The 53054-nt window shown below is 73.7% G+C and carries 38 protein-coding genes (1 of these 38 only partly in view); 20 read left to right on the forward strand and 18 right to left on the reverse strand.

Going from position 1 to position 53054, the window contains the following annotated elements; genetic code table 11:
* The 11 genes from ABZ354_RS20790 to ABZ354_RS20840 all read left to right on the forward strand — a co-directional run.
* Positions 1-722, forward strand: partial view of a beta-ketoacyl synthase N-terminal-like domain-containing protein gene (locus ABZ354_RS20790; RefSeq protein WP_358658772.1) — the 3' portion only. Its footprint begins 2485 nt before the window's first position; the window shows 722 of its 3207 coding nt (coding positions 2486-3207); its start codon lies off the left edge, out of view; the stop codon is at positions 720-722.
* Positions 719-7459, forward strand: a complete 6741-nt coding sequence (locus tag ABZ354_RS20795) for a condensation domain-containing protein (RefSeq protein WP_358658774.1) — start codon at positions 719-721, stop codon at positions 7457-7459. The genes ABZ354_RS20790 and ABZ354_RS20795 overlap by 4 nt, the downstream gene beginning before the upstream one ends.
* 324 nt (positions 7460-7783) lie before the next feature.
* Positions 7784-8059: an acyl carrier protein gene (locus ABZ354_RS20800; RefSeq protein ID WP_358658776.1), complete on the forward strand. Its 276-nt coding sequence runs from the start codon at positions 7784-7786 to the stop codon at positions 8057-8059.
* Positions 8060-8354: 295 nt separating this feature from the next.
* Positions 8355-10028 carry a hypothetical protein gene (locus ABZ354_RS20805; RefSeq protein ID WP_358658778.1) on the forward strand — a complete coding sequence of 558 codons (1674 nt, stop codon included), beginning with the start codon at positions 8355-8357 and terminating at the stop codon, positions 10026-10028.
* A complete protein-coding gene (locus ABZ354_RS20810; protein ID WP_358658780.1) occupies positions 10025-15241 on the forward strand; it encodes an amino acid adenylation domain-containing protein in 5217 nt (1738 codons plus the stop codon). The genes ABZ354_RS20805 and ABZ354_RS20810 overlap by 4 nt, the downstream gene beginning before the upstream one ends.
* Positions 15238-18057, forward strand: a complete 2820-nt coding sequence (locus ABZ354_RS20815) for an amino acid adenylation domain-containing protein (RefSeq protein ID WP_358658782.1) — start codon at positions 15238-15240, stop codon at positions 18055-18057. Before ABZ354_RS20810 ends, ABZ354_RS20815 begins: the two co-directional genes overlap by 4 nt.
* Before the next feature lie 31 nt (positions 18058-18088).
* Entirely contained in the window at positions 18089-19645 is a 1557-nt protein-coding gene (locus ABZ354_RS20820) for an AMP-binding protein (protein ID WP_358658783.1), read from the forward strand.
* Positions 19646-19725: 80 nt separating this feature from the next.
* Positions 19726-20697, forward strand: coding sequence for an LLM class flavin-dependent oxidoreductase (locus ABZ354_RS20825; protein WP_358658784.1), 972 nt, complete (start codon positions 19726-19728; stop codon positions 20695-20697).
* A 5-nt stretch (positions 20698-20702) separates the two neighbouring features.
* Complete coding sequence (locus tag ABZ354_RS20830; RefSeq protein WP_358658786.1) at positions 20703-20957, forward strand: thioesterase domain-containing protein; 255 nt, start codon at positions 20703-20705, stop codon at positions 20955-20957.
* A gap of 221 nt (positions 20958-21178) precedes the next feature.
* Positions 21179-21412, forward strand: a complete 234-nt coding sequence (locus ABZ354_RS20835; protein ID WP_358658788.1) for a DUF2945 domain-containing protein — start codon at positions 21179-21181, stop codon at positions 21410-21412.
* 6 nt (positions 21413-21418) lie between these two features.
* Positions 21419-21751 (forward strand): DUF3140 domain-containing protein, encoded by a 333-nt coding sequence (locus tag ABZ354_RS20840; protein ID WP_358658790.1) that lies wholly within the window; start codon positions 21419-21421, stop codon positions 21749-21751.
* 258 nt (positions 21752-22009) lie between these two features.
* Here ABZ354_RS20840 and ABZ354_RS20845 read toward each other — a convergent pair whose 3' ends face one another.
* On the reverse strand, positions 22010-22522 hold the full coding sequence (locus ABZ354_RS20845) for a TspO/MBR family protein (RefSeq protein ID WP_358658792.1): 513 nt from the start codon (positions 22520-22522) through the stop codon (positions 22010-22012).
* A 189-nt stretch (positions 22523-22711) separates the two neighbouring features.
* On the opposite strand from ABZ354_RS20845, the gene ABZ354_RS20850 reads away from it, so the two are divergent.
* Entirely contained in the window at positions 22712-23290 is a 579-nt protein-coding gene (locus tag ABZ354_RS20850) for a DNA starvation/stationary phase protection protein (protein WP_358658794.1), read from the forward strand.
* A 451-nt stretch (positions 23291-23741) separates the two neighbouring features.
* Here ABZ354_RS20850 and ABZ354_RS20855 read toward each other — a convergent pair whose 3' ends face one another.
* The 3 genes from ABZ354_RS20855 to ABZ354_RS20865 form a co-directional block, all read right to left on the reverse strand.
* Positions 23742-24380, reverse strand: a complete 639-nt coding sequence (locus ABZ354_RS20855; protein ID WP_358658796.1) for a class F sortase — start codon at positions 24378-24380, stop codon at positions 23742-23744.
* Positions 24373-25206, reverse strand: coding sequence for a DUF4397 domain-containing protein (locus ABZ354_RS20860; protein ID WP_358658798.1), 834 nt, complete (start codon positions 25204-25206; stop codon positions 24373-24375). The genes ABZ354_RS20855 and ABZ354_RS20860 overlap by 8 nt, the downstream gene beginning before the upstream one ends.
* Before the next feature lie 108 nt (positions 25207-25314).
* Complete coding sequence (locus tag ABZ354_RS20865) at positions 25315-25923, reverse strand: sigma-70 family RNA polymerase sigma factor (RefSeq protein ID WP_358658800.1); 609 nt, start codon at positions 25921-25923, stop codon at positions 25315-25317.
* Between the two features lie 149 nt (positions 25924-26072).
* Between ABZ354_RS20865 and ABZ354_RS20870 the strand changes: the two genes are divergently transcribed.
* The 6 genes from ABZ354_RS20870 to ABZ354_RS20895 all read left to right on the forward strand — a co-directional run bounded on the left by ABZ354_RS20870 (position 26073) and on the right by ABZ354_RS20895 (position 32882).
* Entirely contained in the window at positions 26073-27077 is a 1005-nt protein-coding gene (locus tag ABZ354_RS20870; RefSeq protein WP_358658802.1) for a MerR family transcriptional regulator, read from the forward strand.
* A gap of 227 nt (positions 27078-27304) precedes the next feature.
* Positions 27305-28576 carry an NAD(P)/FAD-dependent oxidoreductase gene (locus tag ABZ354_RS20875; protein ID WP_358658804.1) on the forward strand — a complete coding sequence of 424 codons (1272 nt, stop codon included), beginning with the start codon at positions 27305-27307 and terminating at the stop codon, positions 28574-28576.
* Between the two features lie 82 nt (positions 28577-28658).
* Positions 28659-29369 (forward strand): SDR family oxidoreductase, encoded by a 711-nt coding sequence (locus tag ABZ354_RS20880; RefSeq protein WP_358658806.1) that lies wholly within the window; start codon positions 28659-28661, stop codon positions 29367-29369.
* Positions 29366-30547, forward strand: a complete 1182-nt coding sequence (locus ABZ354_RS20885; protein ID WP_358658807.1) for a lycopene cyclase family protein — start codon at positions 29366-29368, stop codon at positions 30545-30547. Before ABZ354_RS20880 ends, ABZ354_RS20885 begins: the two co-directional genes overlap by 4 nt.
* A gap of 29 nt (positions 30548-30576) precedes the next feature.
* Positions 30577-31317 (forward strand): methyltransferase domain-containing protein, encoded by a 741-nt coding sequence (locus tag ABZ354_RS20890; RefSeq protein ID WP_358658809.1) that lies wholly within the window; start codon positions 30577-30579, stop codon positions 31315-31317.
* Positions 31314-32882 carry an FAD-dependent oxidoreductase gene (locus ABZ354_RS20895; RefSeq protein ID WP_358658811.1) on the forward strand — a complete coding sequence of 523 codons (1569 nt, stop codon included), beginning with the start codon at positions 31314-31316 and terminating at the stop codon, positions 32880-32882. The genes ABZ354_RS20890 and ABZ354_RS20895 overlap by 4 nt, the downstream gene beginning before the upstream one ends.
* A 47-nt stretch (positions 32883-32929) precedes the next feature.
* Here ABZ354_RS20895 and ABZ354_RS20900 read toward each other — a convergent pair whose 3' ends face one another.
* The 14 genes from ABZ354_RS20900 to ABZ354_RS20965 all read right to left on the reverse strand — a co-directional run bounded on the left by ABZ354_RS20900 (position 32930) and on the right by ABZ354_RS20965 (position 50840).
* Positions 32930-33937: a DUF5914 domain-containing protein gene (locus tag ABZ354_RS20900; protein ID WP_358658813.1), complete on the reverse strand. Its 1008-nt coding sequence runs from the start codon at positions 33935-33937 to the stop codon at positions 32930-32932.
* Entirely contained in the window at positions 33934-34932 is a 999-nt protein-coding gene (locus ABZ354_RS20905) for a phytoene/squalene synthase family protein (protein ID WP_358658815.1), read from the reverse strand. Before ABZ354_RS20905 ends, ABZ354_RS20900 begins: the two co-directional genes overlap by 4 nt.
* Entirely contained in the window at positions 34919-36490 is a 1572-nt protein-coding gene (gene crtI, locus ABZ354_RS20910) for a phytoene desaturase family protein (protein ID WP_358658817.1), read from the reverse strand. Before crtI ends, ABZ354_RS20905 begins: the two co-directional genes overlap by 14 nt.
* Entirely contained in the window at positions 36487-37629 is a 1143-nt protein-coding gene (locus ABZ354_RS20915; RefSeq protein WP_358658819.1) for a polyprenyl synthetase family protein, read from the reverse strand. Before ABZ354_RS20915 ends, crtI begins: the two co-directional genes overlap by 4 nt.
* A 145-nt stretch (positions 37630-37774) precedes the next feature.
* Complete coding sequence (locus ABZ354_RS20920) at positions 37775-39271, reverse strand: cryptochrome/photolyase family protein (protein ID WP_358658841.1); 1497 nt, start codon at positions 39269-39271, stop codon at positions 37775-37777.
* A 1136-nt stretch (positions 39272-40407) separates the two neighbouring features.
* Positions 40408-41235 (reverse strand): endo alpha-1,4 polygalactosaminidase, encoded by an 828-nt coding sequence (locus ABZ354_RS20925; protein WP_358658821.1) that lies wholly within the window; start codon positions 41233-41235, stop codon positions 40408-40410.
* Entirely contained in the window at positions 41232-41894 is a 663-nt protein-coding gene (locus ABZ354_RS20930; protein ID WP_358658823.1) for a spherulation-specific family 4 protein, read from the reverse strand. The genes ABZ354_RS20925 and ABZ354_RS20930 overlap by 4 nt, the downstream gene beginning before the upstream one ends.
* A complete protein-coding gene (locus ABZ354_RS20935; protein ID WP_358658825.1) occupies positions 41891-42817 on the reverse strand; it encodes an NAD(P)-dependent oxidoreductase in 927 nt (308 codons plus the stop codon). The genes ABZ354_RS20930 and ABZ354_RS20935 overlap by 4 nt, the downstream gene beginning before the upstream one ends.
* A 7-nt stretch (positions 42818-42824) precedes the next feature.
* Positions 42825-43538 carry a sugar phosphate nucleotidyltransferase gene (locus ABZ354_RS20940; RefSeq protein WP_358658827.1) on the reverse strand — a complete coding sequence of 238 codons (714 nt, stop codon included), beginning with the start codon at positions 43536-43538 and terminating at the stop codon, positions 42825-42827.
* A gap of 33 nt (positions 43539-43571) precedes the next feature.
* Positions 43572-44573, reverse strand: a complete 1002-nt coding sequence (locus tag ABZ354_RS20945; protein ID WP_358658829.1) for a GDP-mannose 4,6-dehydratase — start codon at positions 44571-44573, stop codon at positions 43572-43574.
* Positions 44574-44667: 94 nt separating this feature from the next.
* Positions 44668-46074, reverse strand: coding sequence for a hypothetical protein (locus ABZ354_RS20950; RefSeq protein ID WP_358658831.1), 1407 nt, complete (start codon positions 46072-46074; stop codon positions 44668-44670).
* Complete coding sequence (pelF, locus tag ABZ354_RS20955) at positions 46071-47594, reverse strand: GT4 family glycosyltransferase PelF (RefSeq protein ID WP_358658833.1); 1524 nt, start codon at positions 47592-47594, stop codon at positions 46071-46073. Before pelF ends, ABZ354_RS20950 begins: the two co-directional genes overlap by 4 nt.
* Positions 47595-47695: 101 nt before the next feature.
* A complete protein-coding gene (locus ABZ354_RS20960; protein ID WP_358658835.1) occupies positions 47696-49831 on the reverse strand; it encodes a hypothetical protein in 2136 nt (711 codons plus the stop codon).
* 481 nt (positions 49832-50312) lie between these two features.
* The gene (locus tag ABZ354_RS20965; RefSeq protein WP_358658837.1) at positions 50313-50840 is read right to left on the reverse strand and encodes a hypothetical protein; all 528 of its coding nucleotides are present in this window, start codon (positions 50838-50840) and stop codon (positions 50313-50315) included.
* 618 nt (positions 50841-51458) lie between these two features.
* Between ABZ354_RS20965 and panD the strand changes: the two genes are divergently transcribed.
* Positions 51459-51878 carry an aspartate 1-decarboxylase gene (gene panD / locus ABZ354_RS20970; RefSeq protein WP_358658843.1) on the forward strand — a complete coding sequence of 140 codons (420 nt, stop codon included), beginning with the start codon at positions 51459-51461 and terminating at the stop codon, positions 51876-51878.
* A gap of 29 nt (positions 51879-51907) precedes the next feature.
* The gene (locus tag ABZ354_RS20975; RefSeq protein ID WP_358658839.1) at positions 51908-52552 is read left to right on the forward strand and encodes an aspartate/glutamate racemase family protein; all 645 of its coding nucleotides are present in this window, start codon (positions 51908-51910) and stop codon (positions 52550-52552) included.
* The last annotated feature ends 502 nt before the right edge of the window (positions 52553-53054 follow it).

Below are 53054 nucleotides of genomic sequence, written 5' to 3' on the forward strand. Positions count from 1 at the left end.
CCCTGGCCCGGCAGAACCCCGGCACGGCCGGGAACCTCGTGGTCGGCAGCCTGCCCGCGCCCGGCCGGCCGGCCCCCGCCGACCGGACCGTGACCGAGGCCCTCGCCCGGCTGTGGCTCGCCGGCACCGAGCCGGACTGGACCGGCTACTGGCGCCACGACCCGCGCGGGCGGGCCGAACTGCCCACGTACCCCTTCGAACGCGGACGCTACTGGATCGACCCTCCGGCCGCCGCGGCCGGCATCGGTCCGCTCCCCGCGGAGGACGTCCCCGTGGCAGTCTCACCGCCGCTCACCGAAGCCGGCCCGGCCGCGGCGGGGCAGGGGGCCACCGCGAACGAGGACCCGGCGGGCGGGCACGACGCCGCAGCGCTGACCGCCCACCCCCGGCACCTGGCGACCGCCTTCGTCGCGCCCGGCAACGAGCGGGAGGAAGCCGTCGCGGCGGTCTGGAGCGACCTGCTCGGCATCGCCGACATCGGCATCCACGACGACTTCTTCGAACTCGGTGGACACTCCCTGCTGGCCACCCGCGTCGTTGCCCGGCTGCTCGACGTCCTCGGCGTCGAACTCCCGCTCAGCGCCGTGATGGAGGCGCCCACCGTGGCCGCGCTGTGCGAGTACGCCGACGAAGAGCTCATGCGTGCCTACCTCGACAGCCAGTCCGCGTCACAGCCCGCCGCCGATCCGCTGCCCGACCCCCGGAAAGAGGGCGTCCGATGACCGAGACCGTCCGCGCGTCCGCCCGCGAGATGCCGGCCGACCAGCGCGCCGACATCCTCGCCCGCCTGCGCGCCGAGAAACGCGACGCCGCCGCCGGCCGGCCGCGCCCCCGAGACGCCGGCCTGGACCTGATCCCGCTCAGCCCGGCCCAGGAACGCCTCTACTTCCAGGACCTGCTCGACCCGGGCAACCCGGCACTCAACATCACCGTCTCGATCCGGATCCGCGGCGCCCTGCACCACGGCGCCGTGGAACGCGCGCTCGCCGTGGTCGTGGAGCGCCACGAAGCGCTGCGCACCGCGTTCGTCGCCGGGCCCGCAGGACCCCGCCAGCGCGTCGTGCCCGCCGGACCGGTCGCCGTACCCCTCGCCGACGCCGTGCCCGGCGACGGGCAAGGCCCGCCGGACCTCGACGCGGCCCTGGTCCGGCACGCGCGCACCAGACTCGACCTGGTCACCGGACGCCTCCTGGACGCCGCGCTGTTCCCCGTCGGGAGCGACGAGCACCTGCTCCAGATCGTCGTCCACCACATCGCCTTCGACGGCTGGTCCACCTCCGTCCTCGTGGACGAACTCGTCGAGGCCTACCGCGCCGACACCGAAGGGCGCCGGCCGAAGCTCGAAGCACTGCCCATCCAGTACCCGGACTTCTCACTGTGGGCGCGCGAGCGCACCGCGGGGGACCGCTACGAGCGCCGCCTCGCCGCGGTCCGCGACCGCCTGACCGGCGCCCCGTTCGTCCTGGACCTGCCCGCCGACAAGCCCCGGCCACCGCTCCAGACCCACCACGGCGCCCTGACCCCCCTCGTCCTGGACTCCGAGACCAGCGAGGGCCTGGCCGCCCTCGCCCGCGCCGAGGGCACCACGCCCTTCGTCGCCCTGCTCAGCGTCCTGACGATCCTGCTCGGCCGGGCCTCGGACGACGACGAAGTGGTCATCGGATCCCCGGTGGCCGGGCGCACGCGTCCCGAACTCGAACCGATGATCGGCTGCTTCGCCGACATCCTCGTCCTGCGCATGGCCCCGGCCGCCTCGGCCACCTTCCGCGACCTGCTGCGCGCGGCGCACGAGGAGGCCGGCCGGGCCTACGGGGACCAGGAAGTCCCGTACGCCAAGGTCGTCGAAGCCCTGGCGCCGCCCCGCGACCCGTCCCGCAACCCGCTGTTCCAGGTCATGTTCGGCTTCCACGAGGTCCTCCCGGCCCGCTTCGACGACGCGGTCCCGGAGTTCACCGTGGAGACCCGCGACAACGGCGTCACCGACTTCGACCTGTTCCTCAACATGGACCGTCGCGAGGACGGCTGCTTCGAGGGCGAACTGCGCTACAACACCGACCTGTTCACCGCGGACGCCGTCGCCGACCTCACCGCGCGCTTCGCCGACGTGGCACGTGCCGTCGCCGCCGCTCCCGACACGCCGTACAGCCGCCTCGCACCGACGCGCGCCGGGAGGATCGCCCTGGCGGCCTCGTTCCCGATCGAGCCGGTGCTGCCGGTGGTCCGCGCCTGGGCCAGGCACGCGGGCCTCGGGCTGGGCTTCGACGTGCCGTCCGAACCCGGCCCGGTGGCCGCCCAACTGCGCGCGCTGACCGGCGTCTTCGGCATGAACCCCGGCGCGGCCCACGTGGTGCTGCTGCGCTGGGAGGACCTGGCCACCGCCGGCGCCGCACCGGACCGCCGCGACCCCGAGGCGGTCGGCGCGGCCCTGGACCGTGGCCTCGTCGAGTTCTGCGACGCGCTGTCCGCCTATCGCGCCTGGTCCGAGGACCCGCTGACCATCGTGCTCTGCCCGCCCTCCGCCGCCTGGTCGCACTGGCACGGCACCGAGGTCTTCGACGGGCCGGCCCGCCGTCTCGCCGAAGCCTGCCGCCGCCGGCCCGACGTCCGCGTCCGCACCGCGCGGGCCACGGCGGCGGAGCACGCCGAGAGCACCCGGAGCACCGGGAGCGACGGCTTCGAGGAGGACGGGGACGATACGGACTTCCTCGACGGGCTGGACGCCGTGCCGTACGCCGGTGCCGGCTTTCACGCCCTGCTCGGCGCCTCGGTCGTGCGCAGCCTGCTGCCGCTGACCGTCCGCGACGAGGACGGGCGCCCGGCCGAGCTCGTCCCGGTCTGGCCGTCGCGGCTGGCCGCCGGCGCCGCCGGGCCCGTCGGCGGTGTGGACGCGGCCGACCTCGCCGACGGCGGACCGGCTGCCGGGGGCGGGACGCCGGGCGCGGCCGGGTTCCGCGAGCCGGTCACCGGCACCGAGCGCCGCCTGGCCGCGATGTGGGAGCAGGCGCTCAAGGTCGACCGGGTCGGCCTGGACGACAGCTTCTTCGCCCTCGGCGGCCACTCCTTCCTCGCCGTGGAACTGCTGACCCGCATCACGGCGGAGTTCGGCCGCTCGGTGGAGCCCTTCGAGCTCTTCCGCGGCCCCACCCTCGGCCACCTCGCCCACCTCGTCGACGCCGCGGCACCCGGCGGGCGCGAGGACGGCCCGGTGCCCGTCTCACGCGACCAGGCCCTCGCACCGTCCTCCACCCAGCGCCGGCTGTGGACCCTGGCGAAGGTGCACGGCGCCGGCCTCCTGCACAACAGCGCCTTCCCGCTGCGCATCGACGGAGACCTCGACGAGGCCGCCCTCCGCACGGCTGTCGCGGCCCTGCTGGAGCGCCACGAATCGCTGCGTACGACGATCGCCGAGGACCCCGACGGCGTACCCGTGCTGCGCATCGTGCCCGACGCGGCGCGCTGGGGCAGCGAGGTCTTCCCGGCGACGACGACCGTCCCCGACGGGCCGGGCCGGGCCGCCGAGATCGAGCGCCTGATGCGCGCCGCCGCCGAGGAGACCTTCGAGCTCGACCGCGGCCCGCTCGCCAGGTTCCGGCTGTTCGCCGCCGGACCCCGCACCCACTACCTCTCGATGGCCATGCACCACGCGGTCACCGACAACCGGTCCTGGGCCGTCCTCGTGCGCGACCTGGCCGAGCTCTACCGCGCCGCCCGCACCGGACGGGACCCGCAGCTCCCGGACCTGCCGGTGCAGTTCGCCGACTACGCCCACTGGCAGCACACCTGGCTCCTCGGACCGGGCGGGCGGGACCACGAGACGCGCTGGCGGGACATCATGCGGGACGTCCCGGCGGTCTCCTCGCTGCCGACCGACTTCCCGCGCACCGGGGAGATCGGCTCCGACAGCGCCGCGGTCACCCGGCGCGTCGGCACCGAGCTGGCCGCGCGGCTGCGCGCCGCCGGACGCCGCATGGAGGTGCCGCTGTTCAGCCTCGTGCTCACCGCGTACCACCTGCTGGCCGCCCGCGCGGGCGGACGCGACGAGTTCGTCGTCGGCACGCTCAACGGCAACCGCGAGCACGCCGGGCTGTCCGATGTCGTCGGCGACTTCGCCGACCTGGTGCCGATCCGGCTGACCGGGGCCGGCGACCTGACCGTCGCCGGACGGGTCGCGGCCACCCACCACGCGATCCTGGACGCCCGCGCCGTCCAGCGGCTGCCGTTCGAGAACATCGTCTCGGCGGTCCGCGCCGTGCGCGTCCCCGGCCGCCAGCCGCTGTTCCAGACGCTGTTCAACTTCGTCGACGGCGACGACGGCCTGCCCGGCATCGACGGTCTGGCCCTGACACAGCTGAACTGGCTGCGTTCCGGCACCGAGTTCGAGCTCCTGTTCAGCCTCGACGCCGAGGGCGACGAATTCCTCATCACCCTGGACTACCAGACCGGGCTGTACTCACCCGCCGGTGCCGAGGCGCTGCTGGAGGCCTTCGCCGCCATGCTGGAGGCGGTGGCCGGTGACTCCGAGGCCCGCAGCGGTGACGTCGCCTTCCCCGAGGACTGCCGGATCCCGCTGATCGCGCCCGGAACCGGAGCCGACACCGGGTCCGCCCCCGCCGCGGCCGTCCCCCCCACCGCGGTGGCGGCCAGTTTCACCGCCGAAGCGGCCGGCCCGGCGCTCGGTTTCTGGTTCGACCTGTTCGGCCGGCCGGGCAAGGTCGCGTTCGCACCCTACGCGCAGGTCGTGCAGCAACTGCTCGACCCGGACGCCGCCTTCGGCACGGCCGGAGCACCCGTCAACACCGTGCTGCTCCGCTGGGAGGACAGCGTCCGCCACCTCGGCCACGACCCGAGGGCTCTCGCCGATGCCGCCGACGGCCCGGCCCGCCTCGACGCCGTCGTCCGCGACCTGGAAACCGCCCTCGGCGATCTGCACGCCGCCCTGCTCAGCCACCGCACCTGGTGCCGGACCCCGCTGCTGCTCGCCGTCTGCCCGGCCTCGCCCGGCTGGTCCGCGGAACCGTGGGCCACCCTGGAACGCGGGCTGACCGCACGTCTGACGAAGCTCGCCGCGTCGCTGCCCGCCGTACGGGTTCTCGACGTCGGGCCCCTGGCCGGCCGGTACCCGGTGGACCGACGCGACGACGAACACGCGGACCGCCTCGCGCACATGCCCTACACGCCGGAGTTCACGACGGTTCTGGCCACCGTGGTGGCCCGCGCCGTCGTGAGCACCGAACCGCGCCGCACCATCTGCCTCGACCCCGGCCGGCTGCTGGGGCTCGGCGGCGGTGGCGGGGCCGGCGGCCGCGCATCGGCCGCGCTCGTCGCCCGCGCGCTGCGGCGAGCGACGGTCCAGGGCCGCTCACTGGTGTTCGCCGGTGCGGAGCCCGCCGTCCGACCGGAGCTGGCCGCCCGTCCGGATCTGCTGCCCGACGCGGACGCCGCCTCCTGGCTCACCGGGCATCCCGCCGGGGACCTCGAAGCCGCATTCGCGGAGGCGGTCGCCGCCGGCGCCCTCGACCCGGCCGACTGCGTCGTGCTCGACCCGGACGCCGAACTCTGCGGGCGGCTGGGTGCCCGCTTCCCCGGCGTTCTCGCGGTCGCGATACCGGGGGAAGCGGAGGCCGCGCGCCACACCCTGGACCACCTGTGGGCGCTCGACCGGCCGCTCTTCTCCGGGGGGCACCACGCCGACACCGCCCCCGGGACCGCGGCGGGCGCCGGCGCCGCGGCCGGCTTGCGCATCCTGACCGACCTGTCGGACGCGGACGGGATACAGGCGGCCGTGGACCGGGCCCGCTGGCGTGTGTACCGAGGCGAATACGTCGCGCCGCGCACCGAGCGGGAACGGCGGTTGGCCGAGATCCTGGCCCGGCTGCTCGGCATCGACCGCGTCGGGCTCTCCGACAGCTTCCTGGCGCTCGGCGGCGACTCGATGACCGCGATCCAGGTCGTCTCCCAGGCCGCCCGGCACGGCATCGGCCTCTCGCCACGTGCCGTCCTGGAGGCGTCGTCGGTCGCCGACCTGGCCGACGCCGGCGCGGCCCCCGTGGTCGTCGCCGACCAGGGCCCGGTCGTCGGGCCGGTGGCCCTGGCCCCCGCCCAGCGGTGGTTCTTCGCCCACCCGCTCGGAACCGGCGGCGACCCCAACTACTACAACCACCCCTACTACCTCACCGTGCGGCAGGGCGTCACCGCGGAACACCTGGAAAGCGCGCTGCGTGTCCTCGTGGACCACCACGACGCGCTGCGGCTGCGCTTCGCCCGCGGCGAGGACGGCCAGTGGCGCCAGTGGTCGGAGCCCACCGGCGTGGACGTGCCGTTCGAGCGCGCCGATCTGACCGCGACACCGGCCGAGGACCGCGCCGCACGGGCCGAGGCCCTGGCCATCGGGCTCCAGAGCGGCCTCGACCTGGCGGCCGGGCCCACCCTGCGGGCGCTGCACCTGCACACCGACGGCGAGCAGGACCGGCTGCTGATCATCTGCCATCACCTGGTGGTGGACGGCATGTCCCGCGGCATCCTGCTGGAGGACCTGACCACCCTCACCGAACAGGCCGTCCAGGGGGTACCGCTGCGCCTGCCGCCCAAGACAACGTCGTTCCGCGACTGGACCGACCGGGTCGGCGCGTACGCGTCCAGCGAGGAACTCCTCGCCGAGGTGCCGTTCTGGCTGGAACAGATCGCCCCCACCCCCGAAGGCACCCGCGCACCGGTCGTGCCGGTCGACCACGAGGGCGGATCGACGGAGATGGCCTACATGGAGACCGCCGAGGCGCGGGTCAGCGCCGAGGAGACGGCCGCGGTGCAGCGGCTCACCGTCGGCCTGCACGCCAGCCTGTCCGACGCGGTCTTCGCCGCCTCGGCCTCGGTCCTGGCCGAATGGACCGGCAGCGACTCCTGCCGGTTCGCGGTGGCCGGGCACGGGCGCCCCCACCGCTTCCCGGACCTCGACCTGGTCCGGACGGTGGGCTGGTTCCAGATCTACTTCCCGATCGGCATCGACGTCGCCGGAACGGAGGGCGTGTCGCTGGTTCAGTCGGTGCACCGCCGGCTCGCGGTCGTCCCCGACTCCGGTTTCGGCTACGCGGTGCTGGCCGGCCAGCACGCCGATCCGGCGCTGCGCGCCCGTCTGACGGGGGGTGAGCAACCGCTGTTCAGCTTCAACTACATGGGTGAGTCCGGCTTCGAGCAGACCTCCGCACACACGTCCCTGTTCGGGCACTGCCCCGACTCGTACGGCCCCTGCCAGGACGGCGGGTGCACCTGGCCGTACCTGCTCGACCTGATGCCGGCCATCGTCGACGGCGCGCTGGTCCTGCAGATCTACTACCGGCGCAGCATCCATGACGCCGCGACCGTCACGGCGCTCGCCGAGCGCATCGCCGACCGGTTCCGCGCCCTGGCCGCACCCGCGGCCCAGGACATCACCCCGGCCCCCCGATCCGCAGCCGGCGCCTGACACCCCGTGGCCGGCCCGCTCCACCGCGTGCGCCCGGCACTCGGTCGCCGGGCCGGCCCACCGCCCCGACCGGACGACGACCCGGGACGGCACCACCGAGGAGCCGTCATGAGGCGTCCGCCCGATACCCGGGCCCGCTCAGGCCGTCCGGTCGTCGCGCCCGTGTCTCCCGTTCCCACCCCCGAGTCCCGTGACTCACTCCCGAGTCCCGTGAAAGGTGAAGCCGATCATGTCCCCACGGTCCACACGTCCCGGCACCGACATCCCGTCCCGGGCCCTCGCGGCTCCCGTCCCGGCGGCACCTGCCCGGCGTGCGGTCCGCTGATGGGCACCGCCGAGCAGACGGCCGCCGTGCCGCCGACCGACCAGCTGTCCGGTCTGATCGCCGAGGTCCTGGGGGTGCCGGGGGCCGAACTGGACGAGGCTTCCGGGCCCGGCGTCCACGACGCCTGGACGAGCCTGAAGCACATCGAGGTCGTGATCGTGCTGGAGGAGCACTACGGTGTGGCCCTCAGCAGCCGGGAGATCAGGGGCATCACCAGCATCGCCGGCCTGCGCGGGCTCCTGGCGGCCAAGGGGGTCGCGGGGACGGCCTCGTGACCGTCACCGACCCCGCGCCGCCGTCCGCTCCGGGCCGGTCCGGCCGGTCGCACCGGCCCGGCGATCCCGCAGTCGACGGCCGTGCCCCGCTGCTGATGATGCGGCACCTCGAGCGGACCGCGGATCGCCCGTCCGAGGACGGTACGGCGGTCCCGGGGCACGACACCACCCTCGCGGCCCGTCGCGACCCCCGCCACCCCCACCCTTGACGCGGTCTGTTCCCTCGCCGAGGTCACGCAGGCCCCGCAGACCCCCGACATCCTCGCCGGGCTCGGGCGCCGACGGAAGGACGATCATGCCATTGCCCCTCACAGACGTCTCGGCCGACCTGCGCGCGCTGCGGGCCGCCCACCAGGAGACCGAGCGCACGGGACCGCCCGACGGACCGCGCATCGGCATCCTGGCCAGCTGTACGGCCGACCCGGTCGTGCCCTACCTCGCGACGGCGCTCGGCGGGGCGTACGGCCGCCCTTCCTTTCACGTCGCGCCGTACAACCAGGTCGTCCAGGAGTGCCTGGACCCGGACAGCGGCTCCGCCCGGGCCGGCCTGGACGTGGTGGTGGTCGCGCAACGCCTGGAGGAACTGCAGGACGGTGCCTGGACCACCGGCCTGACGGCCGTCGCGGACGCCGCACGCGAGGCCGCGGCGCGCTGGGGCGCCACGCTGGTCGCGGTGCTCCCCGGCCTGCCGGCCGCCGATCCGCTGGGCGTCGCGGGCGACTGCTGGTCCGACGGCCGCACCGCCGAGGCCGCGGCCGCCCGCGAGGCGATGCGGAACGCGCTGGCCGACCGGCCGAACGTCCACCTGGTGGACCTCGAAGCGGTACTTCGCTCGCTCGGTGCCGCGAAGGCACACCACCCGGCTCTGTACCAGTTCGCGAAGGTTCCCTATCGCGAGGAGGTCTTCCACCACCTCGGGGCGCGCGTCGCTCACATCCTGCGGCTGCGGACCGGTGACACCTGCCACGCCGCGGCGCTGGACCTGCGCGGTCTCGCCGACGCCGAGGACATCGACGGCTTCGGCGGCGTCCTGCGCTGGTTGTCCGCCGCAGGAGTGCCGTCGTACACGCTCGGCGGCCCGGACGCGGTCCCGGCGTGGCGTGACCTCGTGGCGAGCGATGCGACCGTTCCGGCACTGCTGTCCGACTGGTTCTTCGACGACCGTGACCTCGACGCCCAAGTGCGCGACCTGGCCGCCGAAGCCGGGCTGACCGCGCGGGACGTCGCCCTGCTCCAGCGCCGCGAGGACCATCTGATCGTCACGGTCCGCTCCGCCCACCGGGACGCCGCCGAAGTGGTGGATCTCGGTCCGGACGCCGCGGCCTGGCCGTCACGCCTGGCCGCCGCCGGAGTCTTCGACCGCCTGCCGGTGCCCGGAGCGCCGCCCCGGGCAGTCGCCCGCGGCGGCCCCGGCGACGGCGACGCGGTCCCCGGGCCCGCCGGCGGTCTGTCGCTCGCCTCCTTCGTCGCCGGGCTCCGTGTCGAGGCCGACTTCCGCCCGGCCCGGGAGAGCGACCTCGCCAAGATCAACGAGATGCTCGTGGCATCCAAGGAATTCACCCTCGGGGTGCCGGTCCCGCCCGTGACGGCGGACGCGTTGCCGGCCGGCGGCGACCGCGTCCTGCTGCTCGGCACCGTCCGGGACCGCCTCGGCGACCTCGGCCCCAGCGTCGTCCTGGCGCTGGCCGGGCACGGCACGGACTGCGTCGTCGAGGCCTTCGTCATCTCCTGCCCTGCCATGGGCAAGGGCGTCGAGGACCGGGTGATGCGCGAGATCGCCGCACACGCCCGGCACATGGGCGCCGACCGGATCGTCGTCGGCTACCGCGACACCGGCCGCAACCGCGCCGCCATCGACTTCCTCCGTTCGCCCACGGCGGGCGGCACAGCCGAGACGCCCGACGGCGCGCCCCTGGAACTCCTGGTGCGCGCCAAGACCCCCGACACGGAAGCCGTGACCACCTCATGACCGAGATCCCCACGCGGCCGGGCACCCGCGCCCGCCGGTTTTCCGCCGAGAACCTCCGGCGCGTCCACGAGGAGGCCGGGCTCCATCCGCTCAACACCCCGCCGACCGCCGCGGAACGGGCCGGCCGGCCGGATCCCGCGCAGGAGGACGTGTGGTTGTTCGACCTGACCACACCCGAGGCGCTGGTCCATCAGATGGCGCTGGTCGTCGACCTGACCGGACCGTTCGACCGGGACACCGCGACGCGCGCCGTCCACGTGCTCGGCCGCCGCCACGAGGCGCTGCGCGCGCGGTTCCCGGCCGACGCCTCCGGCACCCCGGTCATGGTGATCGACCCGGAATACACCGGGGCCCTCGAATACGTCGACCTGACCGCCCCCGCCCCCGCCTCCACCACCGGCAGCGGAGCCGGAGACGGCGGCGGGGGCGCGACGGACGCCGACACCGGCACCGCGTCGCCGGACTCCGCGGCCGGGCCCGGGGCCGAGGCGCGCTGGGCCGAACTCGCCGACCGCGAGACCCACCGGCCCTTCGACCTGGAGAACGGTCCGCCGGCCCGCTTCACCCTCGCCCGGATGGCCGGACAGCGGCACCGGCTGCTGGCCGTCGTCCACCACATCGTCGCCGACGACCGGACGCTCCAGCTGCTCCACGGCGACCTGGTGGCGGCGCTGCGCGGCGAAGACCTGCCGACCCCGCCGCCCGCCCTGGCCGCGGCGGCCTCCCGGGCCCGCGCCGCCGCCGAGAAGCCCGGCACAGAACGGCGTCTGGACCGGCGCGCCGCCGAACTGGCCGACCTGCCGGCCGACGCCGACCGCTGGCCGTCCCCCGGCCATCCGGCCCAGGGCGATCCCTACGCCGCCGCGGTCGTCCCCGTCGATGTTCCCGCCCCGCTGGCCGAGGCCGTCCGCGCGGTCGCGGCGGCGGAGCGCGCCACGCCGTTCATGGTCTGGCTCACCGCGCTGTCCGTCCTGATGCAGCGCATGTCGGGCCACGGGGACGCGGTCCTCGGCACCGTCGTCGGCCGCCGTGACGCCGCCTCGCGCGACACCGCCGGCTTCATCGCCAACCCGGCCGCGCTGCGCGTGCGCCTGCCGGCCGACGCGACCTGGCGCGACGCGCTGCGCGTGGCCCGGGAGGCGACCCTGTCGGCCTTCGACGACGCCGACATACCGTTCCGCCGGGTGGTCGAGCGCCTCGCCCCGGCCCGCCGCCCCGACGTGCACCCGCTGTTCCAGGTGCTGCTCGGCGGCCGCCGGCCGCTGGACGCCCCGGCCGTCATCGGCCCCCTGAGGGTCGAGGCGACCGAACACCTCTCACGCCGCTCCCTGTACGGGGTCGAACTCCAACTGGCCGACCTGCCCACGGGAATGCCGGGATACCTGCGCCACCGGACAGCAGTGCTGGACTCCTCGACGGCCACCGCAGTCGTGGCCGGCTTCGTCCGCCTGCTCGAAGTCCTGACCTCCTCGCCCGACAGCCCGATAGCCGCGACGCCGTGGCCCGCCGGTCTTCGTGTCCCCGACAGGGCCGACAACAGTGCGGCCGAGGCCGCCACCGGCCGGGGCGCCGGGGCCGACCGCCGCAGGACCGCGACGCGCCGCCCCGTCGGCAGCCCCCGCCGTCAGCCGTCCACCCCGACGCAACTGCGCGTCGCGGAGGCCTGGCGCACCGTTCTGGAGCAGGCGCCGCCCGGCATCGACGACGACTTCTTCGCCGTCGGAGGCCATTCGCTGAGCGCGGTCCGGGTCGCCTCCCTGCTGGCCTCCGCATTCCGTCTGCCCATCACGGCCCGTGCCCTGTTCGACCACCCCACCGTCGCCGAGGTGTCCGCGTTCCTCGACGGCTGGGCCGCGTCCGCCGCAGGGCGCACCGACACGCCGGCCTCGCCCGAGCCCGCCCCCGCCGCGCCCGTCGGGGTGACCGAGCGGACGCGAGCGGGCGCACCGCTGTCCGCGACCCAGCGGCGCATGTGGCTGCTGTCGCAGCTGTATCCCGGCAACGCCGTCTACAACCTGCCCTACGCCTTCCGCGTCCGCGGTGACATCGACGCCCCCACCCTCCAGGCGGCGCTCAACGACCTCGTCGCCCGGCACGAGGCCCTGCGCACCGTCGTCGACGTCCACGACGGACAGGCGCGACAGCGCGTACTGCCCGCCCTCACGGTGCGCCTGGCCGTCGAAGAACCCGAAGGCGCCGAGCCCGACGGCACCGCTCCCGCCGACCTGGCGGCCTGGGTCGCCGACCGGATCGACACCGAGGCCCGGACCCCCTTCGACCTGTCCGCCGGCCCGCCGATCCGCGCACGCCTGATCGCGCCGGGCACCGCATCGGCCGCGCTCGTCGTGACCGCGCACCACATCGCCTGCGACGGCTGGAGCCTGGAGCTGCTGTTCGCCGAACTGGCGGAGCTCTACACCGCCCGTACCGAGAACCGACCCAGCACCGTACCGGCGCCGTCGGTCCAGTTCATGGACTTCACCGTCTGGCAGTCCGAGCAGCTGACCGGCGCCCGCCGCGAACGGCTCGCCCAGCACTGGCGCCGAGAACTCGACGGCGCCCCCACGCTCCTGGACCTCCCCACCGACCGGACCCGGCCCGCGCAGCGCCGACCGGACGGCGCGGTGGTCGACTTCGCCTGGCCCGCGGACGTGGAGGAACGGGTCGCCGAGTTCTCCCGGCGGCACGGCGTCACCGCCTACGCGACGCTGCTGGCCGCCTTCGCCTCCACCGTCCACCGGCACACCGGCCGCGACGACCTGCTCATCGGCACGCCCGTCGCCAACCGCGTCCGCCCCGAGTTCGCCAAGACCGTCGGCTGCTTCGTCAACCTGGTGCCGCTGCGCCTGCGGGTCGCCGAGAACACCACCTTCCTCGACCTGGCACGCGCCGCCCACCTCACCATCAGTCAGGCGCAGGAACACCAGGACTTCCCCTTCGAGGACCTCGTCGCGCTGCTGCGCCCGGACCGGGACCCCAGCCACGACCCCGTCGTGCAACTGCTGTTCGTCCTGCAGGACGTCGACACCACCCTCAGCCTGCCCGGCGCGGACCTCACCCCGCTGCCCGCGCACGGCGGAGGCTCGATCCAGGACCTGTCCGTCATCCTCCAGCACGCCGGGGCGCAGGCCGGCGGCGGCTTCTCCGGCACCGCAGAATTCAACACCGGCCTCTACGGCGCGGACACCGTGAGCCGCTTCCTCGGCCACCTGAGCACCCTGCTCCAGGCGGCGCTGTCCGCGCCCGACACGGCGGTCGCCGGCCTGGACCTGCTGACCCCCGACGAGCTCGCCCAGCTCGACCACTGGAACGACACCGGCCTGCCCGCCCCGATGGCCGCGGACGTCCCGGCCCTGTTCGAGCGCTGGGCGGACCGGGCACCGGAGCGGACCGCCGTCGTCGGCGCCGACGGCGAGCTCAGCTACGCCGAACTCGAAGCGCGGGCCAACCGGCTCGCCCACCACCTCGCCGAGGCCGGAGTGGGACCCGGCACGGCGGTGGGCGTCGCCCTGGACCGCTGCCAGCACCTGCCGGTCGCGTTCCTGGGCGTGCTCAAGGCCGGGGCGGTCTACGTCCCGCTGGACACCGGCTATCCGGCCGAACGGCTGACCCTCATGATCGACGACACCGAGGTCAAGGCCCTGGTCACCCGGGCCGGCCTTGCCGCGCCGCCCGGCGCCGACCGCCTGCCGGTGGTCTGCCTGGGCGGCCCCGACGACCCGCTGGGCAGGTATCCCGACACCCGGCCCGCCCGGAACACCGGGTTGGGCGACCCGGCCTACATCGTCTTCACGTCCGGCTCCACCGGCCGGCCCAAGGGCGTCGCGATCCACCACCGCGGTGTCGTCAACTCCGCCCATGCCGACCTGGAGTTCATCGACCCGGAGTCCCCGGACACCGTGATCCAGTTCTCCTCACCCAGCTTCGACGGCTCCGTCCTGGACTTCACGCTCGCCTTCGCACACGGCGGACGGCTGTGCATCGTGCCCCGCGACCGCATGCTGCCCGGCCCCGACCTGGCCGAGACCGTCCGCCGCCACCAGGTGACGACGGCGTTCCTGCCGCCGTCCGCGCTCGCGGTGATGCGGCCGGGGGACGTGCCGGGACTGCGCACCATCCTGGTCGGCGGCGAGGCGTTCCCGCCGGAGCTGGGCCCCCTGTGGGCGCCGAACCGCCGGCTCTTCAACATCTACGGTCCCACCGAGACCACCATCTGGTGCACGCGCACACTCCTGGACGGCACCGAGCGCCGGCCGACCATCGGCCGCCCCGTTCCCGGCACCACCGCGCACGTCGTGGACGAGCACCTGCGCCCCGTGCCGGTCGGCGTCCCCGGCGAACTGTGCATCGGCGGCCTCGGCGTGGGACTGGGCTATGTGCGCCGACCCGAGCTGACGGCACGCCAGTTCCCGCCCGACCCGTATGCGGACCGGCCCGGCGCACGCCTCTACCGCACCGGTGACCTGGTGCGCCGCCTGCCCGACGGCACCCTGGACTACCTGGGCCGCATGGACCGCCAGGTGAAGATCCGCGGCCACCGTGTCGAGCTGCCCGAGATCGAGGCCCGCCTGGAACGAATCCCGGGTGTCGGACGCGGCGTCGCCACGGCACGCCGCGACCCGTCCGGGGCCGGACCACTGCGCCTGGTCGCCTACGTCTCGCCCGCCGCCCCGCTCGGCGTCGCCGATCTGGACCCGTCAGCGCTGCGGCGACAACTGGCCCGGACCCTGCCGGAATACCTGGTGCCCGCCGTGATCGTGCCGCTGGACGCCTTCCCGCTCAACGGCAACGGCAAGATCGACCACGCGAGGCTGCCGGAGCCGCCGCGCGACCGGAACGCCGGAGCGGCCCGCGTCGTACCGGTGTCGCGTCTGGAGCGGGAGATCGCAGCCGTCTGGTGCGACCTTCTCGGACTGGACGAGGTCGGCACGCACGACAACTTCTTCGAGATCGGCGGCGACTCGCTGCTGCTGGCCCGGGTCAGGACCCGGCTGACGCACCTGCTGGACCGGGACATCGCCGCCCTCCAGCTCTTCACCCATCCCACCGTGCACGACCTGGCCGCCGCGCTCTCCGACGAGGCGCCCCGGGCCGCGGCGCCGACCCCGGCCGAGGCGGTCCGGCCGGCGCGGTCCGGAGCGCGCAGCGCCCTGCTGACGCGATCGCGACGCGCCACCGCCGGCCGCGACGACGAGGGGAGCGCGACCCGATGAACGTCACCCGGCCGACCACGCCGGCCCCCGGCGCATCGGCGTCGCAGGTTGCCGATGCCGCACGTGCGGCGCTGCCCGACCGGCTCCGCGGCGCACCACCCGCCACCACGTGGCCCGCCGACCGCGGCCTGTCGCGCACCCTGCCCGGACAACGGTGCGCCACGCCGGCCTTCGAGATTCCGGGCGACCTCGCCGACGGCCTCGCGGTCCTCGCGCGGGAGCAGGGCGTCCCGGTGCTCGCGACGCTGGCCGCCGGGCTCCAGGCACTGCTGTACCGGGTCGTCTCGCCGTGGGAGAACGCCGGGATCGAGGAGGTCGTGGTCGGTGCCGGACGGGACGGGTCGTGGGCACCGCTGCGGCAGTCCCTCGATCCGGACACCGCGTTCCTCGACCTGGCCCTGCGGGCCGCCTGCGACCTGCGGGACGCGGACGGCGGGGAGTCCGGGACCGGTGAGCGCGCCGTCATCGCCACGCAGGACTTCTGCCGGGCCGCCGTCCTGATCGGCGGAGGCGGCCCTCCGCTGGATCTCGTGTTCGCCTTCGACAGCGAGAACGGACGCCGTGGCTCGCTGGAATACGACGGCGGGCGTTACGGGCCCGGCACGGCCGAACGCATCGTCGCCGGCTACCTCGAGCTGCTGGGCGCGGCGGTCCGTGACGTGAAGGCGCCGATCGGCCTGTTGCCTCTGGTGCCCCCGCCGGTGCGGAACCGCGCCGCCGAGACCGCCGAGGTGCCGGGGGCGGGTGAGTGGGACGTCACCGCGCACGAGCTGTTCGACCGCGCCGCCGCACGGTACCCCGGGGCCCCGGCGCTGCGGTGGGACGGCGGCCGGATGACCTACGCGGAGCTGAAGGCCGCCGCCGACCGGTGCGCCGGCCGGATCGGTACCGCCCGCGCCGTCGCGCTGTCCGGGCCGCGCTGCCCCGAACTGATCGTCGCACTGCTGGCGATCCTCAAAAGCGGAGCGGGATACGTGCCGCTCGATGCGGCGTATCCCCGTGAGCGCCTCGACCACATGCTCACCGACAGCCGCGCCGAGGTCCTGATCGGCCCGGCCGGAATCGACGGCGCGCTCACCGTTCCCGAGGGCGTCCGCGTCCTCGATCTGCACGACATGCTCGTGGACGCGCCGAGCCACCCGCAGGATCCGCGGTCCGCGCCGCACCCCACGACCGGCACCGAGGACCTCTGCTACGTCATCTACACCTCCGGCTCGACCGGTTCGCCCAAGGGCGTCGGCATGCCGCACCGGCCGCTCGCGTCCATGCTGGACTGGCAGTTCCGGCGCTCGCAGGCCGGCCCCGGCTGGAACACCCTCCAGTTCGCGGCGTTCAGCTTCGACGTCGCGTTCCAGGAGATGTTCGCCACCTGGGGCACCGGCGGCACTCTGGTGCTGGTCAGCGAAGAGGTCCGGCGCGACCCGGACCGGCTGGCCGACTGGCTGACCGAGCGGAGCGTGCACCGTCTGTTCCTGCCCTTCGTCGCCCTTCAGCAGCTTGCCGAGGCGTCCTCGCGCTCCGGCCGCTTTCCCCGGGCCCTGCGCGAGGTCGTCACGGCGGGGGAGCAGTTGCACGTCAGCCCGGCCGTGCGCGAGTTCTTCCACCGCACGGGCGCGTCGCTGGAGAATCAGTACGGCCCTTCGGAAACCCACGTCGTCACCGCCGAGCGTCTGTCCGCCGATCCGGCCGACTGGCCGGAACTGCCGGCGATCGGGAGCCCTGTCGACCGCGCGGTGGTGGAGATCCTCGACGCGCGGCTGCAACCCCTGCCGGACGGTGTACCCGGCGAGATCTGCGTCTCCGGCGTGCCGCTGGCCGACGGGTATCTGGGCCGGCCCGACCTGACCGCCGAGCGCTTCGCGTTCCGCGATCTTGCCGCCGGACCCGCCGGACCCGCCGGACCCGCCGGACCCGCCGGACCCGCCGGACCCGCCGGACCCGCCGGACCCGCCGGACCCGCCGGACCCGTAGGACCCGTCAGTTCCTCCCGTGTCCAGCCCTCCCTGGGCGCCGCCGGGCGGATCAGGATCCGGACCTACCGCACGGGCGACTTCGGGACACGGCTCCCCGACGGCCGGATCCAGTGCCTCGGCCGCCGCGACGGGCAGGTCAAGATCCGTGGCTTCCGGGTCGAACTCGGCGAGGTCGAGGCGCAGATCCTGACGCGGGAAGGGCTGGCCGAGGCCGTCGTCGTCGTGCGGGAGGGGGCGTCGGACCAGCAGATCATCGCCTACTACCTTCTCGCCGAGGGCTGCGATGTCCCGCCGCGGACGCTGCGCGGCGACCTGGCGCGGATCCTGCCCGGGCACATGGTGCCGTTCGCCTGCGTCGCCGTCACCGCGCTGCCGCTGACCCCCAGTGGCAAGGTCGACCGGCGCGCGCTGGCCGGGCGGCCGCTCCCCGAAGACCTCGACGCCGCGTACGAGGCCGTGCTCGAGGAGCGTGACTCGGCCGGGACTGCCGGTGCCCTCTCGACGGTCGGCGACGCCGTCGGCGAGACGGCCGGCGACGAAGCCGCCGTGGGTACCGCGTCAGCGCTGCCCTTCGCGGAGCTGCTGGTCGAGATCTGGGCCGACGCCCTGGCCCGCGACACCGTCGGTGTCCATGCCGACCTGTTCGCCCTCGGCGCCGAATCGGCCACCGCGCTGGAGGTCGCCGCGCAGCTGACGGAGATCTTCCGCCTGACCGTCCCGGCGCGGGTGCTGTTCGACCGGCCGACCGCCGCCGGGCAGGCCGCCTGGTTCGCCGCCCGTGACGCCGCCGGCGACGGCCGGCTGGCCGGCGTCGCGCGGCTCCTCCTCGCCTCCGAAGCCTGAGACCGCCTCCACTCCTGACCGGAAGGTCGACATGGAAGACCACATCAGCACCCTCCACGACGTCTTCGCCGCCACGGCACGGCGTCATCCCGACCTGCCGGCCGTCGAACTGTCCGCGTCGTCGATCAGCTACGCCGCACTGGAGCGCGCGGCCGAGGCCCTGGCCGAGAGCATCACCGCCGCACACGGCCGGGTCCGCTCGGTGGCCCTGCTGGCCGCACGCAGCGCCGTCGCCTACGCCGGGTATCTCGCGGCACTGCGCCTGGGCGCGCAGGTCGTGCCGCTGAACCTCAAGTATCCGCCGCGGCGCAACACCGCCATCTGCGAGCTGGCCGACGTCGATGTGATCCTCGCCGACGCGTCCGGGCAGCAGTGGCTCGACCACTGCCCCTCCGGGACCGCGCCGGCCCGGCCGGTGCTGCGCCGCACCGACGAGGAACTCCTGGCCGCCGTCCCGGACGGTTCGCTGCCGCCGCCGTCCGCGGGCCCGGACGACATCGCCTACCTGCTGTTCACCTCCGGTTCCACCGGGCGGCCCAAGGGGGTGCCGGTGAGGCACCGCAACGTCCTGGCGTTCCTGGCGCACACCGTCCCCCGCTACGAGGCCGGTCCGGGCTGCCGCATGTCGCACACCTTCGACCTGACCTTCGACCTCTCGGTGTTCGACCTCTTCGTCACCTGGGGCGGCGGCGCGACGCTGGTCGTGCCCGAAGCGGCCGAACTCCTGAGCCCCGCCGACTACGTGGTGAACCGGCGGCTCACGCACTGGTTCTCGGTGCCCTCGGCGGTCTCGGCCGCCGCCGGGCTGGGCGGCCTGCCCGCGGCCGGGGCCCCCGGGCTGCGCCACAGCGTGTTCTGCGGTGAGCAGTTCACCTGGGCGCAGGCGGAGGCGTGGAGTGGATTCGCCTCCGAGTCGGTCGTGGAGAACATCTACGGCCCGACCGAGCTGACGCTGGCGTGCGCGGAGTTCCGCCTGCCGAAGGACCGCCGGGACTGGCCCCGAACCGTGAACGACACGGTGCCGATCGGCGCCGTCTACCCGGGCCTGGAGCACGTCGTCACCGACGACGGCGAGCTGTGCGTGCGCGGTCCTCAGCGTTTCGACGGCTATCTGGACCCGCGGGACAACACCAACCGGTTCCTCGGCCTCGACGGCGGTGCCGGCCCGGAGGCCCTGGACGGCGGCGTGCCGGCCGAGGCGCACTACTACCGCACCGGCGACCGGGTCCGCCGCGAGGACGACGGCACGCTGGTCCACCTCGGCCGCCTCGACAACCAAGTCAAGATCCGCGGCTACCGGGTCGAGCTCGGCGAGTTCGAGACCCTGTTGCGCCGCCGCCCCGGCGTACGGGAGGCCGTCGTCGTGCCGGTGCGGCACCGCGACGCCACCGAACTGATGGCCTGCTACACCGGTGAGCCCGCCCGCGAGGCCGACCTGCGCCGCACGCTGGCCGCGGGCCTGCCCGTCCACCTCGTGCCGCACGTGTTCCTGCACGTGGAATCCCTGCCCCTCAACCCCAACGGCAAGATCGACCGCGCCGTCGTCGCGAAGCTCGTCGCCGAGCAGGCCAAGCTCACGCGCCCCTGACCGGCCGCGAGCGCCGGCCGAGAGCAGCCCCCGACAGTCGAAGAGAGGGACCGCGAACCGTGCTGACCGTCTATACAACGATGCCTTCCTGGCAGGATCGGACTCCGCGGGAATACCGCTGCCGGGTCGTCGACGTGGCCCGCTGGACCGAGCAGGCGGGCTTTCGCGGCGCGCTGATCTACACCGACAACACGCTCGTGGACGCCTGGGCAGTGGCGCAGCTCGCCATCGACAACACCGAGCGGTTCGTCCCCCTGGTCGCGGTCAACCCCGTGGACACCCACCCGTTCGCCGTCGCCAAGACGATCAGCACCCTGGCGTACCTCTACGGACGGCGCGTCGACCTGAACCTGGTCACCGGCGGGTTCTCCAGACACCTGAGGGAACTGGGCTGCGAACTGGGCCACCGGGAGCGCTACGACCGGCTGGCCGAGTACGGCCAGATCATCGGGCAGTTGACGGCGGCGCCGGCGCCGGTGACGTACACCGGCAAGTACTACGCCCTGGACGCCGCCGTCGTCAGCCCGCCGTCCGATCCCGCCCTGGCGCCGGACCTCTACGTGTCCGGGGCCTCCGACGACTGCCGCGAGGTCGCGCGGCTGCTCGGCGTGGACCGGCTGTCCTACCCGCACCAGATAGACAGCTACCCGCAGGGCAGGCCTCTCGCGGGCTGCGGCGTACGCCTGGGCGTGATCGCCCGCGAGGACGCCCGGGAGGCGTGGCGGATCGCCCACGAGCGCTTCCCGTCGAGCGAGTCGGGGGAGAAGCTGCACGAATGGGCGGTCGGCAAGGTCGAATCGCACTGGCACCTGAAGCTCTCGCGCGACGCGCTGCGCTCGCACGAGCCGAAGGGGGTCTACTGGCTCTATCCGTTCCGGGCCTACCAGACGTTCTGCCCGTATCTGGTCGGTACCTACGCCGACGTCGGTGCGATGCTCCAGCGCTACAGGGAGCTCGGAGTGAGCACCCTGATCCTGGACGAAGTCGTGGAGCACGAGGACCTGCACCACATCACGACCGCCCTGGACCACGCCCGCACGCAGGCCGGGTGAGCCCGATGAGTACCCGGATCACCACCTCGTCCGCATGGCTTCGCGGCTACGACGAGCGGCTCGATGCCCGGGTCCGCCCGGTCTGTTTCCCGCACGCCGGGGGATCGGCGGTCTTCTGCCGGCCGTGGCACCAGGGACTGCCGCCCACGGTCGAGCTGCACGCGGTGCCGTACCCGGGACGGGGCGAGCGCCGGACGGCACCCTTGGCCGACGACGTCCACGCGTCCGGCCGCATGCCAGGGGCCCACCCCCTGAGGTGAGGGCCGGCGGTGCCTGGGGGTTGCGTCGCCGTGCCGCCGGGAGCACGGCGACGGCCGGCCGCGCCGGCACGCACGCGGCGGCGGGGCCGGACCCTCCACGGGCGGCGTACGCGGTTCCGTCCGGGTGGCGCCTGGCCGCGAGCTGCGGCGCGGCCCGAAAGCGCTCACCCTGGAGGGGAAGCACCGAGTCGTCCGCAGCGCGCACAGCGAGGGAGAAGGACATGGCGAAGAGCCGCAAAGAGGACGAGAAGCTGAAGAAGGGCGACAAGGTCGCCTGGAGCAGCCACGGCGGCGAGGCCGAGGGTGAGGTGGAGGAGAAGATCACCGAGCGGACGGAAGCCGCGGGACGGAGCGTGAAGGCCTCGCCCGAGGAGCCGCAGTACCAGGTCCGCAGCGAGAAGTCCGGCGGGTCCGCGGTGCACAAGCCGTCCGCGCTGAAGAAGAAAAAGAAGTGATGCCGCGTGGACGACGGCGAGCGTGAGGAGACCTGGGACGAGTTCCGCGAGCTGGTGAACATGAAGCCGGCCGATCTGGAGGGGTGGCTGGCTTCGGAGCAGTCACAGGACGCCGGGCAGCACAAGGACGGCGGCGAGTCCACGGGCCACGCCTCGGGCCGGCGGATCGTGGAGATCCTGCACGCGAAGAAGAGCGACCTCTCGGACGACGACTACCAGCACATGCGGAAGGTCGTCGGCTACATCCGGCGGCATCTCGCCCAGCGCCCGTCGGGCGACGTGGGGGACAGCAGGTGGCGGTATTCGCTCATGAACTGGGGGCACGACCCGCTGGCATGACGCGGGGCGGCGACAGCACGACCGCCGCCGTGCGGTACGCCCGCGTCCCGCACGGTCGTCCCGGCTCTCGGCGTGCGGGGAGCCAGGAGACGCCGCCGACGCGGAGCACCACCGGCCGGGTGCGTGGCCGCGGGAACCTCCACGAGTCCGGAAGGCGCGCCGAGCACGCCTGGGCGGCCGGTGCGTCTTCTCCGGACTGCCGGGGGCGACCCGGTCGCACCCCGCCTCGGTCCGGCCCCACCCGGCGGCGGGACCGAGTCACCTGTTGAGCAGCCAGATGGAGAGGTTGAGCGCGGCGGCGAACGTGACCCATGCCGTGTACGGCAGGAGCAGAACGGCAGCGACAGGGCGCCGCCGGCCGAAGACGACGACGGTGGCGGCCAGGGCCACGAGCAGGAGACAGATGTCGGCGAAGGCGAGTCCGTAGGCGTCGGAGGCGAAGAACAGCGGAGTCCAGGCGAGGTTCAGCGCGAGCTGGAGGGACCACCAGGCCATCGGCACCGCGTGCCCGTTCGTCCGGCGGCGCAGTACGAGCCAGGCGGCGACGGCGATCGTGCCGTAGAGGACGGTCCACACCGGGCCGAACAGCCATTCCGGGGGAGCCCAGGCCGGTTTGGTGAGCGCCTTGTAGGTCTGGCCGGCATCGGCGGCGGCGAGCCCACCCGCGGCGGCCACCGCGTAACACACCGCGAGCAGCAGGAGCAGCGTCGGCCAGCCCGCGGGCGGCCGACCGGTCGATTCACGGTGGTCGTCGCCCGGCAGTTCGGCCATGGGGTTCTCCGATCGTTCACGGGCCGGGGGTGCCCGGACAGGCGTCCGGTACACGGCAGGTGCCGCGTCGCCGGTCCGGTGTGCTCCGCACCGGTGATATCCGGTCGCGGAATGCCGTCGAACGACGCCGGAAGAAGGCGAGGCTGCTTGCCTGGAGGTCCCGACAACAGACCCGCAAGGAGCGTCAGCGTGCCGTCAGAGCGTCCGGACCTCTCCTACACCGTGCCCGGCATGAGCACGCAGGACAGTCAGCAGATCATCGGAATGCTGCAGATGCGTCTGCACTCCCTCAACGATCTTCACCTCACTCTCAAACACATCCACTGGAATGTCGTCGGCCCGCACTTCATCGCCGTGCACGAGATGCTCGACCCCCAGGTCGACACGGTGCGTGACATGACCGACGACATCGCTGAGCGGATCTCCACCCTGGGCGGCGAGCCCAACGGCACCCCTGGCGCGCTGGTGAACGAACGGACCTGGAACGGCTACTCCATCGGCCGCGCCGAGTCCATCGAGCATCTCGGCGCGCTCGACCTGGTGTACACGGCCGTCATTCAGGACCACCGCAAGGCCATGCGGGCCACCGAGGACTCCGATCCCGTCACCCAGGACATGCTCATCGAACAGTTGCGCGGGCTGGAGCTGTTCCAGTGGTTCGTCCGCGCCCACCTCGAGTCCGGCGGCGGCAGGCTCAGCACGCGCGGCGCCACCACGGAGGCCATGGCCGCCGGGCACGCCGCCGATCAGGCCCGCGACCAGCCCTGACCCGCAACCACCGGACGAGCAGGACGCCGGCGATCGGAGCGAGTACGAGGAAGGCCTCGCGCGTCCTGGTGCCGGCTGTCCGGTTGTTGCGCCGGTCGCCGCTCCCGGGCGCCGGCCGGCGGACCGCGTGCCCCTCGGGGTACGGAAGCCTGTGGGCCTCACAGGACAGTTCCTGGGTGATGCGCTGCCACACCCGCTTGGGCGGAGCTGCCGTATCCGGTGTCTGCGCACCGCGCGCGGCAGTCACCACACGTGTCATCAGTCCCAGTTCCTCGTGGCAGCGCGGGCACGAGGCGACGTGCTCGAGGGCGCTGACGTCCTTGTCGCTGCTCGTGTGGCCGAGAGCGAGCTCCACCAGGTGCGACGGCTCTACGTGGTCCACTGCGCCCTCCTGTGTCCCGGCCTTGCGTTGTCACCGCGTGCACGGCCGGTCGCGCGCGACGGAGCGCTGTCACTCTCGCACCGGCTCCGCCGTGACGACGAGGTTCGCGCGGTAGCCTCCCCGCTCGGGTTCGAACGGGGGCGCACAGGTGATCAGGGTCAGGACGGGGTCGCCCGTCCGGCGGAACACGGTGGGTGACAGCTCGTCCTTGGGCACGGTGGCCCGGGAGACGACGCGGTAGACCACGGGCGCCGCCTGCGTGCGCCGTACCTCGACGCGGTCGCCACGCCGTACCTCGTACAGCGCGGCGAACTCGCCGAGGGCACCCGTGTCGCTGTCCACGTGTCCCACGAGTACGGCCGATCCCTGGCGGCTTCCCGGGGCGGGGCCGTAGCGGTACCAGCCCGCGACCAGGGGGTCGCCGGGGACGGTCATGGCCCCCCGTTCGCCCACGCCGACCGGCCGCACGGGTGCGTCGAGGCCGACCTCGCGGACCTGTACGCGTTCGGGTCGCGCGTCCGGAGCGGGGGCGGCCCCGGTCTCCGGTCCGCCGGGCAGCGGGGCGGCAGCCGTTCTCTGCCGCGACGGCGCGGATCCGAAGTCGGCCGGAGCCGTGCCGGGTCCGGAGGGCTGACCGGCGCATGCCAGGACGGCTGCCAGTGCGGCGGTCGCCATCGTCAGTCCGGTCAGCCGCGCAGCGTCAGCCACGTCGGCTGGTGACCCGGCGGGCCACCAGGACGCCGGTCACCGTGATCGCTCCGGTCGCCGCCACCCAGGCCAGCCACTGGTCGGAGGAGTTCTGGGTGACGGCCGCGCCGCTGCCGCCCGCGTGGACGCCGTCGGGCATCGATTCCACGCCGCTGAACGTCTGGGTGGCCAGGGCGAGGTTCTTGTTTGCGGTGCCCCAGGCGTAGACCACGTTGCTCGTCCCTTCCTTGAGGTTCAGGTCGGCGGGTCCGACGGCCACGGTGTCCGTGCCGGCGAGCACGACGTCGGCCTTCACGGTGCCCGCGCCGACCGTCGCGGTGTCCTCGTTGGGGTTGGTCAGGTCGGTGAAGACGGGCTGTCCGCCGGCCCGTACGTCCACGGCGGGCGCGGCCGCGACATGGCGGACGGTCAGGCGGGCCTTGCCGGCGGCCACCTTCGAGACGTCGTTGGTGAACGCCGTCAACCGGGGTGTGCCGTCGGCGGAGAGATGGGCGGCGACCGTGGCGTTGCCGCCTTCGGGTACCTTCACCTTCTTCTCGAGGGCGGGCTTGCCGTGGGGGCTCTGGCCCGCTGCGAAGATCTGGATGTCGTAGGTGCCCGCGTCGAGGGACTGCGGGTCGGTCACCGTGCCTGGCTTGAAGTCGCTGAGCAGCGGCTTTCCGTTGGCGTAGACGTCGACCGTCATTCCGGGGATGCCGTGGAAGACGGACACCATGGCTTTGTCCTGTGCCTGGTCGGGAGCCGCTATGGCGGGTGCGGCCACGCCGAGGGCCATGGCGCACGCGCCGGCCGAGGCGGCGAGGACGATGGGGGTCCGGGAGGTCATGGGGATCGTCCCTTCGACTGGAGTCTCCACGCGCTGCGGAGTCTCTCTGGTGGTTCGGGGGTGGGGGGCGCCATGGATGCACGCTCGCCCCTGCGTTTCATGAGGCGGTCAGGGGTCCGTGTCGTGCACGCCGCCCTGGTCGATCGCCCGCCGCAGCCGGTGCAGGCCGCGGCGGGCATGACTCTTGACCGTCCCCAGCGGAACACCGGTGCGTTCCGCGATCTCGACCTGCGTGAGGTCCTCGTAGAAGGCCATGCACAGCACGTCTCGCTGGGCCCGCGGCAGCCGGGACAGGGCCTGGACGAGCAGCACGCGGTCCAGTACGTCGTCCGGTGCGGCCTGGACGAACGGGGTGGGCGCGGCGTCGTGCGCGGCTGATTCGACGAGGGTCAGACGCTTCGTCCTGGCGGCCAGCTCGTCAATGATCTTGCGGCGGGTGATGCCGACCAGCCAGGCGCCCAGTGCACCCCGCTCCGGACGGAAGCTGTGCCGTCCGCGCCAGGCACCGACGAAGACCTGCTGGGTCACGTCCTCGGCCTCGTGGACGTCACCGAGGGAGCGGGTGGCCATGGTGTGGACGAGTGAACCCCAGCGCTGGTAGATGGCCGCGAACGCTTCCTCGTCGGCGGCGACGAGGCCGTGGGCCAGGTCCTCCTCGTACTGCGTTTCCTCCGTGGGCGGGACGAGGGTGGTCGTCGGTCGCAGGTTCATGCTCATGGCCCGATGCCTCCTGCCGTGTGTCGTGCGGGGACTGGCGCCGCCCGCCGCATGGCAAGTCCACCGGGTTGCCATGCGCGTCTTGTCCAGTCTTGGACGCATAAACGACGCAAGCAACATGCGTCGGTTATGCGTCGTATTGTGGAGGTGTGAACGCGCATACGGGTACGGCCGAGGACCGGAACGGCGGGAGCGGTCCGCGAGGTGGCGGGCTGTCCACCAGTGAGGTGGCCCGGCGTCTGGGAGTGGCTCCCACCACGGTCCGTACGTGGGATCACCGGTACGGACTCGGCCCCGAGGCGCACACAAGCGGCCGGCACCGGCGCTGGACGGCGCGGGACGTGGCGCGGCTGGAGCGCATGTGCGCGTGGACGGCGACCGGACTGCCGCCGGCCGAGGCCGCACGCCTGGCGCGCAGCGACGAGCCCCTGACAACGGCCCCGGCCGGACGGACGGCAGGCGGGGCTCCGCCGCCGGCCCGCGGCCGAAGCCGGGCGGGCGGCGTGCTGCGGCTCGGCGACGCCCGCCAGGAATGCAGGGGGATCGCCCGGGCAGCACTGCGCCTCGACGCCCCCGCGCTGGATGAACTGCTGCTCACCGCGATCACCGAGCACGGACTGGTCGCTGCCTGGACCGAGGTGATCGTGCCGACGCTCCAGGCCGTCGGCCGTAAGTGGGAATCATCGGGGGAGAAGTACGTCGAGACCGAGCACTTTCTCTCCTGGCACGTCTCCGGCGCGCTGCGGCGCGCCGCGCCCCGCACGGTCGCCAACCGTCCCGGCGCCACCACGGTGCTCGCCTGCGTGCCGGGGGAGAACCACACACTGCCGCTGGAGGCGCTGTCCGCCGCGCTGGCGGAGAGGGGTGTTCCGGTGTGTATGTTCGGCGGAGCCCTGCCCGTCGAGTCGCTCGTCGCCGCGGTGCACAGGACCGGACCGGCCGCCGTGGGGCTGTGGGCGCAGTCCCGTACCACCGCCAGCCGGCCGCTGGCCCAGCACGTGGCCGGCATGGAGTGGGGCGTGCGAGGAGCCCGTCGCGGACCGGTCGTCCTGGCCCTGGGACCCGGCTGGGCCGGTCGGGCGGTGCCCGGCTCGGCGCGTCCGGCGGGGCTGGCCGAAGCCGTGGCCGCCCTCGAGGCGGTGGTCGCACCGTGACGTCTCGTCGTCCGGGGCACTTGGTCGTGGCGCCTGGCATCCGCCGGCGGAACATGGTCCGCTGGACCAGGGCTCGCGACTCCGTCACCCGGCGTCGACCGGCCGCCGCTTGCTGCCCCGTTCGGGCAGGCCCGTGCCGGCGTCCTCCAGGTCCGGCCGGGGCGGGAGTTGAGCACGCCACGCCCCGCCTTCCGTGCGCCACGGGTACCGCTCGACCGAGGAGCAGCATGACCGACGAACACCGCCGGGCGCCGAACGCCGTCGTCGTCGGTGCGGGCCTGACCGGGCTGGCGTGCGCACTGGACCTGTGCCGTGCCGGATGGCGGGTGGCTCTGCTGGAGGGCTCCGACGGCGTGGGCGGCCGGATGCGCACGGACCGGCGGGACGGATTCCTGCTGGACCGTGGATTCCAGGTGTTCAACACCTCGTATCCGCAGGTGAAGCGACGCCTGGACCTGAGGAGCCTGCGACTGCGGCCGTTCACGGCAGGCGTCGTCGCGCACACGCCGGACGGGCCGGTCCGCATCGCCGACCCGACGAGGGAACCCGGTGCGGCAGGGGCACTGCTGCCGGGGCGGGTCTTCTCGGCCCGAGACCTGGTCGCGCTGGCGGCACTCACCGTGCGGGACGCCGTTCTGCCCGCCTCCGCCGTCGTTCGCCGCCGGGACGAGTCCACCTCGGCGGCACTGACCCGGGCGGGAGTGTCGGACGCCGTGATCGCCGACATCCTGCGGCCGTTCCTGTCGGGCGTCTTCCTGGAGGACCGGCTGGAGACCTCCGCGCGCTTCTTCCACCTGGTCTGGCGGAGCATGGTACGAGGGTCCCTGTGCCTGCCGGCGGAAGGCATCGGCGCCGTACCGGCCCGGCTCGCCGACGGTCTGCCCGACGGCGTCCTGCGACTCGAAAGGCCCGTCGTGGAGGTCACCGACGCCGGAGTGCTGCTGGAGGACGGCGGCGAGATGCCGGCCCGGGCCGTCGTGGTGGCGACGGACCAGGCGGCCGCCACCCGCCTGCTGCCGCAACTGACCGTGCCGGACGCACGCACCGTCACCACCTACTACCACGCCACCGACAGCACACCGATCACCGAACCGACCCTGATGGTGGACGGCACCGGAACGATCCTGAACACCTGTGTACTCAGCCGCGTGGCCCCCACCTACGCGCCCCCGGGAACCGGGCTGATCTCCACCTCCGTACTGGGAAAGGACCCGCCCGGCCGGGCGCGGGGGGTACTCGGCCGTCTGGCCGAGGTGTACGGCACCGACACGAGCGGCTGGCATCAGGTCGCTGCCTACACGGTCGAGGGCGCGCTGCCGGCGATGCTTCCCCCCTGGCCGCTGAGCCGCACGACCCGTATCGGCCCCGGGAGGTACGTGTGCGGGGACTACCGGGCGACCGGCTCGGTGCAGGGCGCTCTCGCGTCGGGTGCGCGCGCCGCGCGGGAGGTGTCCGCCGACCTGGGGCGGCAGGGGACGCCTCCGGGGAGCCGGCCGTGACCGGGCGCGTCCGTCGATGGCACGGGACCCGGAGTGCTGACCGATCGGACGACCTCGTGGGTTCTGTGACCAGGAGTGCAGCGTGGACCTGAGCGGTGCCCGTGTCCTGGTGGCCGGTGCCACCGGAGTGCTGGGTGGCGCGATCACCGCCGAACTGGCCGGCCGCGGTGCGCGCCTGGCACTCGCCGGACGCGACCCCGGCCGGCTGTCCCACGTCGCACGGACGTATCCGGGCGCCCCGACCGCTCGCTTCGACGCCTACGATCCCCAGTCGTGCGCCCGGGCCGCGCGCGACACGTCGGCTGCCCTCGGGGGGCTGGACGCCGTCGTCATCGCGTTCGGGTCGGTGGCGTTCGGCGCGGCGGGGGAGGTCGGTGACGAGGTCGCGGAGCACCTGATGGCGGTCAACTACCTCGCGCCCGCGGCGTTCTTCCGCGCCGCGCTCGGCATCTTGCGTCCCGGTTCGGCGATCGCCGCCGTCACCGGCGTGGTCGCCGAGCGCCCCCAGCCCCGGATGGCCGATTACAGCGCTTCCAAAGCCGCGTTGAGCGCCTGGCTCGGCGCCGTGCGCCGCGAAGCGCGGAGCGCCGGTGTGGGAGTGCTGGAGATCCGGCCGGGGCACCTCGACACCGGCTTCGCCCGCCGTCCGGTAGCGGGCACGGCGCCGCCGCTGCCCAGGGGCGGGAATCCGCATCAGGTGGCCGGTGCCGTCGCGGACGCGCTGGAGGCGGATGCCGAGCTGCTGCGCACGGAGCCGGACGGAACGCCCGTCGTGGAACGGCGGGCCCGGTGACGCCCCGACGGGCCGAAACCTCCGATGTGGTGGTCGTCGGGGGTGGTGCGGCCGGGCTCAGCCTCGCGCACCGTCTGACAGCGACCGGCGCCGCCGCCGTGACCCTGGTCGAACCGCCGGACGGCCCGCCGCGACCCGCGGAGCGGACCTGGTGCTACTGGGACGCGGGCGTCGACGGCCTCGAAGAAGTCGTCAGCGCGTCCTGGTCCGTGCTGCGCGTGCACGGCGCCGACGGCCGCCCGGTCACCGTCGATCCGGCTCCGTTCACCTACCGCATGGTGCGCTCCCAAGCGTTCGAACGGCTGGTCCACGACCATCTGGCCCGTTCGGACGGCGGGCGTGCCCTGCGCGCGACAGCGGAATCCGTACGCAACGTGCGGGGCGGCGCGGAGGTTCGGTGCACGTTGCCGGAGGGCCGCACCCTGACGCTGCGCGCCCGGCGTGTGTTCGACTCGCGGCCACTGCCTGCCCTGCCGCCGGCGCGCACACGGCTGCTGCAGCACTTCCGCGGCTGGTTCGTGCGCACCGACACCGGCGGCTTCGATCCCGCGGTCGCCGATCTGATGGACTTCCGGGTCCCCCAGCCGGAGCACGGGCTCGCCTTCGGCTACGTCCTGCCACTGGCGCCGGACCGGGCCCTCGTGGAGTACACCGAGTTCTCCCGCAACGCGCTCACCACCGAGGCGTACGAGTCGGCGCTCGGCCGCTACTGCCGCGACATCCTGGGGCTCGGCGCGCTGACGGTGGAGCGGGCCGAGCAGGGCGTCATCCCCATGACCGACGCCCGCTTCCCGCGACGGACCGGGGCGGCCGTATTCCGCATCGGGACCGCGGGCGGCGCCACTCGTCCGACCACCGGCTACACCTTCGCCGCGGTGCAACGACAGAGCAGAGCCATCGCCGCCGCCCTGCGCGACGGACACGAGAGCGTCCCCCCGCCCCACGGGCGGCGGGCGCTGGCCATGGACGCGATCGTGCTGCGTGCCCTGGACACCGGGCGGATCAACGGCCCGGACTTCTTCACCGACCTGTTCCGCCGTGTCCCGGCCGAGCGCCTGCTGCGCTTCCTCGACGGCACAACCTCGCTGTGGGAGGAGTGGGGCATCGGGCTTTGCACCCCCGTCCGGCCGATGCTTTCCACCGCAGCCGAACTGCCCTTCCTGCCCCGCCGCTCCTGACCCGTCGCAAGAACCGGAGAGAGCCGACGATGAACCTCCTGCGCGATCACGAGCTGACCCGCGCCTTCGACCACGCCTCCCGCACCTACGACAGCCTCACCACGCTGAACCCGGGCCACCGCACCGGCCTCCTGCGCTCCGCCCGCCGCCTCACCCTCCCCGACGACGGAGCCGGACTGCACCTTCTCGATCTCGGATGCGGCACCGGCGCCTCCACCCGGGCCCTGCTCAGGGCCGCGCCCCGGGCCCGGATCACGGCCGTGGACGCCTCCGCGGGCATGCTGCGCCGCGCACGGGCCAAGGCGTGGCCCGCCCCCGCACGCGTGCGCTTCCTCCACCTGACCGCCGAGGAACTGGCGACGGCCGGCGAAGGCCCCTTCGACGCGGTCTTCGCCGCCTACTTGTTCCGGAACCTCACCGACCCGGACGCGGCCCTGAAGACCGTCCGGAGACTCCTGCGGCCGGGCGGACGCTTCGCCGCACACGAGTACAGCCTCAGCGGCTCACGGGCGCACCGGGCGCTGTGGACGGCGGTGTGCCACGGGCTCGTCATCCCCGCGGGCCGGTGCACCGGCGACGGTGCCCTGTACCGCCATCTCTGGCACAGCGTCGTCGCCTTCGACACCGCCCCCGAATTCGCCGCCCGGCTGACCCGGGCCGGCCTGACCTCGGTGCGGGTCGCCCCCGTCGCCGGATGGCAGACGGGCATCGTGCACACCTTCCTCGCCCGCAACGGCGGCTCGACCAGCGCAGGGGGGCACGCACCATGACCGCCCGCCGAACCCCTGCCGCCCGGCGGGGCCGCGACCGCAGGGCCGAGATCCTGTTCCCCGCGCCCGGCGCGGAGCGATTCCCCCGCGGGGACGAACCGTCCGTCGCGGTGATCGGCGGCGGAATCGCCGGTCTGGCGGCGGCCACCCTGCTCGCCGAACGCGGCGCCCGCGTGACCCTGTACGAGAAGGAGGACTCACTCGGTGGGAGGCTCTCCGGCCGGCGCACCACGCTGAGTGACGGCACCCCCGTGACCCTGACCCGCGGGTTCCACGCCTTCTTCCGCCAGTACTACAACCTTCGCGGCCTGCTCCGCCGCACCGATTCCGCCCTGTCGCGACTGACCCCGCTGCCCGACTACCCCCTGCGGCACAGCAGCGGCCTGACCGACAGCTTCGCGCGCGTCCCGAGGACCCCGCCGTTCAGCGCGCTCGGCTTCGTCGCCCTCAGCCCCACCTTCGGCTGGCGGGACCTGGCGGCCATGGACGCCAGGGCCGCGCTCCCGCTCCTCGACGTGCGCGTGCCTGAGGTGTACGAACGCTTCGACCAGGTCACCGCCACCGAGTTCCTGAGGAGCGTGCGCTTCCCGGAAGCCGCTCACCACCTGGCCTTCGAGGTGTTCTCGCGCAGCTTCTTCGCCGACCCGCACGAACTGTCCGCCGCCGAACTGCTGTTGATGTTCCACATCTACTTCCTCGGCTCGGCCGAGGGACTGCTCTTCGACGTACCGCGGGAGCCCTTCCCCCAGGCCCTCTGGGATCCGCTCGGCGATTACCTCCAGCGCCTCGGGGCCGCCGTGCGGACCGGTACCCCCGTGCGCGCCGTCCTCCCCGGCGACGGTGGAGGAGGGGACGTGCGCACGGACGCCGGTACCGACCGCCACCGAGCCGTGGTGCTCGCCCTCGACACCGGGGGGCTGCGGCAGACCGTCGCCGCGTCACCCGGCCTGGGCACCCCCGGCTGGCGTGACGGCATCGCCGGCCTGCGTACCGCACCGCCGTTCCTCGTCTCCCGGCTCTGGCTCGACCGGCCGGTCCGCGCCGAGCGGCCCGGGTTCCTCGGCACCAGCGGCTACGGCGGGTTGGACAACATCAGCATCCTGGAGCGGTACGAGGGGGAGGCCGCCGGATGGGCCGCGCGGACCGGGGGTTCGGCCGTGGAACTGCACGCGTACGCCGTGGATCCCGCGGCGGAACGGAAAGAGGTGCAGGACCTGCTCGTCGACCGGCTGCACCAGGTCTACCCGGAGACCCGCGAGGCGAACATCGTCGATGCCCGGCACGAGTGGCGCTCGGACTGCCCGCTCTTCGCGGTCGGTTCCCACCATCGGCGCCCCACCGTACGCAGCCCCCACCCATGGCTGGTCCTGGCCGGTGACACGATCCGCTGCGACCTGCCGGTCGCCCTCATGGAACGAGCCGCCACCACCGGCTTCCTGGCGGCGAACGCCCTGTTGGCCGACTGGGGCGTACGGGGACAAGTGCTGTGGACGGTCCCGAGGTCGGGCCGTTCACCCGCGCTCAGGGCGCTCCGAGCAGTGGCGGCCCGCCGCCCGCGCCTCTGACCGGTGGCCTCCCCCTCCCGGGAACCGGGGAGGCCACTCGTATCTGCTCAGCCCGGAAACCGTCCCGTGCTGCGCAGCGTCCACCGCCGTTCGGCGTAGGCCAGGTCGTCGCGCCACAGACGCCCGGCCGCACGGCGCATCAGCGGTCGCAGCGCGGGGGCGACGGCCCGGGCGAGGGCGAAGCCGAGCCGGTCCGACACGGCGACGGTCGCCTCGACCACGGCGGTGCGCGGACGTTCGTGGTCCAGCCCCGTCAACGGCGTCGCATGCGTCTCCACCACGGACGTGACGCCCTCACCGTCGGTGATGCGCATCACGACCGTGCGCGGCTCCGGCGCGGTGAACTCGGCCCGCACCGGGACGACCAGCCGCCCGGCCACCCGGAAGGAGACATCGACGACGAAGGCGTCGTGCTCGTCGCCCCGCGGCTCCCGCACCACCGACAGGTCGACGAACGAGTACGGGTGGAACCACGGCCCGTGCCACGGATCGAGCCGGTTGGCCACCACGTCCTGCGGTTCGCATCGCCCCACCGTCGTGAACACCGCGTCCATCGCGCTGCCCGGCGCGGGCCGTGCGGGCACCACGGGTCGTTCAGTGGGCGGCTCGCCACCCACCTCGTCCAGCCGTACCCAGACCAGCACGCCGTCGTCGTACACGGGGAACGGCTGCCAGCCGGCGAACGGAGAACCGTCCAGGACCAGGCCGTGCCAGTGGCACACCAGGGTGCCGCACACCACCCTGCTCTCGCGCAGGGGAGCGCCGAGGTGCGGGCACACGCCCGGCCCCGCGTGCAGCTCCCCGTCGTCCGAGCGCCACAACACGGCTTCCACACCACCGACCGTCCTGCCGTACGGACGCTCGCCCGCGCGCACGTCCCGGGAGGCGCCGACCACGAACCAGTTGCCGGAGGGACGGGCGGACGCCCGCTTGAGCGCGTCGGCGATGAGCGCCGGTCGCGCCTGGCACCAGGTCTGTGCCTGCGCCGCCCAGTCCGGGCCGGAACCTCGGCGCCGCAACGGCGACCAGGGCTTTCCACCCCTTCGGTCACTCATCGCCCCTCCACTCGAATGCCGGACCGCCCGCCGTCACCGCCCGCCGCCGCCCGGCGCGGTGCGCGAGCGCGCCACCGGGCACCGGCAACGCCCAGCACACCGGCCGCGGCGGTGGCCGCCCGATGCCGACCGGACACCACAGCACGACGGTGCAGCACGGTGTAATCCTGTTCGGCGATCGCATCGAGGATCCCGCCGTACAGGGTGAACGCGGCCCGGATGCAGGGGCGCACCCGCGGATCGAGCATGGCGATGCCCGGCTCCGCCGTCCGGTACACGTCCCGCGTCAGGGCCTCCGCCGCGACGAGAGCGGCGCGGATCCGGGGGTCGGGGCTCCCGGTGCGCCGGCTCCACTCCAGGAGCGGCCTGTCCACACCGTGGGCGGCGAGCAGGTCGCCGGGCAGGTAGACCCGGCCCCGGTCGAGATCCTCGCCCACGTCGCGCAGGAAGTTGGTGAGCTGGAACGCCACACCGAGCGCCGCCGCGTGCGGTGCCGCTTCTTCCCGGGCGGTGACCGTACCGAGGACCGGCAGCATCTGCAGGCCGATCACCGCCGCCGAACCATGCACGTACCCCTGCAGGTCGGCATAGGTCGGATAGTCGGTGACCGTGAGGTCGGCGCGCATCGAGGTCAGGAAGTCGGCGAAGAGCGCATGCCCGATGTCGTACCGGTCGGCGGTGTCGGCGACGGCCCGGACGACTGGTTCAGCGCCGGCACCGGTGCGCAGCCCGCTCGCGAGGTCGCTCGCCAGACGGCGCAGCAGCCGGTCGCGCTCCTCGGGCGTACGGTGCCGGTCGAGGTCGTCCACGATGTCGTCGGCCCAGCGGGCGAAGCCGTACAGGGCGTGCACGGCCGAGCGGCGTTCGAGTGGCAGCAGACGGGTGGCCAGGAAGTAGGTCTTGCCGTGGCGGGCGTGGAGCCGTCGGCACTGGGCGTAGGCGGCGCGGAGCGCGGGCTCGGTGATCCCGGCCGCGTCCAGTTCACGACGGGTCATCAGCACCTGCCGGGGCCGGAACGGACGATGAGCCTGCCGCGGCCAGGGGCGGACGTGCCCGTGCGGGCCGGGGGCCGGGGCCCCCGGTGACGCGCGCGGCGGCGAGTTTGCCGCTGATGAGTACGGTCGGTACGCCGACGCCCGGAGTGGTCCCGCATCCCGCGAGTACCGCGTTCTCCACCCCTCGTACGAGGTTGCGCGGGCGGAACGGTCCGGTCTGGGCGAAGGTGTGGGAGACGGAGAAGGGACTGCCGGCGGCATGGCCCTGCCTCGCCCAGTCGAGCGGGGTCACCAGGAGCTCCTTCTGGACGCTGTCCGCGAAGCCGTCCAGGCCCCTGCGTTCCAGTTCGCCGATCAGGCGGTCGCGGTAGCGCGGGCCGAGGTCCCGCCACGTGGCGGCCGCGGGACCGATCGTGGTGTTGGGACAGGGAGCGAGGATGTAGTGGAGGTGACGTCCCGGCGGTGCCAGGGCGGGATCGTGTGCGGTGGGGCGGGTGATCAGCAGGGACGGGTCGCTCATCAGCTCGCCCGTACGGGTCAGCTCGTCGAACGTGCGCTCCCATGCGGTGCCGAAGGAGATCGTGTGGTGGGCGAGGTGGGGCCAGGTGCGGTCGGTGCCCGCGTGCAGGACCACGGCGGACGGTGAGTGACGCGTCGGTGCCGGACGCCGGGGCCGACGTCCCAGCAGTCCGTAGGCAGCGGGCAGCTCGCACGTCAGTACCACCGCGTCGCAGGTGATCCGCTCGCCGGAGGTCAGGCGGACGGCCCGTACGCGGCCCGCCGAGCGCTCCAGCGCGCTCACTTCGGCAGTCCAGCGCAGCTCGGCACCGGCTTCCGCCGCCGCGTCGGCCATGGCGCGGGGGAGTGCGTGCATGCCGCCCCTGGGGAACCAGACGCCGGCCACGGTGTCCATGTACGCGATCACCGCATAGGCCGCGAGTGCGCGGGCCGGGGCCACACCGGCGTACAACGCCTGGAACGAGAAGACGCGGCGCAACCGGTCGTCGGAGAGGAAACGGCCGATGCGGCCGTCCAGCCGTCCGAATCCGCCCAGCGCCGCCAGCCGGACCAGATCCGGGTGCAGCAGACGGAAGGGTGAGTCGAAGTTCGTGTCGATGAAACGGCGCATCTGCGCCCGGTACAGACGCTCCAGCCACTGCCGCAGGTCGCGGTAGCCGGCCGCCTGTGCCGGTCCGGCGAAGCGCCGCACCTCCGCCTCCATCGCCTCCCCGCCGGTGTGCACGTCGAGGGACGTCCCGTCCGCGAAGCAGGCCCGGTAGGCCGGATGCAGAGCCACCAGCTCGACCCGGCGGTGGAGGCTGTCACCGACGGCGGCGAACGCCTCGTCGGCCAGATGCGGCATGGTCAGCACCGTGGGGCCGGTGTCCATCTCGTACCCGCCCAGGCGCACGCGGCCGGCCCGGCCGCCGGGACCGGCGTCCCGTTCGACGACGGTGACCCGGCGGCCCGCGCCCAGCAGGTGCAGGGCGCAGGCCAGTCCGGACAGTCCGGCACCCACCACGACGACATGGTCGGTCGGCCCCGGCACCCTCCTCACGCGACCTCCTCGGCACGGCGCGGCACCACGCCCGTCGCACGCTGGACGAGGGTGGCGAACTCGTGCCGTACGGCGGGGTGTGCGCCGGTGTGCTCGAAGTGCTCGAGACTCATGTCCGTCAACTCCGCGATCCTCGCCTGCACCAGGTCCTGGGCCCCGGTGCGCTCGAGTGCCGCCCTCACCTGCCGCACGGCGTTCTCGGACTTCGGGTCGGCGTCGGGAGTCAGCGTCGCGACGGCCCGGTGATCGTCGGCGGCGCCGGCGAGTTGGAGGGCGACGGCGAGGAGGTACGTGAGCTTGCGGGACCGCAGGTCGTCGCCGGCCGGTTTGCCGGTCAGCGCCGGGTCGCCGAAGGCGCCCAGGAGATCGTCACGCAGCTGGAAGGCCAGCCCGGCGCATCGTCCGGCGGCCCGCAGCGCGTTCAGCACGTGATCGTCGGCCCCTGCCAGCGACGCGCCCAGCGCGAGGGGACGGGCGACGGTGTACAGGGCGCTCTTCAGTGTGGCGATGGCCAGCGCCTCGTCGACACCGGACGACCGAGCCGCCTGGGCGTGCAGGTCGCGGTACTGTCCGGCGACCATCTCGGTGCGCATCGCCCGCCACTCCTCGTGCAGGCGCCGGCCGTGCGGCGTACCGAGTGCCGCCTCCGTCAGCACGTCGTCCGCCCAGGCCAGCGCCAGGTCACCGGCGAGGATGGCGGCCGATGTCCCGAAAGACTCCGCGGAGCCGTGCATGCCCGCGGCCCGGTGCCTGCGGGCGAGTTGGACGTGCATGGCCGGGGCGCCTCTGCGCTGCACGGATCCGTCCATCACGTCGTCATGCACGAGGGCACATGCCTGGAGCAGTTCGAGTGCGGCCCCCGTCCGCAGGACCGCGGTGTTGTCACCCGATCCGCCCGCAGCGCGCCAGCCGCAGTGCGTGAACGCGGTACGCAGCCGTTTGCCGCCCCGCTCGACCAGCGCGGCCAGGCGGTCGGCCAGCTCCCGGGCGAAGACGGGATCGACGGTACGGGCGTGACGCAGTCGTTCGCCGAGGACCCGCTCGACGACGGTGCCGGCAGCGTCCGTGGCGTCGGGCGCGGAGAGAGGGTCTTCGACGAGTTCGGCCGGTGAGGTTACCGTCGGCGGCAGTCCAGGCATGCACAACCCCTTCTCGCTCTTGGTCATCCGCACGTCAGTGCTCCCGCCGGTCCCCGGACCCGGATGCGCCGACAGCCGCCCGGTACGGCGCCGGCACGCGACCTCGGCACGGGCCGACTCACCCAGTGGCCCCTCGGCACGGGGTTCATGGCGGTGTGTCACCCCGTGCCTGCTCCTGTTCGCGTACTTCCGTGAGGTCGGTGAGCCTGTCGAGTTGCCGTACCGGCCGGGCGACGCGCTGGTTGCCCGCCAGCTGTTCCCGGTGCCGGTCGAGGAAGGCCCAGTAGCCGGCGGTGTACGGGCACGCGTGCTCGCCGGTCCGGTCGCCCGGCCGGTAGACGCAGGGACCGCACAGGTCGCTCATGCGGTTCACGTAGGCGCCGCCCGACGTGTAGGGCTTGGTCGTCATCCGGCCGCCGTCGGCGTACTGGGACATGCCGACGACGTTGGGGAGCATCACCCAGTCGTAGCCGTCGACGAAGCAGCGGTGGAACCAGTCCGTGACCGCGGCGGGGTCCCATCCGCGCTGCAGTGCGTGACTCCCGAGGATCATCAGCCGGGGGATGTGGTGAGTCCATCCCGTGTCGCGCACCTGGGCCAGGACGGTACGCAGGCAGTTCGCCCGGACGGCGTCCGCGTCCAGGTCGCTCCACCAGCCGGGCAGCGGGGCGGTGTGACGCAGCGCGTTGGAGTGCCGGTAGTCCTCGCCGAAGTACCAGTACAGCTGCCAGACGTACTCGCGCCAGCCGGCGATCTGCCGCACGAAGCCTTCCACGCTGTTCAGCGGCGCCCGGCCCTCGCGCCACTCCTTCTCCGCCTGCTCGACGCATTCGGCGGGGTCGAGCAGGCCGAGGTTCAGCGAGGAGGAGAGCAGGCTGTGGCTCATGACGGGATCGGTGGCGAGCATGGCGTCTTCGTAGGGTCCGAACGTGGCGAGCCGGTGTTCGACGAAGCGCCGCAGGGCCCGTCGCGCCTCCGCGCGGGTCGCGGGGAACAGGCGCGGCCCGTCCCGTCCGACGAAGGAGACATCCCCGTCGCGCTCCCACCGGTCGAGGTCGTGGCGGACCTCTTCGTCGATGTCGTCCTCGCGGGGCCGGTAAGGACGGGCGATCCGGAGACTGGTGGTGCCGCGGGGCGGGGGTTCCCGGTTGTCGTGGTCCAGGTTCCACCGGCCGGACGCGGCCCGGTCGCCGTCCATGAGCAGGTCGTGACTGCGGCGGACCCAGCGGTAGAAGTCCTCCTGCCGCAGGCGCTTCCCCCCGTGCCCGTCCGCCCACGGGACGAAGTCGGCCATCGGCACCAGGAATCCGCGCGCTGGGCCCACCGTCACCCGGGGGAGACCACGCACCAGCCGGAGGGCCGCGTGCGAGGTGGGGTGGTGGACGCTGAGCGGGCGCCCGCGCGTCGCTCGGTCCAGCCCCTGCCGGTAGGTGTCGGCGCGCAGATACGTGACACGGTCGCCGAGTTCGACCGCGCGGTGGCGCATCGCGGACAGCACGAGGTGGGCCTTCGCCCGGTGGAAACGGCGCCGCCGGAAGACGGAGCGTGCCTCGATCATGAGCAGGGGCGTGTCCGGCCCGGGCCCGTCTTCGCCCGGGGTGAGGAAGTGGGGACCGAGCTGGTCGCCGAAGAGCCAGTGCACGACGGGTGTCTCCTCAGTGGCGGCCACGGGCGTGCCTGAAGCTGCCGTCCCGTCGGCGAGGTCGATGAGCGGGGCCATGTGGTCGAGTCCGTCAGGGTGTTCCGCCGGAACCCGCCGGTGAACGCGGCCTTCGACGGGCGGCACCGGCGGGTCCTCCCCGCCGACTGCCCGAGGGACCGCGGCGCCGTGCCGCGCAGCCGCGGTGGCCGGCACGTGGTCCGCCCGGGACCGGTCGTCCGGGCGGGTTGGCTCGGTCGCCGCCGGGTGGGGGGACACCGGGGTGCACCCCGCCGCGGGTGTCACCGCGTACGCCCGCAACGTCCGACCGGTGTGCGGACCGGACACCGCACTCGATGACCGGTCTCCAGCACCTCCGGCACCAGGTGTCCGCCGCTGCGCCCGGAGGCACCGGTCACCGGACAGTGCAGCCGCGCCGCGTCCCGCCGCCCGTTCGTCGCCACGGTCCCTTTCCTCCTTGTTCGTCCCCGTATCGTACCTCTCGACCGATCATGGACCCCCCAGCGCGACCGCGCCTGTCGCGGCGAGACCGCCCAGGGCCGTGACGGGAAACCGGGAACCGCCCGGGTCCGTCGCGGACCCGGCCAGGGCACCCCGCGACGGCGGCCGGCGCACGCACCCCCACATCCAGTCCGGCCACCACGGCCGCCGCCGACACGCTGTTCAGCACAACGGCCCGCCGTCCCGGCCTCAAGGACCGCCACGCGAGGGCATACGCCCCGGTCAGCCCGCCGCAAGCCCCGGACGCCCGGGATCGTGCGGGGCGATCACCGGCCGCATCGAGCCGCCCGCGCCGGCAACACGTCGTCGTGGGCGGCGGCGCCGACGGCCCGGGGCCGGGAGAGGAAACGGGCCGGGGTTCCACCGGCTCATCGGGAGGTCCCGCCCTGCCCGCCGGACGGGTGAGCCGCATGGTGCGCGATCCGAGGGGCTCGCACGCGAAACCCCGCCGGAATGATCCAGCGGGGCTTGCGCGCGAAGCCGTCGCGCGACGGGGACCGGGTGTCGACGGCCGTCGCGTGACCGATCCTCCCTTCGTGGCACGGAGTTCGCCACGACGAGCAGGGCCGCGGGCCCCGCCCCGAGGCGCCGAGACCCGCCGAGTCCCGGCGTCGCCGTCAGCAGGCCCTGCGCCAGGCCCCCAGCTCCCACTTCTTCCGCATGGAGGACAGCCCCAGCCTGCGGGACTCGGGGCAGAAGCGGTGGGCGGGCTCGGTGTACTCGACGTGGAAGACGGCCTTGCCGGCCTCGATGAACGGTGTGAGCCGGGCGCACTCGCCGTACTGCGCGCACTGCTCGTTGACCGCGAAGTCGAAGGTGTCCACCAGTTGCGGGATCTGCGGCAGGTCGTTCTTCAGGCCCACCGCAAGACCGCGTTGGTGAGCGATGTCGGCGATCATGCGGTTGTACCTGAGCTGGTCCCGGGCGGTGAGCGGGAAGCCGGTGTCGTCGGCGTACCCCTCCACGAGGTCGGGTTCTACCGCGTCGAATCCCTTCTTCCGGCACATGTCGAACCGCCGTTCCATGATCGGCCGCAACAGGGAGATCCGCCGGATGTCGAGCCAGCGCTCGCCCTGCCAGCCGTTCGGCCCGCCCAGCACCGAGCGGGGGAAGGCATCCTTGTCGGGCCGGTAGTCCTCCCAGGAACCCACGTCGATGTAGCAGATCACCTTGCGGCCGAGGCGGTGGAGGCGGGCGACGTCCACGGAGGTGTTCTCGAAGCCGTCGATGTCGTAGACCGGCACGTCGGCCGCCGCGGCGTCGACCCTCCCGTCGAGCTGCCACTGCCAGGCCAGCCCCGGACGAGGCTGCCATCGCCCCTCACCCGGCCCGTCCGGCGTCGCGCTCCGGCCGCCTCCCGTATCGGAACAGCCCGCCAGTACGGTCGTCACCGCGACCGCCCACACGGTCAGCAGGATCGGCCACGCCCGGGCTCCGTGCCTCACCGCTCCGCTCCGGTCAGTACCGGTGTCAGCCGGGCCCACGGGTTGGGTGGTTCCCCGGTCACCGGGCCCGACACGGCGGCGCCACGCTCGTGGGCGGTGCGCACGGCCAGCGGGGCCAGCGCCTCGGGTACGCCGTACACCAGATGGCAGAACCGGTCGGGCGGATAGCGTGCCGTCCAGTCGGGTCTGCTGAAAGCCGACACGTAGGCGGACCAGGGGCCCTCGAACGTGACGACGAGATCGGCGATCCGGGCGTAGCCGGGGGCCGGGTGTACGCCCGGGTTGAGGACCACGGGCGACGCGCGCTGATGGCGTAGCGCGCGCACCAGCTTCCGGTAGGCGGGCAGCGCGTCCTCGGACGCGCTCACCCGGTCCAGGAAACAGCCCTCGGTCGCGTACCACTCCCGGTGCCGGGCGGCATCCGCGGTGACCTCCGCAGCGGGCCGGGTGCCGTAGTCGGTGTCCACGTAGCCGAGCAGCCGGGCGCCCGCCTCGCGCAGCGCGGCCGCTGCGGAGACGAAGGCGGGGTCGGGGGCGCCGCCCGGCCCGTCCGCGGGGTTGAGCACGACCGCGTAGGTGCGGTCGGCCGTCGTGATGAGCCGGTGCCAGGCGCCCGGGTCCACGGCCGGGTGGACGTACAGGGGGATCAGCAGGCTCACGTCGGCGGTTCGCCTTCCGCGCGGGGGGACGGGGGGCGGGTGCCGGCGGACCACAGCGCCGCCAGTGACTCCCGGAGCGTGTACGAGGGGCGCCAGCCGAGGGCCGTCCTGGCGGCAGAGATGTCGGAACACTGCCAGGACACCTGCTGCGAGCGTGCGGAGCCGGCGCCCTGTTCCTCGATGCGTCCGGCGAAGTGCGCGATGTCCGCGAGCGTGCGCACCAGGTGGCGTACCGGTACGGCTCCGCCGCCGCCGATGTTGAGTACGCGCGGCAGTGGCGCGGGCGCGGCCACCGCCCGCTCCACCGCCCGCGCCACGTCGCGTGCGTCGACGAAGTCCCGGTATGCCGACAGGTCACCGAGGCGGAGAACCGCGTCCGGATCCGAACCCGCCTCGCGCAACAACCGGGTGACGCGTCCGGGCAGCCCGGCGGGCGGCGCCCCGGGCCCCACCGGGTTGCCGACCCGGAGGACGAGCGCGTCCAGGGCGGAGGCCGAGACGGTGACCGTGCCGGCGAGTTTCGTGGCCCCGTAGGCGCTGAGCGGGTGGGTGGCCGCCGACTCCGACGTCGGGACCCGGCCGGTCCCCGGGCCGTACTCGGCTGCCGAACCGAGATGGACCAGCCGGGCCGAGGGACTGGCCAGGGCCATCGCCGTGCACAGGACGGCCGGACCCCGGGCGTTGGCCTCCGCCAGCGTCACCGGGTCGCCCCCGGTCGCACCGGCGCAGTTGACCACGGCGTCGGGCGCCACCGACGCCAGGGTCCCCGCGAGCCGGTCGGCGGAGTCGGTGGCGAGGTCGACGGAGACGTCGGCGGCGGGGGACCGGCCGCCGGTGAGGACCCGCGCGCCCCGGAGGGCACCGAGCCGCTCGGCGACGTGGGCCCCCAGATAGCCGGTGGAACCCAGGACGAGAATGCGCATGGGGGGCTCAGGCTCCCTTGAGAAGCAGGGACTTGCGGCTGGTGAACTCCGCGTTGGCCCGGTCGTAGTCGTCGGGACGGCCGATGTCCAGCCAGTAGCCGTCGAAGTCGTAGGCGTGCGGCGGGTTGCCGGAACTCAGCAGGTCCAGCACCAACTCGTCGAAGCCCAGCGGCAGCCCGGCGGTGTACCCGTCGAGTGTGGCCCGGGTCAGCCCGTACACCCCCATGGAAACGCGGTAGTCCATGCTCGGCTTCTCGGTGAAACCGACGACCTTGCTGGCGTCGGTGGTCAGCACCCCGAAGTCGATGTTCACCTGACGCGCGTAGGTGGCGATCGTCAGAGGTGCTTCGGAGACCTGGTGGCGGTGGAGGATGTCGGCGTAGTCGAGGTCGGTGAGGATGTCTCCGTTCATCACCAGGAAGTGGTCCGGCAGCCGCTCACGCATCGTCAGCAGCGGGCCCAGGGTTCCCAGCGGGGACTCCTCGGTGGAGTAGTCGACGGTCAGCCCCCACTGGGAGCCGTCGCCGACGTAGGCCCGGATGATCTCGCCGAGATGGCCTATGGCGATGGTGCAGCCGGTGAAGCCGGCCGAGGCGAGCTGGCGCAGGACGATCTCGAGGATGGCGTGCTGGTCGCCGATGGGCACCAACGGCTTGGGCAGGGCCGTGGTGTAGGGCCGCAGCCGGACGCCCTTGCCTCCGGCCAGAATGACTGCGTGCATGGTCTTCCCCCTTGCTCGACGTGCCGGACGTGGTCAGATGTTGTAGATGCCGGTCTTGTAGCGGGCGAGGTTGGCCGGCTCGCGGAAGAAGTCCACCGTGTGGGCGAGGCCCTCCTCCAGGGTGTGCGCCGGCCTCCAGCCGGTCGCCGTGCGCAGCCGGCCGGCGTCCGCGACCAGTCGCATCACCTCGGAGTTCGCGGGCCGCAGCCGCTGCGCGTCCTCGCGGACGTCGAGCGCGGTGTCCATCACCTTGCCGATGAGGGCGACCAGGTCGCCGACGGAGATCTCGCCGCCGGTTCCGGCGTTGAAGGTGCGGCCCACGACCAGCTCGGCGGGCGCGGAGCCGACCGCGAGGAACGCCTGCGCGGTGTCCTTGACGAAAGTGAAGTCGCGGGTGGGACGCAGGTCGCCGAGGGTGATGGTCCGCTCCCCGGCCGCGACCTGGCCGATGACGGTCGGGATGACGGCCCGCATGGACTGGCGCGGCCCGAAGGTGTTGAACGGCCGCAGCGTCACCACCGGGGTGTCGAAACTGGCGTGGTAGCTGTCGGCCAGCCGGTCCCCGCCCGCCTTCGAAGCCGCGTAGGGGGACTGGGTGTTGATGGGGTGGTCCTCGGTGATCGGCACGGTCCGCGCGGTGCCGTAGGTCTCGCTGGTGGAGGTGTGCACCAGCCGCGGTGTGCCCGCGGCCCGTACCGCCTCCAGCACGTTCAGCGTGCCGGTGACGTTGGTGTCCACGTAGCTGTGGGGCGCACGGTAGGAGTACGGGATGGCGATGAGGGCGGCCAGGTGGTAGACGCTGTCGGCCCCTTCGACGAGATGACGGACGGAGCCCGGGTCCCGGACGTCACCGAGGACGATCTCGACCTGGTCCAGGACATCGGGGGAGAGGGTCTCCAGCCAGCCGTACGAGGAGAAGGAGTTGTACTGGGCCATGGCCTTCACCCGGTGCCCCGAGGCGACGAGCGCCTCGGTGAGGTGGGAACCGATGAAGCCCTCGGCTCCGGTGACGGCGGCGAGCGGCGGAGCGGTCAAGGTGGTGTCCTCCGTGGTGGGTGGGTGGTGCCGGACCGGGGGCGGCCCGGGAGACGGATGGCGGGGTGGCGCGGGCGCGGTCGGTGAAGCGGCGTCAGCCGTGGGCGGCCGGGCGGCCCAGCTGCCGTACGGCCACCGCGGTGAGGCAGAGCACGGCGGCACCGCAGCACAGCGGCAGCGCCGCGGCGCCCGGTGGAGCGCCGGTCAGCATCACCGCGCCGGCGGACACCGCCGCGGTGAGACACAGGGCCGCGGGCGGCCAGGCGGTGCCGAACGCCTGAAGCAGCAGGGAGATCCACAGCGCGGCGGCGAGCAGCAGCAGGGTGACGGGCTCGGCGTCCACGAGCAGCGCCGCCGGCGCGAGCAGGCCGAGGTACACCAGCAGGCAGCCGGCGAGAACGGCGGCGGAACGGGCACGGAACCCGGCAAGTGTCCTCGCGGACCGCAGAGCCGCCACCGACAGTCCGCGGTAGCGGTACAGCAGCCACTCGGCCGGTCCCATGCTCAGGGTCAGCACGATCACGGCCCAGGGATGGTCCCGGCCCGCCAGGAACACCAGCGACCCGGCGGCCAGTCCGAACAGCCCGTACGGGAGGGACGGCCACAGTCCTGGACGCGTGGCACCGGGCGCGGCCGGGGCCGTGCGGGTGGCGCGCAGCACCCAGCCGGCCGCGGCGACCGCGCCGAGGAGCGACAGCAGCGGCAGCCCGGCCCGGAGCACGGTCCCGGGCTCCCACCACAGCAGCGCCGTCCCTCCGGCGGCGACCGGCGCGAGGACCGCCAGCAGTAACCGCTCACGGCTCAGTACGAGCAGTACACCGGCCGCCGCGAGGTACGCCGACTGGGTCGCGACGGCCAGTGCCGTCACGCCCGGCCCCGAGAGCGCGACTCCTGCGGCGGTCGCGGTGGCGGCGCCCAGCGGCGCCCCCTTCGCCAGGGTGCGGCCCGCCTCCAGGAGCCCGGTCGCCAGGCGCACGTAGGCCCGGTGGCCCAGTGCCTGGTTCCAGGCCCAGGAGATCAGCCCGGCCACCACCAGCGCCCGCACCGCGCCGTCAGGGGGCAGCAGCCGTCCGGCGAGCGCGTAGGCGAGGCCGGGCAGCGCGAACAGCAGTCCGCGCAAGGCGCAGCGCAGATGGTCCGGCCGCCAGGGATCGGCGGGCCGCGGCGGCTCGGGGAACGTCCGCGGTATGCGCTGGTACAGCGCCGTCGCCAGCGAGAACAGGTCCGCGTGACCGTACTTCTCCCGGATCACCTCGCCGGTGAGTCCCTCGGACTCCAGCAGCGCGGCGACCTCGTAGGGGTGGACGGCGGGCGCGATACGGTCGGCCAGTTCGGCGGCGAGCCCGTCCACCGGGTCGTCCCGCGTTCCGTGGCCGTGCACGACCAGGGCCGGCGTGTGCTGCCCGGTGACGCGCGGGGCGCGGGTGGGGGCGTCGGTGAGGCGCCGGGCCAGAGTGTCCTGCTCCGCGCCGCCCGGCTCCAGCCATATGGGTCCGCTCATCCGGCCGCGCTCCTCACCGGTGACCTGCCCGCCGTCGTCGGCGCGGGTTCCCCGGTGGCCGCGGGCGCGCCGCGGCCACCGGACAGCGACAGCTCCAGGTAGATGGAGCGGAAGGTGTCGATGGTCTGCCGGAGGGTGAACTGCTCGATCACCCTGAGCCGGGCCGCCTCGCCCATCCTCCGGCGCAGCCCGGCGTCGGCGAGCAACCTCAGTGCCGCGTCGGCCATCGCGGCCGGGTCGCGGGGCGGCACCACGAGACCGGTGTCGCCGACGGCCTCCCGGACGCCGCCCACGTCCGTGGAGACGGTCGCCCGCCCGCAGGACATGGCTTCGATCAGGGTGAAGGGGAAGCCCTCGCTGATGCTGGAGAGCATCACGATGCTGCCCGCCGCGTAGGCGTCCTTGATGTCCTCGACCCGGCCCTCGAAGGTGACCGCGTCGGCGTGGCCCAGTTCCGCGGCCAGTGCCTCGCACCGGTCCCGGTAGGCCTCCCCGCCGCGCGGCGTGCCGCCGAACAGGCGCAGCCGCGCGGCGGGCACCCGTGCCCGCACCAGGGCGAACGCGTGAATCAGGGTCTCCAGGTCCTTGATCGGGTCGACACGGCCGGCCCAGCTCAGCACGGGATCGGCCGGCTCGGGGCCCGCGGGCGGGAACGCGGCGGGGTCGACGCCGTTGTAGACCGTCCGGATCGACTCCGGCGCGGCGCCGCCGCGCTCCTCCCAGAGCCGGTTGTAGCGGTTGCCCGGCGTGATCAGGGCGGCCCGTCGGTACGTCTCCTCCGCCAGCAGCCGGAAGAAGCCCAGCACGAGTGCCTTCACCGGCCACCGGTAGGGAGCGGTCCGGTATCCGAGGTAGCGCTCTCGCAGATAGACGCCGTGCTCGGTCAGCAGCAGTGGCACACCGTGCCGTTTCAGCGCGGCGAGGCCCGGCAGGACCGCCACGCCGCCGCTGACCGCGTGCGCCACGCCCGTCTCCGGGAACGGCGCGGCCAGCGGGCGCAGCGCGTGCTCCAGCAGCGTGGTCGCGGTCACCGCGTCCTGCACGGTCGGCCGGGCCTCGCGTACCGCGAGTCCGGGCCGGTTCCACAGGGCCGTCAGTATGCCGATGGCCCGGTCCCCGCGCAGGAACGGACTGAGCCCGCCGTCCTCGGCGGCCCGTGCGAGCGCGTACAGGGACGGGCCGAAGCCGTCCTCGGCGCGAGGGTCGAGCAGCGCGGTCACGAATCGCTCGTAGGACTCGGCGAGCCGCCCGAGGTGGCGCCCGCGCGGCGCGCGCCCGTCCGGGGCGGGACCCCACATGGGCACGGAGACGATGCGGCCGACGTGGGCGGGGACGTCCCAGACGACCGGCTCGCGGCCCGTGCCGGTGACGGCGATCACGTCGAACGCGATGTCGGGCATGCTGGTGACGAGTTGGTCGCACCAGACGCTCACACCGCCGTGACTGTGCGGGTAGGTGCCTTCGGTGAGCAGGGTGACGCGTGACGCGCGGGAGTGTGGCGCGCCGTGGGGAATGGGCATCGATGTGCTCCACGGCCGGGAGGTGTGGGGTGTCGGGCCCGGAGGCGAGGGCCCGGCCCGGCCGCCGCGGCGGCGACCGGGACAGGAGGGGCGTACGCCTGTCAGCGCTCCGCGCCGTGGGGGACCTGCTCCTCCACGCCGGCCGGCACCTCGGCCCGGGGTGCGGTGTCCGTCGGTGCGGCGGGCGTCACGTCCGGTCCGGCCGCCGAGGGCGCGCCGGCGGCGGTGGGCAGGTCCAGGGTGTACGGCAGGCCGTCGGCCGGGGCCCAGCCGGAGACCGCGCCGGCGTAGGCGGTCCCGAAGCCCGTGCCGCCGTGCCGGGTGCCGGCGGGCATGGTGGCCGCGAGCTCCACTGCGCCGGGCGTCCGCACGGTCACGCTGTCGCCGATGCGGTAGGCGGAGACCTGGCCCGCGTCGAGGGCCGCCCGCCAGGCGGCCCGGCGCCGCATCTCGACGCCGATGTCCTTCATGCGGAGGTTCACCACGGGGGTCTCGTCGGTGAACAGATCGTCGTAGTGACCGAGCACACCGTTGAGCACCGGATAGGCGATGCGGTCCTCGGCGAGGTTCGACTGGTGGATGAAGTGCGGCCTGGGGTCGTTGCCGAGGACGTGCCCCAACGCGATCCGGGTTTCCAGCGGCACGATGTGCCCGGTGTAGCCGGTGGCGACGTCCAGCGGCGCGGGCAGGCAGGTGGTGGTGGCGGGGTTGTCCTCGCAGATCCCGCTGCCGCCCTGCGCGCGACTGGTGTAGATCCAGTTGTACTCGTCGACCTGTTCGGCCACGTGCCCCGCGTTGTAGAAGACGTTCATCGGGTAGCGGGAGACGGTCGTGGCGGTGCCGACCCGGCGCTGCACGGGGTCACGGGAGTTGTCCGACCCCAGCCACTCGATGCCCGTGTCGGTGAGGGCGGGACCCAGGTTGGGGTTGTCCACCGGCTGCTGGGGGTCCAGCTTCAGACCGGAGTGCTCCCCGGTGACCAGTTCCTCGCTCCGCAGCGGAAGTCCGGCCGCCACGCCCCATGCCTCGTTGGTCGCGATCTCGTCGGCGATCTCGTTCCGGCTCACCCACCGGGTGGAGCCGTCCGCGTTCGTCGCGCACTTCCACGGCACCACGCCGGTGTCCTGCACGCAGCCCAGGAAGGCGTGGGTGTAGGTGTGGTTGATCCACCGGAACCGGTTGCGGTCGGTGATCAGCTTGTCGGCGAGGGCGTCCTGGCCGCCGTTGTCCTCACGGTGGTCCAGGGTGCCGGAGGCGTTGTAGGCGAAGTCGAGGGTGAAGTCCCGGCTGTACTGCCAGGCGGACGCGTGGTCGACGTCGGCCCGGACCATGCGGATCGGGTCCGGAGTGCCCTCGCCCGGCTGGCAGTCCACGTCGCCGGGCGTGCAGTTGAGTTCGGTGTCCCAGCGGTCGTCGGCGGCGAACACGTCGTCGACGTGGACCGCGAAGTAGTTGCGCTGGGCGCCGAGGTGTATCCCGCCGGTCATCCACTCCACGATGCCCCGGGCCAGCAGCCGGTACTGCTGCTGGTACCGGTTGTAGACGAAGGTGACGACGAGTTCGCGTCGTCCGTCGTGCCGGTACTCGCCCACCAGGGAGCCCTTCGTGGACCTGCCCGGGATGGTGGCCTGGACGTACGGGACGAAGTCGGCGCCGGTGGCCGGCGTCGAGAGGTAGGCGTAGGACTCGCCCACGGTGGGGGAGTTGTCCTCGAACGGAACAGCGCCCTCCAGGTAGCCGAAGACCCCGGTCTTCCCGGCCGGCGTCACCTCGGCCTGCACCCCGTCGACGCTGCCGGCGTAGCCCGCGCCGACCGCAGCGTTGAGCCCCACCTGGGGGCGCGCGTAGGTGTAGGCGTCGACCTGCGGGATCGCGTACGTCTGCTCGTAGGCCACGAGGGCCGCCATCTCGGCGGAGCCGGTCGGGAACGGGTTGTCGTTGGGCAGGACGACGGCCTGGTACTTTGCGCGTGGCCGTCCGTCGACCGTGTCGGCGAGGAAGTCCCCGTCGATCACGGCCCGGCCGGTGTCCGTCAGGTCGACCTCGGTGTACGGCGTTCCGGCGTTCTCCAGTTCGGCGGCGATGGCGTCGGTGGACGGCCCCCCGTCGCCCACGACCAGTACGCGCAGGTCCACGCGCGGTGCCGGATCGACTGCCTGCGCCGTGGCGGCAGGCAGTCCGATGGTCGCCATCAGCGTGCCCACTAAGAGCGCGGTGGTGCGAAAGGTTCGTCTCATGCGGTGGAAACCCCTCCCCAGGGCAGGGGCGGTCGGGCTCCTGTCGGAGCCTGCCCCACCCCATGACCACGCCGTCGCCCCCCTGAGACGCCGGTCGTCAACGCATCCGTTGTGCCACACAGTGTGAGGTCTGTGTGGAGCTTTTGTGTTCTTCCTGGGGAAGTTGACGGAAAAACGTATGCGCACATCAATGCGACAACACGACCGCCGCGCGTGGTGCTTGTCCCGCCGCCGCGGGGCGGGGCCTGCCTCAGGTCCGTGTCCCGCCTACTGTCGACGGGCGAGCGGCGGGACGTGGATCGCCGGCTTCACGGAGGGGAACGTCAGGGATCCAGAGCGGAACGCCACGCAGGTGTGGAACTGGATCAAGTCACCTCGGAGGCGGCATGCCGACGGCGGCCGGGCGTGGAGCAGGGGCCGGCCGCCGTCTTCGTTCAAGGAGTCCCCCGCTCGGCGGGGTCATGTGCCGCTCGGGTCGCGGTCAGGCGCAGAGCACGCGGGTCTCGGGCGTGTAGACCGGGCCGCCGCTGAGGTTGGTGCTGTCGCTGAACTCGGCGTAGAAGTAGGAGTAGAAGCCGATGTTGCCGTTGCAGCCCGAATCGGCGGCCACCTGCAGGGTCAGGGTGACGGTACGGCTCTGGCCGGGCGGGATGGTGGCGCCGTAGTTGCCGCCGAGGTCTGTCGGCCCGGTGCCGGAACACGGGACGGCTCCGGTGTCCGTCGCCAGACTGCAGCCGGTGAAGCTGTACTTGAGGTCGGGACGCTGGGTGGTGAGCCAGGTCGGGGTGATGGTCTGGTAGATGAACCAGACGTCGTAGGTGTGGTTGTTCTTGATGGTCATCGACAGGTTCACCGCACCGCCGGGCGTGGTGGTGGCTGCGTCGGTGCTGAACGACAGCTCGGCCGGGGCCGGGCCGGCGGCATGCGCGGAGGGCGCCAGGCCCAAGAGGGCGATGGCGAGGGCGATGATCGTGGCGAGACCGAAGCGTCTCGTGCGGAGGAAGCTCATGGGCCGGGAGATTAGGTACGGTCCCGACACGCTGTCTGCACCCTGTGACAGGTCATGTACACAGTGCGGCTGGAAGTGGTCGTAACGTGAAGGTTATGTGTGCTGATCTTCACGTCGTGGAGCGAGGGGCTGTTTCCGCACGTCAACGCCCTGATGAGCCGGGAGTACGGGGAGCACTCGCGGGTCGCCTCGCCGGGAGTCGCGCCCGGTGAAGCCAATGGCCAGTTCGGTGCGGCGCGCTGGCGCCGAGCGGCGCCGCGGTCCGGGCGCGGGCGCGCATGGTCCCGGCAACCTGGGGAGATTCCGACGTCCGGGCGACGTGGACACGGCCGCCCGGCCTTGGCTCCTGAACACCCCGGGCCGCCGGAGTGACGGTGATCACGGACGTTCTTCGGGGGGTGCTGCGTAGGCTGGAGCTGTCGTCGCGGTCGGGTCCGCGAGAGCGGGCGAAGCCCTCCTCCCGTCGCCCGACGAGGCGTCGGAAAAGTCGGCCAGTGGTCAGCGCGAGTCCTGCGGAACTGAGGGACGCTGCCCGCGCACGTGACTCGTCGTAGAGTAGAAAGATAGCCCTTGACCTGCAACAACGCGGGCAGGGAGCTCATGTTCAGGAGTACCTCGATGCTGCGCACCATGTTCAAGTCCAAGATCCACCGAGCCACCGTCACCCAGGCCGACCTGCACTACGTGGGATCGGTGACCATCGACGCCGATCTGCTCGACGCCGCCGATCTGCTGCCCGGCGAGCTCGTGCACATCGTGGACATCACCAACGGCGCCCGCCTGGAGACGTATGTCATCGAGGGCGAGCGCGGGTCCGGGGTCGTCGGGATCAACGGGGCCGCCGCCCACCTCGTCCACCCCGGCGATCTGGTGATCATCATCAGCTACGCCCAGGTCGGCGACGCCGAGGCGCGGACGATGGAGCCCCGCGTCGTGCACGTGGACCGCGACAACCGCATCGTGGCGCTCGGTGCCGACCCCTCCGAGCCGGTGCCGGGCTCGGACCAGGAACGCAGCCCGCAGGCCGTCACGGTCTGACCGGCCCGGCGCGAGAAACGGGCCCGGCCGTGCTCACCCTGCTGCACACCTCACCCGTCCACGTCCCCGTCTTCGACGCCCTGCGCGACCAGGACCACCCCGGTCTCGAGCTGCGCCACGTCGTGCTGCCCGAGCTGCTGGAACGGGCCCGGCGGGACGGGGCGGCGGCGGTCGCGCCCGACGTCCGGCGCGCGCTGCGGCAGGCCGTCGCCGACGGCGCGCGTGCCGTGCTGGTCACCTGCTCCACCCTCGGCGGTGTCGCCGAGTCCGGGGCCGGCGGCGACGACGCCGGCGTGCCCGTGCTGCGCGTCGACCGTCCCATGGCCGCCGCCGCGGTCGCCCTCGGGCCGCGCGTCGTCGTCCTCGCCACCCTGGGCAGCACGCTCGGGCCGACCTGCGCCCTGGTGGAGGACGAGGCCGTACGCGCCGGTCGTCCCGTCGCGGTGCGGACGCACGTACCGGACGGAGCCTGGTCGGCCTTCGCGGCCGGTGACACCGCGCGCTGCGCGCGGCTCGTCGCCGACGTCGCCGACGGGATCGGCGACGCCGACGTGATCGTTCTCGCCCAGGCCTCCATGGCCCCGGCCGAGCAACTGGTCACCACCTCCGTGCCGGTGCTCTCCAGCCCGCGCCGGGGGCTGGCGGCCGGGGCGGGGGCGGCGCTGCGGCGGTAGCCCCGGGGCCGCCGCGCGTCATGCCTCCGTGTGACTGGCCGCGTCGCCGTCGGGTAGGCGGGGAGTAGTCCAGAGCCGCAGTCGTCCGACTGGCTGGAGGACAGGATGATGACGAACCCGTTCCCGGACCCCGTACCGCCGGCGCCCACCCCGGGCCCGGAACCGGAGGACCCGCAGCCCCGCCCCCACCCGGTGCCGGAGCCCCCGCCCCCGCCCGGCCCGGAGCCGGCACCGACCCCGGCACCACCCCCGGCACCGCCCCATCCCGGGCCCGGTCCCGGTCCTGATCCCGGCCCCGGGCCGGTCCCCGACCCGGACCCCTCGCCCATTCCGCCGGGCCCGGAACCGGTACCCAACCCGGAGCCGGGACCGCCGCTGCGTTGACCGCGACGGCCGTCCTCGAACACGGCCCGGAGACAGGGGCGGGGGGGGGGGGGGCGGGCGGGCCCCCCCCCCCCCCCCCGGGGGGCCCGCCCCCCCCGCCCCCCCCCCGCCCGACCGC

It is taken from the genome of Streptomyces sp. NPDC005925 (assembly GCF_040638805.1).
Classification (GTDB): domain Bacteria; phylum Actinomycetota; class Actinomycetes; order Streptomycetales; family Streptomycetaceae; genus Streptomyces.

Coding starts and splice junctions, on each gene's coding strand:
- ABZ354_RS20795 (WP_358658774.1), top strand. CDS start 719: ATGACCGAGACCGTCCGCGCGTCCGCCCGCGAGATGCCGGCCGACCAG.
- ABZ354_RS20800 (WP_358658776.1), top strand. CDS start 7,784: ATGGGCACCGCCGAGCAGACGGCCGCCGTGCCGCCGACCGACCAGCTG.
- ABZ354_RS20805 (WP_358658778.1), top strand. CDS start 8,355: ATGCCATTGCCCCTCACAGACGTCTCGGCCGACCTGCGCGCGCTGCGG.
- ABZ354_RS20810 (WP_358658780.1), top strand. CDS start 10,025: ATGACCGAGATCCCCACGCGGCCGGGCACCCGCGCCCGCCGGTTTTCC.
- ABZ354_RS20815 (WP_358658782.1), top strand. CDS start 15,238: ATGAACGTCACCCGGCCGACCACGCCGGCCCCCGGCGCATCGGCGTCG.
- ABZ354_RS20820 (WP_358658783.1), top strand. CDS start 18,089: ATGGAAGACCACATCAGCACCCTCCACGACGTCTTCGCCGCCACGGCA.
- ABZ354_RS20825 (WP_358658784.1), top strand. CDS start 19,726: ATGCCTTCCTGGCAGGATCGGACTCCGCGGGAATACCGCTGCCGGGTC.
- ABZ354_RS20830 (WP_358658786.1), top strand. CDS start 20,703: ATGAGTACCCGGATCACCACCTCGTCCGCATGGCTTCGCGGCTACGAC.
- ABZ354_RS20835 (WP_358658788.1), top strand. CDS start 21,179: ATGGCGAAGAGCCGCAAAGAGGACGAGAAGCTGAAGAAGGGCGACAAG.
- ABZ354_RS20845 (WP_358658792.1), bottom strand. CDS start 22,522: ATGGCCGAACTGCCGGGCGACGACCACCGTGAATCGACCGGTCGGCCG.
- ABZ354_RS20860 (WP_358658798.1), bottom strand. CDS start 25,206: ATGACCTCCCGGACCCCCATCGTCCTCGCCGCCTCGGCCGGCGCGTGC.
- ABZ354_RS20865 (WP_358658800.1), bottom strand. CDS start 25,923: ATGAGCATGAACCTGCGACCGACGACCACCCTCGTCCCGCCCACGGAG.
- ABZ354_RS20875 (WP_358658804.1), top strand. CDS start 27,305: ATGACCGACGAACACCGCCGGGCGCCGAACGCCGTCGTCGTCGGTGCG.
- ABZ354_RS20890 (WP_358658809.1), top strand. CDS start 30,577: ATGAACCTCCTGCGCGATCACGAGCTGACCCGCGCCTTCGACCACGCC.
- ABZ354_RS20895 (WP_358658811.1), top strand. CDS start 31,314: ATGACCGCCCGCCGAACCCCTGCCGCCCGGCGGGGCCGCGACCGCAGG.
- ABZ354_RS20900 (WP_358658813.1), bottom strand. CDS start 33,937: ATGAGTGACCGAAGGGGTGGAAAGCCCTGGTCGCCGTTGCGGCGCCGA.
- ABZ354_RS20905 (WP_358658815.1), bottom strand. CDS start 34,932: ATGACCCGTCGTGAACTGGACGCGGCCGGGATCACCGAGCCCGCGCTC.
- ABZ354_RS20915 (WP_358658819.1), bottom strand. CDS start 37,629: ATGCCTGGACTGCCGCCGACGGTAACCTCACCGGCCGAACTCGTCGAA.
- ABZ354_RS20935 (WP_358658825.1), bottom strand. CDS start 42,817: ATGCGCATTCTCGTCCTGGGTTCCACCGGCTATCTGGGGGCCCACGTC.
- ABZ354_RS20940 (WP_358658827.1), bottom strand. CDS start 43,538: ATGCACGCAGTCATTCTGGCCGGAGGCAAGGGCGTCCGGCTGCGGCCC.
- ABZ354_RS20950 (WP_358658831.1), bottom strand. CDS start 46,074: ATGAGCGGACCCATATGGCTGGAGCCGGGCGGCGCGGAGCAGGACACT.
- pelF (WP_358658833.1), bottom strand. CDS start 47,594: ATGCCCATTCCCCACGGCGCGCCACACTCCCGCGCGTCACGCGTCACC.
- ABZ354_RS20960 (WP_358658835.1), bottom strand. CDS start 49,831: ATGAGACGAACCTTTCGCACCACCGCGCTCTTAGTGGGCACGCTGATG.
- ABZ354_RS20965 (WP_358658837.1), bottom strand. CDS start 50,840: ATGAGCTTCCTCCGCACGAGACGCTTCGGTCTCGCCACGATCATCGCC.
- panD (WP_358658843.1), top strand. CDS start 51,459: ATGCTGCGCACCATGTTCAAGTCCAAGATCCACCGAGCCACCGTCACC.